At 48.8% G+C, this 57,671-nt stretch carries 58 protein-coding genes, 7 tRNA genes and 1 pseudogene (2 of these 66 only partly in view); 25 read left to right on the top strand and 41 right to left on the bottom strand.

Annotation, left to right across the window (positions count from 1 at the left end; translation table 11 throughout):
* Positions 1-4,032 carry the 3' portion of a DUF11 domain-containing protein gene (locus tag AB9H23_RS05880; RefSeq protein WP_370004488.1) on the top strand. It extends 1,854 nt beyond the left edge of the window, so the window shows 4,032 of its 5,886 coding nt (coding positions 1,855-5,886); its start codon lies off the left edge, out of view; its stop codon occupies positions 4,030-4,032.
* A gap of 96 nt (positions 4,033-4,128) precedes the next feature.
* Here the strand turns inward: AB9H23_RS05880 and AB9H23_RS05875 are convergent, their stop codons facing one another.
* Both AB9H23_RS05875 and AB9H23_RS05870 read right to left on the bottom strand, forming a co-directional pair.
* Entirely contained in the window at positions 4,129-4,458 is a 330-nt protein-coding gene (locus tag AB9H23_RS05875) for a hypothetical protein (protein ID WP_370005960.1), read from the bottom strand.
* Between the two features lie 78 nt (positions 4,459-4,536).
* Positions 4,537-4,994: pseudogene (locus AB9H23_RS05870) on the bottom strand (hypothetical protein).
* Between the two features lie 89 nt (positions 4,995-5,083).
* On the opposite strand from AB9H23_RS05870, the gene hypD reads away from it, so the two are divergent.
* The 6 genes from hypD (at position 5,084) to pscS (ending at position 10,829) form a co-directional block, all read left to right on the top strand.
* The gene (hypD, locus tag AB9H23_RS05865; protein ID WP_370004487.1) at positions 5,084-6,139 is read left to right on the top strand and encodes a hydrogenase formation protein HypD; all 1,056 of its coding nucleotides are present in this window, start codon (positions 5,084-5,086) and stop codon (positions 6,137-6,139) included.
* Positions 6,139-6,810, top strand: a complete 672-nt coding sequence (locus tag AB9H23_RS05860) for a phosphoglycolate phosphatase (protein ID WP_370004486.1) — start codon at positions 6,139-6,141, stop codon at positions 6,808-6,810. Before hypD ends, AB9H23_RS05860 begins: the two co-directional genes overlap by 1 nt.
* On the top strand, positions 6,810-8,102 hold the full coding sequence (locus tag AB9H23_RS05855) for a TldD/PmbA family protein (RefSeq protein WP_370004485.1): 1,293 nt from the start codon (positions 6,810-6,812) through the stop codon (positions 8,100-8,102). Before AB9H23_RS05860 ends, AB9H23_RS05855 begins: the two co-directional genes overlap by 1 nt.
* Position 8,103: 1 nt before the next feature.
* Positions 8,104-9,096: a radical SAM protein gene (locus AB9H23_RS05850; RefSeq protein WP_370004484.1), complete on the top strand. Its 993-nt coding sequence runs from the start codon at positions 8,104-8,106 to the stop codon at positions 9,094-9,096.
* A gap of 84 nt (positions 9,097-9,180) precedes the next feature.
* Entirely contained in the window at positions 9,181-9,690 is a 510-nt protein-coding gene (locus AB9H23_RS05845; protein ID WP_370004483.1) for an NTPase, read from the top strand.
* A 2-nt stretch (positions 9,691-9,692) separates the two neighbouring features.
* Positions 9,693-10,829: an O-phospho-L-seryl-tRNA:Cys-tRNA synthase gene (pscS, locus tag AB9H23_RS05840; protein WP_370004482.1), complete on the top strand. Its 1,137-nt coding sequence runs from the start codon at positions 9,693-9,695 to the stop codon at positions 10,827-10,829.
* A gap of 86 nt (positions 10,830-10,915) precedes the next feature.
* Here pscS and AB9H23_RS05835 read toward each other — a convergent pair whose 3' ends face one another.
* The 4 genes from AB9H23_RS05835 to AB9H23_RS05820 form a co-directional block, all read right to left on the bottom strand.
* A complete protein-coding gene (locus tag AB9H23_RS05835) occupies positions 10,916-11,323 on the bottom strand; it encodes a GyrI-like domain-containing protein (protein WP_370004481.1) in 408 nt (135 codons plus the stop codon).
* Positions 11,324-11,341: 18 nt separating this feature from the next.
* On the bottom strand, positions 11,342-11,788 hold the full coding sequence (locus AB9H23_RS05830; protein ID WP_370004480.1) for a universal stress protein: 447 nt from the start codon (positions 11,786-11,788) through the stop codon (positions 11,342-11,344).
* Positions 11,788-12,261, bottom strand: a complete 474-nt coding sequence (locus AB9H23_RS05825) for a TIGR00288 family NYN domain-containing protein (protein ID WP_013296242.1) — start codon at positions 12,259-12,261, stop codon at positions 11,788-11,790. Before AB9H23_RS05825 ends, AB9H23_RS05830 begins: the two co-directional genes overlap by 1 nt.
* A gap of 80 nt (positions 12,262-12,341) precedes the next feature.
* The gene (locus AB9H23_RS05820; protein ID WP_013296241.1) at positions 12,342-12,995 is read right to left on the bottom strand and encodes a TetR/AcrR family transcriptional regulator; all 654 of its coding nucleotides are present in this window, start codon (positions 12,993-12,995) and stop codon (positions 12,342-12,344) included.
* Positions 12,996-13,138: 143 nt separating this feature from the next.
* Here AB9H23_RS05820 and mtrA point away from each other — a divergent pair, with 143 nt between their 5' ends.
* On the top strand, positions 13,139-13,684 hold the full coding sequence (mtrA, locus tag AB9H23_RS05815; protein WP_370004479.1) for a tetrahydromethanopterin S-methyltransferase subunit A: 546 nt from the start codon (positions 13,139-13,141) through the stop codon (positions 13,682-13,684).
* 79 nt (positions 13,685-13,763) lie between these two features.
* Here the strand turns inward: mtrA and AB9H23_RS05810 are convergent.
* The 22 genes from AB9H23_RS05810 to AB9H23_RS05705 all read right to left on the bottom strand — a co-directional run bounded on the left by AB9H23_RS05810 (position 13,764) and on the right by AB9H23_RS05705 (position 30,869).
* A tRNA-Ser gene (locus AB9H23_RS05810) sits at positions 13,764-13,848 on the bottom strand.
* A gap of 36 nt (positions 13,849-13,884) precedes the next feature.
* Positions 13,885-13,969 (bottom strand) — tRNA-Ser (locus tag AB9H23_RS05805).
* Between the two features lie 82 nt (positions 13,970-14,051).
* Positions 14,052-14,360, bottom strand: a complete 309-nt coding sequence (gene rpsJ / locus AB9H23_RS05800; protein ID WP_010876685.1) for a 30S ribosomal protein S10 — start codon at positions 14,358-14,360, stop codon at positions 14,052-14,054.
* A gap of 35 nt (positions 14,361-14,395) precedes the next feature.
* Positions 14,396-15,637, bottom strand: a complete 1,242-nt coding sequence (gene tuf, locus AB9H23_RS05795; protein ID WP_370004478.1) for a translation elongation factor EF-1 subunit alpha — start codon at positions 15,635-15,637, stop codon at positions 14,396-14,398.
* 110 nt (positions 15,638-15,747) lie between these two features.
* Complete coding sequence (locus AB9H23_RS05790) at positions 15,748-17,940, bottom strand: elongation factor EF-2 (RefSeq protein WP_147671539.1); 2,193 nt, start codon at positions 17,938-17,940, stop codon at positions 15,748-15,750.
* A gap of 17 nt (positions 17,941-17,957) precedes the next feature.
* Positions 17,958-18,518 carry a 30S ribosomal protein S7 gene (gene rpsG, locus AB9H23_RS05785; protein WP_013296237.1) on the bottom strand — a complete coding sequence of 187 codons (561 nt, stop codon included), beginning with the start codon at positions 18,516-18,518 and terminating at the stop codon, positions 17,958-17,960.
* Between the two features lie 5 nt (positions 18,519-18,523).
* Entirely contained in the window at positions 18,524-18,949 is a 426-nt protein-coding gene (locus AB9H23_RS05780) for a 30S ribosomal protein S12 (RefSeq protein ID WP_013296236.1), read from the bottom strand.
* Positions 18,950-18,970: 21 nt separating this feature from the next.
* Positions 18,971-19,402 carry a NusA-like transcription termination signal-binding factor gene (locus AB9H23_RS05775; protein WP_013296235.1) on the bottom strand — a complete coding sequence of 144 codons (432 nt, stop codon included), beginning with the start codon at positions 19,400-19,402 and terminating at the stop codon, positions 18,971-18,973.
* Positions 19,403-19,408: 6 nt separating this feature from the next.
* Positions 19,409-19,705, bottom strand: coding sequence for a 50S ribosomal protein L30e (locus AB9H23_RS05770; protein WP_321211033.1), 297 nt, complete (start codon positions 19,703-19,705; stop codon positions 19,409-19,411).
* A 10-nt stretch (positions 19,706-19,715) separates the two neighbouring features.
* A complete protein-coding gene (rpoA2, locus tag AB9H23_RS05765; protein ID WP_370005958.1) occupies positions 19,716-20,942 on the bottom strand; it encodes a DNA-directed RNA polymerase subunit A'' in 1,227 nt (408 codons plus the stop codon).
* 138 nt (positions 20,943-21,080) lie between these two features.
* The gene (gene rpoA1 / locus AB9H23_RS05760) at positions 21,081-23,693 is read right to left on the bottom strand and encodes a DNA-directed RNA polymerase subunit A' (RefSeq protein ID WP_370004476.1); all 2,613 of its coding nucleotides are present in this window, start codon (positions 23,691-23,693) and stop codon (positions 21,081-21,083) included.
* 38 nt (positions 23,694-23,731) lie between these two features.
* The gene (gene rpoB / locus AB9H23_RS05755; RefSeq protein ID WP_370004475.1) at positions 23,732-25,543 is read right to left on the bottom strand and encodes a DNA-directed RNA polymerase subunit B; all 1,812 of its coding nucleotides are present in this window, start codon (positions 25,541-25,543) and stop codon (positions 23,732-23,734) included.
* Between the two features lie 23 nt (positions 25,544-25,566).
* Positions 25,567-27,111: a DNA-directed RNA polymerase subunit B'' gene (locus AB9H23_RS05750; protein WP_370004474.1), complete on the bottom strand. Its 1,545-nt coding sequence runs from the start codon at positions 27,109-27,111 to the stop codon at positions 25,567-25,569.
* Positions 27,112-27,171: 60 nt separating this feature from the next.
* The gene (locus AB9H23_RS05745; RefSeq protein ID WP_013296229.1) at positions 27,172-27,405 is read right to left on the bottom strand and encodes a DNA-directed RNA polymerase subunit H; all 234 of its coding nucleotides are present in this window, start codon (positions 27,403-27,405) and stop codon (positions 27,172-27,174) included.
* Between the two features lie 42 nt (positions 27,406-27,447).
* Positions 27,448-27,521, bottom strand: a tRNA-Lys gene (locus AB9H23_RS05740).
* Positions 27,522-27,529: 8 nt separating this feature from the next.
* Positions 27,530-27,601: transfer RNA gene (locus tag AB9H23_RS05735), tRNA-Asp, on the bottom strand.
* Between the two features lie 128 nt (positions 27,602-27,729).
* Positions 27,730-27,802: transfer RNA gene (locus tag AB9H23_RS05730), tRNA-Tyr, on the bottom strand.
* Between the two features lie 44 nt (positions 27,803-27,846).
* Positions 27,847-27,921: transfer RNA gene (locus tag AB9H23_RS05725), tRNA-Pro, on the bottom strand.
* 7 nt (positions 27,922-27,928) lie between these two features.
* A tRNA-Thr gene (locus AB9H23_RS05720) sits at positions 27,929-28,002 on the bottom strand.
* 89 nt (positions 28,003-28,091) lie between these two features.
* Positions 28,092-29,312 carry a phosphoglycerate kinase gene (locus AB9H23_RS05715; protein ID WP_321211028.1) on the bottom strand — a complete coding sequence of 407 codons (1,221 nt, stop codon included), beginning with the start codon at positions 29,310-29,312 and terminating at the stop codon, positions 28,092-28,094.
* A 10-nt stretch (positions 29,313-29,322) separates the two neighbouring features.
* Complete coding sequence (gene tpiA, locus AB9H23_RS05710) at positions 29,323-29,991, bottom strand: triose-phosphate isomerase (RefSeq protein WP_321212167.1); 669 nt, start codon at positions 29,989-29,991, stop codon at positions 29,323-29,325.
* A gap of 239 nt (positions 29,992-30,230) precedes the next feature.
* Positions 30,231-30,869, bottom strand: coding sequence for a transglutaminase domain-containing protein (locus AB9H23_RS05705; RefSeq protein ID WP_147671553.1), 639 nt, complete (start codon positions 30,867-30,869; stop codon positions 30,231-30,233).
* Between the two features lie 587 nt (positions 30,870-31,456).
* On the opposite strand from AB9H23_RS05705, the gene twy1 reads away from it, so the two are divergent.
* From twy1 to AB9H23_RS05690, 3 genes are all read left to right on the top strand, one after another.
* Positions 31,457-32,368 (top strand): 4-demethylwyosine synthase TYW1, encoded by a 912-nt coding sequence (gene twy1 / locus AB9H23_RS05700; RefSeq protein WP_370004473.1) that lies wholly within the window; start codon positions 31,457-31,459, stop codon positions 32,366-32,368.
* A gap of 162 nt (positions 32,369-32,530) precedes the next feature.
* A complete protein-coding gene (locus tag AB9H23_RS05695; RefSeq protein WP_370004472.1) occupies positions 32,531-33,391 on the top strand; it encodes a DUF1002 domain-containing protein in 861 nt (286 codons plus the stop codon).
* A 138-nt stretch (positions 33,392-33,529) separates the two neighbouring features.
* Positions 33,530-34,615 carry a hypothetical protein gene (locus tag AB9H23_RS05690; RefSeq protein ID WP_370004471.1) on the top strand — a complete coding sequence of 362 codons (1,086 nt, stop codon included), beginning with the start codon at positions 33,530-33,532 and terminating at the stop codon, positions 34,613-34,615.
* A 62-nt stretch (positions 34,616-34,677) separates the two neighbouring features.
* Here AB9H23_RS05690 and AB9H23_RS05685 read toward each other — a convergent pair whose 3' ends face one another.
* Entirely contained in the window at positions 34,678-35,058 is a 381-nt protein-coding gene (locus AB9H23_RS05685) for a 4Fe-4S dicluster domain-containing protein (RefSeq protein ID WP_370004470.1), read from the bottom strand.
* A gap of 5 nt (positions 35,059-35,063) precedes the next feature.
* Positions 35,064-37,415 carry a CO dehydrogenase/acetyl-CoA synthase complex subunit alpha gene (cdhA, locus tag AB9H23_RS05680; protein ID WP_370004469.1) on the bottom strand — a complete coding sequence of 784 codons (2,352 nt, stop codon included), beginning with the start codon at positions 37,413-37,415 and terminating at the stop codon, positions 35,064-35,066.
* An 81-nt stretch (positions 37,416-37,496) separates the two neighbouring features.
* Between cdhA and cdhB the strand changes: the two genes are divergently transcribed.
* Positions 37,497-38,006, top strand: coding sequence for a CO dehydrogenase/acetyl-CoA synthase complex subunit epsilon (gene cdhB / locus AB9H23_RS05675; protein WP_370004468.1), 510 nt, complete (start codon positions 37,497-37,499; stop codon positions 38,004-38,006).
* A 67-nt stretch (positions 38,007-38,073) separates the two neighbouring features.
* Here cdhB and sucC read toward each other — a convergent pair whose 3' ends face one another.
* The 11 genes from sucC to AB9H23_RS05620 form a co-directional block, all read right to left on the bottom strand.
* Positions 38,074-39,174, bottom strand: a complete 1,101-nt coding sequence (sucC, locus tag AB9H23_RS05670; RefSeq protein WP_321211024.1) for an ADP-forming succinate--CoA ligase subunit beta — start codon at positions 39,172-39,174, stop codon at positions 38,074-38,076.
* Entirely contained in the window at positions 39,171-39,731 is a 561-nt protein-coding gene (locus AB9H23_RS05665) for a 2-oxoacid:ferredoxin oxidoreductase subunit gamma (protein ID WP_321212166.1), read from the bottom strand. The genes sucC and AB9H23_RS05665 overlap by 4 nt, the downstream gene beginning before the upstream one ends.
* A 1-nt stretch (position 39,732) precedes the next feature.
* Positions 39,733-40,590: a 2-oxoglutarate synthase subunit KorB gene (gene korB / locus AB9H23_RS05660; protein ID WP_321211023.1), complete on the bottom strand. Its 858-nt coding sequence runs from the start codon at positions 40,588-40,590 to the stop codon at positions 39,733-39,735.
* A gap of 65 nt (positions 40,591-40,655) precedes the next feature.
* Positions 40,656-41,783, bottom strand: coding sequence for a 2-oxoacid:acceptor oxidoreductase subunit alpha (locus AB9H23_RS05655; protein WP_370004467.1), 1,128 nt, complete (start codon positions 41,781-41,783; stop codon positions 40,656-40,658).
* Entirely contained in the window at positions 41,776-41,979 is a 204-nt protein-coding gene (locus AB9H23_RS05650; RefSeq protein ID WP_013296213.1) for a ferredoxin family protein, read from the bottom strand. Before AB9H23_RS05650 ends, AB9H23_RS05655 begins: the two co-directional genes overlap by 8 nt.
* A 170-nt stretch (positions 41,980-42,149) precedes the next feature.
* Positions 42,150-42,515: a dihydroneopterin aldolase family protein gene (locus AB9H23_RS05645; RefSeq protein WP_147671570.1), complete on the bottom strand. Its 366-nt coding sequence runs from the start codon at positions 42,513-42,515 to the stop codon at positions 42,150-42,152.
* 20 nt (positions 42,516-42,535) lie between these two features.
* Complete coding sequence (locus tag AB9H23_RS05640) at positions 42,536-43,258, bottom strand: class E sortase (protein WP_013296211.1); 723 nt, start codon at positions 43,256-43,258, stop codon at positions 42,536-42,538.
* Between the two features lie 33 nt (positions 43,259-43,291).
* Positions 43,292-44,218 carry a hypothetical protein gene (locus AB9H23_RS05635; protein WP_013296210.1) on the bottom strand — a complete coding sequence of 309 codons (927 nt, stop codon included), beginning with the start codon at positions 44,216-44,218 and terminating at the stop codon, positions 43,292-43,294.
* A gap of 53 nt (positions 44,219-44,271) precedes the next feature.
* Positions 44,272-45,582, bottom strand: a complete 1,311-nt coding sequence (locus tag AB9H23_RS05630) for a DUF515 domain-containing protein (protein WP_370004466.1) — start codon at positions 45,580-45,582, stop codon at positions 44,272-44,274.
* Positions 45,575-46,258 (bottom strand): archaetidylserine synthase, encoded by a 684-nt coding sequence (locus tag AB9H23_RS05625; RefSeq protein WP_370004465.1) that lies wholly within the window; start codon positions 46,256-46,258, stop codon positions 45,575-45,577. The genes AB9H23_RS05630 and AB9H23_RS05625 overlap by 8 nt, the downstream gene beginning before the upstream one ends.
* A gap of 45 nt (positions 46,259-46,303) precedes the next feature.
* Complete coding sequence (locus tag AB9H23_RS05620) at positions 46,304-46,987, bottom strand: archaetidylserine decarboxylase (RefSeq protein ID WP_370004464.1); 684 nt, start codon at positions 46,985-46,987, stop codon at positions 46,304-46,306.
* A gap of 233 nt (positions 46,988-47,220) precedes the next feature.
* On the opposite strand from AB9H23_RS05620, the gene AB9H23_RS05615 reads away from it, so the two are divergent.
* The 13 genes from AB9H23_RS05615 to AB9H23_RS05555 all read left to right on the top strand — a co-directional run.
* Entirely contained in the window at positions 47,221-47,853 is a 633-nt protein-coding gene (locus tag AB9H23_RS05615; protein ID WP_013296206.1) for a hypothetical protein, read from the top strand.
* 1 nt (position 47,854) lies between these two features.
* Complete coding sequence (locus AB9H23_RS05610; protein ID WP_147671576.1) at positions 47,855-48,928, top strand: rod shape-determining protein; 1,074 nt, start codon at positions 47,855-47,857, stop codon at positions 48,926-48,928.
* A 17-nt stretch (positions 48,929-48,945) separates the two neighbouring features.
* A complete protein-coding gene (gene rnhB, locus AB9H23_RS05605) occupies positions 48,946-49,569 on the top strand; it encodes a ribonuclease HII (protein ID WP_147671577.1) in 624 nt (207 codons plus the stop codon).
* 127 nt (positions 49,570-49,696) lie between these two features.
* Positions 49,697-50,536, top strand: coding sequence for a MotA/TolQ/ExbB proton channel family protein (locus tag AB9H23_RS05600; protein ID WP_147671579.1), 840 nt, complete (start codon positions 49,697-49,699; stop codon positions 50,534-50,536).
* 4 nt (positions 50,537-50,540) lie between these two features.
* On the top strand, positions 50,541-50,927 hold the full coding sequence (locus AB9H23_RS05595; RefSeq protein WP_147671581.1) for a biopolymer transporter ExbD: 387 nt from the start codon (positions 50,541-50,543) through the stop codon (positions 50,925-50,927).
* A gap of 16 nt (positions 50,928-50,943) precedes the next feature.
* The gene (gene purO, locus AB9H23_RS05590; RefSeq protein ID WP_147671583.1) at positions 50,944-51,552 is read left to right on the top strand and encodes an IMP cyclohydrolase; all 609 of its coding nucleotides are present in this window, start codon (positions 50,944-50,946) and stop codon (positions 51,550-51,552) included.
* A 14-nt stretch (positions 51,553-51,566) separates the two neighbouring features.
* Entirely contained in the window at positions 51,567-52,325 is a 759-nt protein-coding gene (locus AB9H23_RS05585; protein WP_147671585.1) for a coenzyme F420-0:L-glutamate ligase, read from the top strand.
* 8 nt (positions 52,326-52,333) lie between these two features.
* On the top strand, positions 52,334-53,239 hold the full coding sequence (gene cofD, locus AB9H23_RS05580; protein ID WP_370004463.1) for a 2-phospho-L-lactate transferase: 906 nt from the start codon (positions 52,334-52,336) through the stop codon (positions 53,237-53,239).
* On the top strand, positions 53,236-53,985 hold the full coding sequence (locus tag AB9H23_RS05575) for a GTP cyclohydrolase III (protein ID WP_013296198.1): 750 nt from the start codon (positions 53,236-53,238) through the stop codon (positions 53,983-53,985). Before cofD ends, AB9H23_RS05575 begins: the two co-directional genes overlap by 4 nt.
* 44 nt (positions 53,986-54,029) lie before the next feature.
* Positions 54,030-54,791 (top strand): MJ0144 family RNA dihydrouridine synthase-like protein, encoded by a 762-nt coding sequence (locus tag AB9H23_RS05570; RefSeq protein WP_370004462.1) that lies wholly within the window; start codon positions 54,030-54,032, stop codon positions 54,789-54,791.
* A gap of 94 nt (positions 54,792-54,885) precedes the next feature.
* A complete protein-coding gene (gene atwA / locus AB9H23_RS05565) occupies positions 54,886-56,478 on the top strand; it encodes a methyl coenzyme M reductase system, component A2 (RefSeq protein WP_370004461.1) in 1,593 nt (530 codons plus the stop codon).
* A gap of 133 nt (positions 56,479-56,611) precedes the next feature.
* Positions 56,612-57,079, top strand: coding sequence for a methanogenesis marker 9 domain-containing protein (locus AB9H23_RS05560; protein ID WP_370004460.1), 468 nt, complete (start codon positions 56,612-56,614; stop codon positions 57,077-57,079).
* 11 nt (positions 57,080-57,090) lie between these two features.
* Positions 57,091-57,671, top strand: partial view of a bifunctional precorrin-2 dehydrogenase/sirohydrochlorin ferrochelatase gene (locus tag AB9H23_RS05555; protein ID WP_370004459.1) — the 5' portion only. Its footprint extends 31 nt past the window's final position; 581 of the gene's 612 nt are visible here — the first part of the coding sequence; its start codon is at positions 57,091-57,093; its stop codon lies beyond the right edge, outside the window.

Raw genomic sequence — 57,671 nt, 5'->3', positions numbered from 1 at the left:
TCCAATGTGACCTTCACAGTTGCAGTCACAAATCTGGGTCCAAGCACGGCTACAGGAGTCAAGGTGACTGATATACTGTCACCGGGACTCGTCTACCTCACCCACACGGTTACACAGGGTTCATATAACCCATTAACAGGGGTATGGACCATAGGAACACTGAACTATGCCGCATCAGCCCTGATGAACCTCACGGTCCTTGTTAACACTACGGGAGATTCAAATAACACGGTCTCAGTGACCGGTAATGAATACGACCCTGACAGGACCAACAATAATGCCATATCAGTCCTTAATGCAGTATCAGCTGACCTCAGTATCCAGAAGACCGTGGATAGATACGTTATAAACAACGGGGAAACAGCAACCTTCACAGTAACCGTGAGGAACGCCGGACCTGATACGCCATCAAATGTGGTTGTAACGGATCTTCTCCCAGCAGGTTTATCAATCATATCATACACGGTTACCCAGGGAACCTTCAGTGAGGCAACCCGCACATGGAATGTGGGATCACTTCCAGCCCTATTCCAGGCAACACTCACACTCTTTGTGAGGGCAACCCAGGCAGGATTCCAGACAAACATAGCCAATGTATCATCAGAACTGCCCGACCCAATGCCACAGGACAATGTTGATGCAGTTACAGTCGATGTGAGGCCATCAGCGGATGTTAAGATCACCAAGACCGTGAGCAACACCGCACCGGACTTCGGTGAAACCGTCGTGTTCTACATCACGGTAACGAACCTTGGACCGGACACCGCCACAGTTGTGAGGACGGTTGACGGACTGCCAGCAGGCCTTATCTACCAGTCCCATGTGGCATCTGCAGGGGTTTACTTCCCAGAGTTCTATGTCTGGGCTGTTGATTCACTTGCACCTGGCGCCTCAGAGACACTCAACCTGACGGCTCTCGTTGACGCAACAGGCGAACTCATAAACACAGTCTCAGTAACAGCAACAGAATATGATCCTGACATGACCAACAACTACGCAGCAGCTGTAATTAACGGACGTCCACTTGCAGATATCGCGGTTCAGAAGACGGTCCTTTTAACACCCATCAACAATGGACAGCGCACCAACTTCACTGTTACCGTTACAAATAACGGACCAAACGATGCAACAGGGGTTACTGTAACTGATATACTACCGGCAGCACTCACAATCCTGAGTTCAGAAGCATCACAGGGAACCTTCGCTGGCGGCGTATGGACAGTGGGCAACCTCGCAAATGGGTCATCAGCAACCCTAGTACTTGAGGTACTTGCAAATGCTGCCGGTATCTTCACCAACTATGTGAATGCATCAGCCGACGACCAGTACGATCCAGATATTTCAAACAACAATGCCACAGCTGTACTCACCGTGAACCCATCTGCGGATGTTGCAGTCACTAAGACGGTTAGTAACAGCACACCGAACTTCGGTGATCTGATAACATTCTATGTGACTGTCATGAACAATGGACCGGATAATGCAACAGGAATCACTTTAACAGAGAGCCTGCCTGCAGGACTTGTCTATAGGTCTCATGCGATATCACAGGGAGTATGCTACCCACTTGCATGCATATGGATAGTTGGGGATCTTCTGCCTGGTTCATCAGCGACTCTGAACTTCACTGTTCTTGTGAATAGGACTGGTGATGTTGTAAACAGGGTTCTTGCTGTGGGTGAAGAGTTTGATCCTTACCCTGAGAACAATACTGCTGAGGTTACGGTTAGGGTACCTGCGGCTGCTTATCTGGTGATTGATAAGGTGGTCAATGCGAGTGTTGCTAACTTCACTGATACTGTGAGGTTTACGGTTTCAGTGAGGAATGATGGTCCTGACACTGCGGCTGGTGTTGTTGTCACGGATCTGCTTCCGGCTGGTCTTGTGTATCTGAGCCATGTTGCTAGTCAGGGTACTTATGACGGTGTGACTGGGGCCTGGATTGTGGGTTCAGTGGTTAAGGATGCTGTTGCAACGCTTGAGATTGTTGCGAGGGTTGCTGTTAGTAACACTACTCTGGTTAACATTGCGGATGTGACGGCGGATACCTACAACCCGAATCCGGATACAAGTGCCAATGCCACTGTAACTGTGTATCCTGCTGCGGATGTTGCGGTCACTAAGACGGTTAGTAACAGCACACCGAATTTCGGTGATCTGATAACCTTCTATGTGACTGTCATGAACAATGGACCTGATAATGCAACAGGGGTTACTGTAACCGATAGCCTGCCTGCAGGACTTGTCTATAGGTCTCATGATGTTTCAAGGGGATCATTTAATCCACTGACCGGTGTCTGGCTGGTTGGGGATCTTCTGCCTGGTTCATCAGCGACTCTGAACTTCACTGTTCTTGTGAATAGGACTGGTGATGTTGTAAACAGGGTTCTTGCTGTGGGTGAAGAGTTTGATCCTTACCCTGAGAACAATACTGCTGAGGTTACGGTTAGGGTACCTGCGGCTGCTTATCTGGTGATTGATAAGGTGGTCAATGCGAGTGTTGCTAACTTCACTGATACTGTGAGGTTTACGGTTTCAGTGAGGAATGATGGTCCTGACACTGCGGCTGGTGTTGTTGTCACGGATCTGCTTCCGGCTGGTCTTGTGTATCTGAGCCATGTTGCTAGTCAGGGTACTTATGACGGTGTGACTGGGGCCTGGATTGTGGGTTCAGTGGTTAAGGATGCTGTTGCAACGCTTGAGATTGTTGCGAGGGTTGCTGTTAGTAACACTACTCTGGTTAACATTGCGGATGTGACGGCGGATACCTACAACCCGAATCCGGATACAAGTGCCAATGCCACTGTAACTGTGTATCCTGCTGCGGATGTTGCGGTCACTAAGACGGTTAGTAACAGCACACCGAATTTCGGTGATCTGATAACCTTCTATGTGACTGTCATGAACAATGGACCTGATAATGCAACAGGGGTTACTGTAACCGATAGCCTGCCTGCAGGACTTGTCTATAGGTCTCATGATGTTTCAAGGGGATCATTTAATCCACTGACCGGTGTCTGGCTGGTTGGGGATCTTCTGCCTGGTTCATCAGCGACTCTGAACTTCACTGTTCTTGTGAATAGGACTGGTGATGTTGTAAACAGGGTTCTTGCTGTGGGCAAAGAGTTTGATCCTTACCCTGAGAACAATACTGCTGAGGTTACGGTTAGGGTACCTGCGGCTGCTTATCTGGTGATTGATAAGGTGGTCAATGCGAGTGTTGCTAACTTCACTGATACTGTGAGGTTTACGGTTTCAGTGAGGAATGATGGTCCTGACACTGCGGCTGGTGTTGTTGTCACGGATCTGCTTCCGGCTGGTCTTGTGTATCTGAGCCATGTTGCTAGTCAGGGTACTTATGACGGTGTGACTGGGGCCTGGATTGTGGGTTCAGTGGTTAAGGATGCTGTTGCAACGCTTGAGATTGTTGCGAGGGTTGCTGTTAGTAACACTACTCTTGTTAACATTGCGGATGTGACGGCGGATACCTACAACCCGAACCCTGATACAAGCGCAAACGCCACTGTAACGGTTAACCCAAGGGCAGAGCTCACCATTAACAAGACAGTGGATAGAAGGGCTGTGCGCATTGGTCAGAATGTAAGGTTCACCATAACGGTAACCAACAATGGACCCGACACAGCACTTAACACAATGGTTACCGACAGGCTGCCAGATGCCATGAGGTACATATCATCAAACGCCACCAGGGGTTCATACAACCCTGCAACTGGTGTCTGGATGGTGGGAGACCTCCCAGCAGGTTCAAGTGCAGTCCTCGACATCGTGGTTCAGCTCATAAGGCGCGGCACATTCGTCAACGTTGCAACCGTGAGCTCAGGTTCAAGTGGGGGTAACAACACCACGGACGTTGAGATCGATGTTGAGCCATCACCAGGTCCAGGACCATCACCGGGACCATCACCGGGACCTAGACCTGTACCAATGAAGCCAACAGGAGCACCTTTAACTGCACTTGTTGCAGGAATGCTTCTTGTGGCAGCAGGTTCAGCGATATCCAGGAGAAAATAAACCCTTTCCTTTTATTTTTTTAGAATTCACCTTGTGATTGCTATTCTTAACAGATAGATTATGTATATAATGAGAAGCACGACTCCTTCCACTCTTCTAAGCTCCATATCTGGTCCACATGAAGTACATTACAATAACTGTCAAAACTATCAAAACTGGGGCATCAAGCACAATTGAGAGGGCCTCGACAGGGATTTTTACGAATAATGATGGAACCCCTATGCCTATGAGGATATTGAATATGTTACTCCCCAGTACCGTGCCCAGTGAGAGGCTACACATGTGCTTCCTTGCGGAGTTAGCGGCGACAACAAGTTCAGCAAGGCTTGTTCCGATGGCAAGGGCAAAAAGGCCGACTATCATCTCAGGAATATGGAGAGCCACGGCAATTTCAACTGCGCTGTAAACCAGTACCCTCCGGAACACCAAAAGGCGGCGAAACTTAAAACTGCAGTTACAATGGTCTTCCAGCCAGCATCACCACCCTCTATGAGGTGGCTTGTGTTATTTCCTCTGCTTCTTTATAAGAATTAAAAGGTAAACACCATAGAGGCTGAGGAGAACGGCACCTGTAAGTGAACCTATGGGTCCCATGAGCATGAAAGATGAAAGTATCAGGATGCTGAGAAGCCCGAACACTCCATCCCTCCGGATATCGTCCCTGTTTGTTGTGACAGCACAGGAGAGAGTGGCAGATATTCCTATGATACCTGCAATGTTCCATATGTTTGAACCTATCACCACACCCACACCGAGTTCAGGCTACCTGTAAGGACAGAGATCATGGTGGACCCGAATTCCGGAAGAGATGTCCCTGCAGCTGCAACCGTAACTCCCAGTATTATCGGGGATATTCCAACTTCCCTCCCGATATCAACGATCTTGTCCACAAAGATGTCCGCGGATATTATAACACCGATCAGTGAGGCGCAGAAGATTAATATTAGGATGATGGGTGACATGATTAATAATCCCCGTGCTTAATAAATCCACTGCCAGTTATATATATGGATCATGATAAATAGACCTTAACTGTAATTGGTGGTAGCCTATGAAGAATCTTTCAAGGGAACTGGTTTCAAGGATACATGAGATATCACGTCCTGTTAAGATAATGCACGTCTGCGGTTCACATGAACACACTATAATGCAGCATGGAGTAAGATCACTTCTCCCGGATGAGGTTGAGGTGGTGGCCGGGCCGGGGTGCCCTGTCTGCTGCGTACCTGCCCGGGAGATAGACGAGTGCATAGAACTTGCAAGGCAGGGCGTTACAATCACAACATTCGGTGACATGCTACGTGTTCCTGGTTCGAAGGGGTCACTTGCAGATGCCAGGGCCGAGGGCGCCGATGTCAGGATAGTCTACGGAGTGGGAAATGCTGTGGATATAGCAAGAAAACTTGACAGGGAGGTGGTCTTCATGGCGGCCGGATTTGAGACCACCGCACCAACAACAGCATCGGAGATACTATCAGGCCCACCAGAGAACTTTTCAGTCCTATCCTGCCACAGGCTGATACCTCCGGCACTCAAATTCCTCATAGAATCAGGGGAAGTTAACCTAAATGCCCTCATAGAGCCGGGCCATGTATCAACCATAATCGGCATGAAACCCTATGAGCCATTCTCAAGGGACTACGGAATACCGCAGGTCATAGCGGGCTTCAACCCCCTTGACATACTAATGGCAGTGTACATGATACTCAGGCAGATCGAAAGGGGCGAGGCAAAGGTTGAGAATGAATATAAGAGGGCAGTGAAACCTGAGGGTAACATAAAGGCCCAGGAGGCGATGGATGAGGTTTTCCGCATAACCGAGAGGGAGTGGAGGGGATTCCCGGTCATACCTGAATCTGTATATGAGATCAGGGATGAATTTTCGGAGTTCAATGCAAGGGAAAAATTTGATATTGATGTTGCTGACGCCGTTGAGGTGCCAACTGGCTGCATATGCGGCGCAATACTGAGGGGTGTTGCAAGGCCAGAGGAATGCTCACTCTTTAAGACCCAGTGCACACCCACGAACCCTGTGGGGGCCTGTATGGTTTCAAGGGAGGGAACCTGCAACATAGCCTACCGCTACAGTTCATTCAGGGTGCAGTGATGAGGGCCATTGCAGTTGACATAGATGGCACAATAACCGACAGCTCCAGAAAACTGTGCATCAGTGCTCTCAGGGCCCTCAGGGGCGCTGAAAGAAAAGGAATCCCTGTCATAATCGTGACAGGGAATGTCCTGTGCTTTGCAATGGCAACATCCGTCCTTATAGGGACAAGTGGTGGTGTTGTGGCTGAAAATGGTGGCGTGATATACTCTAATGGGGATATAAGGGTCCTGGGTGATATCGAAAAGGCAGAAACCGCCTACAATCACCTTAGAGAGATTTACCCTGTTAGTAAGGTCCAGTTCTCTGATCTCAGGTTATCTGAGGTTGCAATCACCAGGGACATCCCTGTTCAGGCCATCAGAGAGGCCCTTGGGGGATTTGATGTGGAGGTCTATGACACGGGCTTTGCAGTGCACCTTACAGACCCCAAGGTAAATAAGGGCTCTTCCCTGAAACTTGTGGCAGAGTCTATGGGGATTGAAATGTCTGATGTCATGGCAATAGGGGACAGTGAGAACGATATTGAATTCCTTGAAAGAGCGGGCCTCAGTGTGGCCGTTGCCAATGCAGCCCCTGAGCTCAGGGAAATGGCAGATTATGTGACTGCAGGGAAATATGGTGATGGAGTTAGGGAGGCTATCCATAAATTTGCCGGGGTGGATATCTGATGTTTGATTTCGCTGAAAAGGCCCTAAAGCTGGCCTTAAGGAACTCTGAAATGGCTGAGGTCTACATTGAAAGGGAACAGACAGTTGAGGTGCAGGTTCAGAGGGACATCATAGACTTTGGTAAGATAGAATCCATGACAGGTGTCGGTATAAGGGTACTTAAGGGGGGTAGGATGGGCTTTGCATACACTTCAGATCCATCGAATCTCCAGCGAGCCGTTAAAATGGCCACAGAGAATCTCAGGCTTGCCGATCCAGATGAAAATTTTGGGTTCTCAGAGCCGGCCAGCTACCCCACCGTGAAGGATATCTTTGACGCATCATTCCTGGAACTGGACGTTGGGGAAGCTGCCAGCATCGCAGAGGTCATGGTTGATAAAACACTTGATGAGGGCTGCAGACCAACAAGCGGCGGGTTTTCAGCATCCATGGTTGAAACATTCATCCTGAACTCGGAGGGTGTTGAGGCTTCATCAAGGTCAACGGGATTCTCAGCATACATATCGGTGAATGCCGAGAAAAATAGGTCCAGGACAACGGCATATGAGTCTGATTCATCATGCAGCATGGACATAGACCCTGAATGGATAGCTGGAAGGGCATGCAGGATAGCCAGGGATTCACTTGGCGGTGAAAATGTTGAGAGCGGAAGGGTGTCAGCTGTACTGGATTACCATGCGGCTGCAGGGTTGCTCGGCACATTTGCCGCGGCATTCAGTGCGGATAACGTTCAGAGGGGGAGGTCCATCCTGGCTGATAGGATCGGCACTGAAATAACATCCCCTGACCTCAGCATATACGATGATGGTACACTGGGGGGTGGTCTTGGCTCATCACCCTTTGATGGGGAGGGCACACCATCCCAGAGAACACTCCTTGTTGCCGATGGAGTCCTTGAGGGCTACATACACAGCATCTACACCGCATCTAAGGGGTCATGTGAGAGCACAGGTAACGGGCTTCGAAGCTACTCGGACATACCCCTGGTTTCAACCACAAACTTCGTCCTTGAATTTGGGGATGAGGTTTCAGTTGATGATTTCAGCGGGATATATGTGACTGATGTGCTGGGTGCCCACACAGCAAACCCCATCTCAGGTGACTTCTCGGTTGAGGCCAACAACGCTTTCCTTGTGGAGGGTGGCGAATTCACGCCAGTGAAGAAGGCAATGCTCTCTGGTAACATATTCGACCTTATGAAGACCGTCTCATCCACAGACCTTGAGAGAAGGCAGATTGGAGACTTTGTAACAGCACCCCTCATTGTTGAGGGAATCCATGTAACAGGTTAAAATGTCACTGAAAGATGCTCTTGGCCACTACCTTGATGTGAGAGATGGAGGGAAGAATGCAAGATTTCTTGAGGCAAAGGCCACTCCAGCATCCTTCAGCAGGGAGTCAGAGACCAGTGAACTCTGGCGGGAACATGAAAGAATAGAGCAGGGCTTTGAGTGTTCGGAGGAGTGCAGGAAATCATTCCTTGATCTTAAAATTGAAATTGCAGAGAGGATTTTCAGGAAATGTTCACTGTGCCACTGGAGATGCGGTGTTGATCGTAACCTGAAACCTGGAAGATGCGGTGTCACATCACCCAGGGTTGCATCGGAGTTCCTGCACTACGGTGAGGAGGCGCCGCTGGTGCCCAGTCACACCATCTTCTTCTCGGGCTGCACAATGAACTGTGTCTTCTGCCAGAACTGGGACATATCACAGAACCCATCTGTGGGTGTCAGCATCCCTGAGGATAGACTCGCGGCCCTCATAGAGGATCGAAGGCGGATGGGTTCAGCCAACGTCAACTTCGTTGGGGGAGACCCAACCCCTGCACTACCATACATTCTACGTGTCCTCCGGCGGATATCCATCAGCGTACCGGTGGTATGGAACAGCAACATGTACCTCTCACAGGAATCCATGAGGCTCCTGAGCGGTATCGTGGACCTCTACCTCACCGACTTCAAATTTGGCAACAGTGACTGTGCATTGAAACTTGCCGGTGTAAGGAACTACTTTGAGGTCGTATCAGAGAATCACCTCAGAATAAGGGGTGAGGATATGATAATAAGGCACCTGGTGATTCCAGGCCACCTTGATTGCTGCACAAAACCCATCATATCATGGGTCGCGGATAACCTGGGAAAAGACATCGTAATGAACATCATGGGCCAGTACAGGCCCCTCTACAGGGCATCATGGTACCCTGAACTGAACCGTTATCCATCCCGTGAGGAACTTGAAGAGGCGAGGCGATGGGCTCTGAGGGAGGGTATTGAAAATCTTATTTAAGTACTTCCTTGGGGATGATTTCATTGAAATCATGGGTTTTGAGGTATTGAAAATCTTATCTGAGGATCAGTTTAGGTGATTTCGGTGAAGATTTTAATAACAGGAAGGCCTGGAAGCGGGAAGAGCACCCTTATTGAGAGAATAAAGGATCACCTGGAACTCGCGGGTCTTTCTACTGGGGGTATATTCACCCCGGAGGTGAGGGAGGGCTCATCAAGGGTTGGCTTTGAGGTTGTGGATATAAAATCAGGTAGAAGGGGTCTTCTTGCCTCGGTGGATAGCAGGGGGCCGCGTGTTGGAAGGTACGGTGTGAACATTGAGGTTATTGATGAAATCGCTGTTCCAGCGATAATGAGGGCGCTGAAAGAGGACGACTGTGTCCTGATAGATGAGATAGCCCCAATGGAACTTAAGAGTGAGGGGTTCAGGAGGGCTGTGGAGGAGGCGCTGGATTCAGAAGTTCCTGTGGTTGCAGCGGTCCACAGAAAACTTGTTCAAAGTATAAGAAAGAGGGGTGACATAAGAGTATTTGTTGTGGATCCTGAGAGTCGCGATGATGTTTATCGGAGGATCATTGATTTACTGGGTGATTGATTATGGAATGTGCTGATTATGGTATTACAAGGGCACTTGAGAGGGACAACCTCAACCTCAACCCCCTCCAGAGGGGCGGTGTTTTACCTGCAGCCGCCAGAAAGGCCCTATATGAATTTGGGGATGGCTACAGTGTCTGTGATTACTGCGCTGGCAGACTGGACCAGGTTACAAGGCCTGCTGTGAACAGCTTCCTGGATGACCTCGCAGATTTCATAGACGCAGATGCTGTCAGGACGGTTCATGGGGCAAGGGAGGGCAAATTTGCGGTGATGCATGCCCTCTGCGAGGCTGGTGACACCATCGTTGCAGATGGAAACGCACACTACACCACACACCTCGCTGCAGAGAGAAACAACCTTGAGATTGTTGAGGTCCCATCAACGGGATACCCTGACTATGAGATAAAGCCCGAAACCTACAGGGAGGTCCTTGAGGATGTCGCTGACAGGGTTGATGTTAAACTTGCGGTTCTAACACATGTGGATGGTAATTACGGTAACCTCACCGATGCAGAGGAGGTAGCCAGGATATGCAGAAAGATGGGTGTCCCCCTCCTCTTGAACTGCGCCTATTCCATGGGGCGCCTCCCTGTTAAACTCAGAGAAATCGGAGCGGACTTTGTTGTTGGAAGCGGGCACAAGAGCATGGCGGCCTCTGGACCGATAGGTGTTCTTGGGATGAGGTCTGAATGGGAGGACACCCTCCTCAGAAGGTCAGGGAGGCATGAGAAGAAGGAGATTGAGATGCTGGGCTGCACATCACGTGGAGCGCCACTTGCCACCCTCATGGCTTCCCTTCCACACGTTGTGAAGAGGGTTTCCAGGTGGGACGATGAGATTAAAAAAACCCGGAGACTTGTCTCTGAACTTGAGGAGATGGGTGGTATAAGGCAGATTGGTAAGAGACCCAAGGAACACGACCTTGTGAGGTTTGAAACCCCAGTATTCCATGATATAGCATCTTCCCATCCCAGAAAGGGTTTTTTCCTCTACGAGGAACTTAAGAAGAGGAGGATTGTGGGTATAAGAAGGGGTCAGACCAAGTGGTTCAAGTGCAGTGTCTATGGGATGACAGATGGGCAGGTTCAGTATGTCATTGACTCCTTCAGGGAGATCATCGAGAAAAACAGGAATTGAATTTTTTTCATGGGAAATGCAGTTAAATCATACTGCATTTTACTTTTAAGAAGAACAGGAATTGAATCAATAAACAGGGAATTCCCTTATAGTATAACAGGGAACTGTATTTCCCTTACCTTTTCACGGTATATCTCCCGTGGAGCCCCTATTATGTCAATTCCGTTCTCCTCTGCGTAAGCTATGAGCTCCTCATAGGTTTCATTCCGATTTTCAGTGTATTCTTTAAATATGACGGTGTGTTCGGGGATCGTAACAATTTTAATGTCACCGGCACCCTCTGATTCACCCTTTACTGGTATTCCAGCATCATATCTGCCATCATCCTTGAGGGGGCTTGTGTAGAATATCACTAGAGGGGCACCTGCTATTTCAAGGTCCTCTGATGAGATGAAGTCCCTCACCTTCTCAATGAGTTCGCCGGCTTTGCTTAGAGGTCCGCTGAAGGTTATAAGCGCCAGTTTCTCATCACTTAATGTCTTTTTTCCTGTCATTGAATCACCTTCACTTATTTACCCAACTACCAGTATGGGGGTTTCTGCAGATTTAAGAACCTTACGCGTTATGCTTCCTGATATTATGCGGTCGAGGCCGTGTTTACCTGAACTGCCCATGACGACCAGGTCCACATCCTCATCCTCCATTGTCTCGAGGATAACCTCTGCAGGGTTGCCCTCAAGTATCTGGGTATCTAGTTTGCACTCCTTCATCCTACCGTTTTTCTGCATTGATGAAAATTCGTCCTTGAGGATGGATATTGCCTTCTCTGACTGTTTTCTGAGTATCCTTTCAATGCGTCTGCTGATATCTTCATCCCAGACCTTCCTGTAGGATGTGTCAACTACACTTATCCCGAGGATATCTGCACCGCTCATCTCTGCAATTCTGAATGCGTGTTCTGTTGCCTTCCTGGCGTCATCTGAGCCATCTGTGGGTATTAGTATTCTCCGGTACACCATCAGACACCTTCACCTATGAGTTTTATGGAGTCATCTGCCGAGTTCTGGAGTGCTATGCTGAACCCGGGCTCTGCACCTATAACAAGGGTTTCCTTCCCGTTCTCCTTTGCTATGTTTATTAGGGGGAGGAAATCTGCATTACGGGTCATCAGTGCAACCACATCAATGTGGGGGTTATGTATGAGTTCAAAGGCCTCCACTGCAAGCTGGACATCCACGTCCCCTGCGACTATCATGGGAGAAAAGCCCTGGTTTACAACTGCCTCGATGAGTTTATCTGAGGCGTACTGATTGAGGAGGACCTTACCCACCCTGAGGTTTCCCCTGTCAACCAGAAGGTTCTTAACAAAGTCAAGGTCTGAGCAGAATTCCTTTCTGAGCATGTTTGGACCATCCACAAGGAGTCCAAGATTCTTTTTATCTTCCTGGCTGTTGTCTATTATCACGAAGTTAGCTTCATCATCCATATTCATTCTTTTCCTCACGCATATCGTTACTTTAAATACAGATTGTATCTAAAACCTTATATAGTTATTTATGTTGTGGCTGCTATTCATGAGTCTCCGCTTTCTGGCTTCTGATTTTTCAGGGCCGATTCAAGGAATATCTCAAGGTCCCTCCAGAATCTGTCCCTACCGATTTTTCGAGCCTCAAGAACCATCCTTGATGTGAGGTCGAGGTTGAGGGAATTTATGGCCAGTGTATGTATGTATATGGATAGCTCAACTGGGTCGAGGTCACTGCGAATGCTGCCGTCCTTCATACCCTCTATGATTGCCTCAACCATGAGTCTCCACATCCCTGTACGGAGATCCACTATCTCCCTTGCATCCTCAGTTTCGCTCATCTCAAATCTTTCTGTGCCACTGTAGCAGTATATCCTGAAGTAGTCAGGGTGTTCCTTTGAGAATCTGTAAAGGGCGTCCACCATGGCCTTAACCTTGCCGTAACCGTCTGTTTCAAGTTCTGAACATTCTGAGTACATCTTGTGGAGTATTCTTACACCGTAGAGGTTAACGGCGAAGAAAAGGGCCTCCTTATTTTTGAAGTAGTAGTAGAGGAGTGCCTTGTTGACCTCTGCCCTTTCTGCTATTTCATCCATGGTCACATTGTCGTAGCCCCTCTCAAAGAATGCCTTCTCAGCAGCCCTTATTATCTGCATCTGTCTTTTCTGCCTTTCACGTTCTCTCCTGGAAGTCGGGGCCATCTTGATTCACCTTTTCTGTATCTGTAGGATATCTGTTCTGCGGCTTTAAAAGACTTTTACCGGAAGATTTATATATTTTTAACTACAAGTTAAACTTTAACCAGAAGTTAAAAATTAACTGATGGTTAAAGGAGGTGTTTGTAATGGTTGACAAGAAACCGGTACCCGAGGACTGGCCCCACATAGTTGGGGACTATGTGGTTGGTGATGCCGAAAGTCCGGTTGCGGTTGTCACCCTCGGGTCCCACATGGAAGATGAGCCTGTAAGGGCAGGCGCAGCGATTTCAGGTCCACTGCACACAGAGAACCTTGGAATAGAGAAGGTCGTTGGTAATGTAATTGCAAACCCCAACCTAAGATTCCTCCTTGTATGTGGTGCAGAGGTCATGGGTCACATCACGGGCCAGACCATGAAGGCCCTCCACAGCAACGGGGTTGATGGAGAAAGCGGAAGGATAATCGGGGCCACCGGCGCCATCCCCTACATAGAGAACATGCCTGATGAGGCCATAGAGAGGTTCAGAAGGCAGGTGGAACTTGTTGACATGGTAGATGTTGAGGATCCCGCTGCAATAGGAGAAAGAATAGGGGAGTGTGTGGTGCATGACTCAGGGGCAATTGATGAGGAGCCCCTCATTTTAAGGCCTTCTGAGGATCTGAATAAAAATAAACCCGATGAAAACACCTGATTACTTTTTTTAAGGGTCCAGACCGCCACTCTAATGGCGGTCTCTTCCTCCTATATTTTAAATTCTTATTCTTATTCTACGCCGGGACTGGGATTTGAACCCAGGCGGAGCATGGCTCCACAAGATTTCCAGTCTTGCGCCTTACCTGGCTAGGCTATCCCGGCAGAATAAGTTATTAGTTTTAGAAAAAGGTTTTTAAGCGCCGGGACTGGGATTTGAACCCAGGCGGAGAGAATCTCCACGGGATCTCAAGTCCCGCGCCTTACCTGGCTAGGCTATCCCGGCAGCATCAGATAAAAGAGATTGATAAACTCTTATTTATATAGTTTTTGGTCCCTGAATTTGGTTATAGGGGTTTGCACCCCAGTTAACTCTTGAGTTCTATTTCTATGCTGACGTTGTCAGGTACATTGACCTTCATGACCTGACGCATTGCCCTTTCATCGGCCTCTATACCCACAAGTCTCTTGTGGATCCTCATCTCCCATTTCTCCCAGGTTGCGGTTCCCTCACCATCAGGTGATTTTCTTGTTGGGACCACAAGCCTCTTGGTTGGGAGGGGTATTGGGCCTGACATGTCCACGCCTGTCCTCTCAGCGATCTTCTTCAGCTGGTCACAGACGTATGCCAGTTTTTCAGGGTCTGTCCCTGTGAGTTTAATCCTTGCTTTGTGCATCTGAATCCTCCTTTAAAAAAGGGAAGGGATGGGATTTATTTTGCTGGTACAAGGTCTATACACATTCCAGCAGCCACTGTCTGTCCCATGTCCCTTATGGCGAACCTTCCCATGTGTGGGATGTCCTTTATCTTTTCAATGACCAGTGGCTTGGTTGGTTTGACCTTCACGACAGCAGCGTTACCTGTTTTGAGGAAGTCTGGGTTTTCCTCTTCGACCTGACCTGTTGCAGGGTTCATTTTCTGCACAAGTTCAAGGAATGTGCAGGCAACCTGTGCTGTGTGGCAGTGGAATACAGGTGTGTAACCGACTGTTATGACACCTGGGTGCTGGAGAACGACGATCTGTGCTGTGAACTCCTTGGCAACCTTTGGTGGGTTGTCCAGGTGTCCTGCAACGTCTCCCCTTCTGATGTCGTTTTTACCGACACCCCTTACGTTGAAACCTATGTTGTCACCGGGTTCTGCCTGGTCGATCATCTCGTGGTGCATTTCGATGGACTTGACCTCTCCACTGACACCTGCTGGTTCAAATATTACGTTTTCACCCTTCTTGAGTATACCGGTCTCCACACGTCCAACTGGGACTGTACCCACACCTGTGATGGAGTAGACGTCCTGTATGGGTATCCTCAGTGGAAGGTCCACAGGTTTTTCAGGTGCTTCAAGGTCGTCGAGTGCTTCAACGAGTGTTTTACCCTTGTACCATGGTGTGTTGTCGCTTTTGGTTGTTATGTTGTCACCCTCGAAGGCTGAGAGTGGTATGAATTCAACGTCGCTTGGCTTGTAACCAACTGTCTTGATGAGGGCTGCAACCTCATCCTTGAGGGCGTTGAATTTTTCTTCGTCGTAGTTGACAAGGTCCATCTTGTTGATGGCCACTATGAGCTGGTTTATACCCAGTGTCCTTGATAGGAAGACGTGCTCCTTGGTCTGGGGCATTACACCGTCGTCAACTGCAACCACAAGGACTGCGGCGTCTGCCTGGGATGCACCTGTGATCATGTTCTTAACGAAGTCACGGTGTCCAGGACAGTCCACGATGGTGAACTCGTACTTGTCTGTTTCGAATTTTGCGTGTGCAAGGTCGATTGTAACTCCCCTTTCCCTTTCTTCAGAGAGCCTGTCCATGACGAACCTGAACTTGTCCTCACCGTCAGCCAGCTGCTGCTCGGCGATTGCCCCTGCCTGGAGGAGCAGGTGTCCCACTAGCGTGGATTTTCCGTGGTCTACGTGTCCAATAAACGCCAGGTTCATGTGTTCTTTTTCTTTAGCCATATTATACCTCCATATGTGATGATTTAGCCTGATCTAGATTCAACACCTACACGTGTTGTTTGTCTAAGGTAATTTCCTATATTCTTTTTAATTATATAAGTTTAATGGGGTTAACCCAGGTAGTGGTCTGCCCTGTATGGCTCAGGACTTAGACCCTTCCTGGTCCTCACTTCCCTTATTATTGTGTGCTGCAGTTCATTTGGCAGTTTCTCGAATCCAGCGTTCTCTGTTGACCAGAGACATCTCCCCTCGGTGGCTGACCTGATATCACCTGCGAATCCGAACATCTCTGCCACAGGCACCACGGATTCAACGGTTACCATGTCACCCTCCTGGGTCATGTTGACGATCTGCCCGCGCCTGTTCTGTATTTCACGGGTTGCGCTTCCCATGTAGTCCTGGGGCACGTTGATGAACACCTTCTGTATGGGTTCAAGCACCGTGGGCTCGGCAGACATCATGGCACCGAATATACCCTTCCTTATGGCGGGTAAAACCTGGGCTGGACCCCTGTGGACTGCGTCCTCGTGGATCTTGGCGTCCATGAGCTTTATCTTAACACCCATAACCTTTTCCTTGGCGATGGGGCCGTTGTCCATTGCGCTCTCGAAACCATCAAGGAGGAGCTCCTTTATCTCGTCGAGGTACTGGATACCACGGGTCATGTTGATGAAGAGGTTCTTCTCATAGACGTCCCAGACCCTTCTGGCCTCTTCCTTGTCCATACCTGCCTCTATGAAGTCTTTCGCGGCTTCTTTACCCTTGACGCGGCCCTCTTTTATCTTACCTTCCTGTATCGCCTGCATCACTGATTCTTCGACGGGTTCAATTTCTATGTAGAATCTGTTGTGCTTGTTGGGTGATTTACCCTCAACCGGGCCTGCGGTTCCTGAAACCGTTTCCCTGTACACCACTATGGGCTCTGAGGTCTCTATCTCAACACCCTTCTCGTTTATCCTGTAGGCTATGATCTCAAGGTGGAGTTCACCCATACCTGATATGAGGTGCTCACCGGTCTCCTCGTTGATCTCAACCCTTACCGTTGGGTCCTCCTTACCAACCTGTCTGAGGACCTCTATGAGTTTTGGAAGGTCCTTGGTATTCTTGGCCTCAACCGCAACTGTAACCACAGGTTCTGATATGTGCTCGAGGCCCTCGAAGGCCTTTATCTTCCTTCCGGTGTCACAGATGGTTTCACCTGCAACAGCATTTTTGGCACCGGTTATTGCGACTATGTTACCTGCAGGAACCTTGTCGGTGTTGACCCTCTCGGGTCCCATGTAGACACCGACCTGCTGGACACGTGCCTTGCTGTGTGAACCAACAAGGAAGACCTCGCTTCCCTTCTCTATTGTACCACCGTAGACACGTCCGGTTGCAACTTCCCCTGCATGTTTGTCTATACTGACATCTGTAACCATAACCGCAAGGGGGCCGTCCGGGTCTGTTTTGAGCATGGCCTGTCCTTCCTCGCTTTCAAGGTCCCCTGACCATATGATGGGCACCCTGTATGCCTGGGACTTGGCAGGGCTTGGCAGATGCTCAACCACCATTCCCAGGAGCACCTGGTGGAGGGGCACCTTCTGGGCGAGTTCCTTCTGGTTGTCATCCGTACAGTACTGGTAGATGTCGTTGAAGTTTATACCTGTCTCCTGCATTATAGGGACGTTTATGGCCCAGTTGTGGTATGCTGAACCGAAGGCAACGCTTCCATCCTCCACACGGACCTGCCATTTTTCCCTGAATTCCTCAGGGGCCATGTTCTTGATGAGTTTGTTTGCGTTGGCAATGATCTTTATGAACCTCTCCTGGAGCTCACTGGCGTCCAGTTTGAGTTCATTTATGAGCCTGTCAACCTTGTTGATGAAGAGGACGGGTCTAACGTTTTCCTTGAGGGCCTGTCTGAGCACGGTTTCTGTCTGGGGCATTATACCCTCAACTGCGCATACGACAACAACGGCACCGTCCACAGCCCTCATAGCCCTTGTAACGTCACCACCGAAGTCCACGTGACCCGGGGTGTCTATGAGGTTGATGAGGTATTCTTCTCCGTCATAGGAGTGGACCATTGAAACGTTTGCAGCGTCAATGGTTATCCCCCTTGCCTGTTCCTGTTCGTCGAAGTCAAGGAAACGCTGATCCCCTGCCAGTTCGGCGGAGATCATCCCTGCACCAGCCAGGAGGTTGTCTGAGAGGGTTGTTTTACCATGGTCGATGTGCGCCACTATACCGATGTTACGGATGTATTCCGGCTGGTACATGAGCTCCTTAATCTTGCTAATCATTTTTGCACGTCTGCTCACTAAAACCACCTGTAAGTTTAATGTGCGGATCTGGCTATCCTTTCTTTCTCTTCCTTCTTCTGGATTGCAAAGCTTCTTGTGTCATACTCTGCGGCCAGCATTATTTCGTTTGCCAGGCACTCCTCTATGGATTTCTTGTTCTTGAATGCCGCCTGCATTGCGCCCTTGGTTATGAATCCGAGGGACAGGTCCACCCTTCTCTGTGGGGATATGTCAACTGCAACCTGGTAACCTATACCACCGTACTTGATCCTTGTGGTTTCCTCCCGTGGGGAGGTGTTTTCAACGGCCTTGACAAGGATCTGGACCGGGTTCTCCTTGGTCCTCCGGTTTATGATTTCAAAGGCCTCCTTCACTATCTTGTAGGCCTTGTTCTTTTTACCTGAGTTCCTCTCGGTCCTCATAACCTTGTTTATCAGTCTCTCAACTATTGAAACCTTTGACTTTGCAAACTGCCTCTTAACGTGTCTTCCCATTGTGTGGGGAACCAGGATACTGTCAAGGCATATGTACTTTGCAAGGCCCATATCCTCAACCTTGACTTCCTCCAGTTCCCATTTATCAAAAACTAAACTCATAAGGATTACCTCACAGGTTTTTCTATTTTCCCTTTAACCATTTCCTGCAGGGAAACATTGTTGACCTTTGTAACCTTCCACCTGACACCGGGAATATCACCCATGGACCTTCCTGATGGTCCACCAATACCCTCAACAACGACCTCATCGTGTTCATCGATAAAACCAATAGCGCCGTCTCCAGGTGCGAAGGCTGTGATCTGTTTACCGTTTTTGATTAACTGGACCCTCACACATTTCCTTATTGCTGAGTTTGGCTGTTTTGCCTCTATACCCACCTTCTCAATCACTATACCCCTTGCCTGGGGTGCGCCTTCAAGGGGGTCAGCCTTAACATCAAGGCGGAGTGATCTCCTCTTGTAGTGGGTGTCCTTCCATCTGAATTTCTGCCTCTTGCTTTTGAGTTTTTTTGCTGCGAATAATCCTGGCAAATAAGATTCCTCCTATAAGATTTATTTTATTATAATATTGCTTATGTTGTGCTGTCTTCTGGCCAGTAACCTGGCCCTCTCAATGTTCTGTCCGCCGCGTCCAATGGCGATTCTCTTATTCTTTGGATCGGTTTCCACTGTGGCTATCTTTTCACCGTTTTCCTTCTGAAGTATCCTGATGCTCCTTATCTTGGCGGGTGCCATGAGGTTCTTTATGAACTCCACGGGGTCACTGGAGTGTTCGATTACCTCAACACCCTTGTCGAGTGCCTTCTGAACCTTGGCCACTGTACTTCCCTTTTTACCAATGGCAAGGCCCATATCACCCTTTTTCACAAGGAAAGTTACCTTGCCGTTTTCGTCATCCACAATGCAGTCCTTCACCATTGCACCGGTCATGCTTTCAAAGAGTGCAATGTATCTTATCTCGTTTGTGGTAAATTTGATGGTCACAGCAACCTACCCCACCATTTCCAGTATTGTTGAATCACCTGGATCCTGGATTAAGAGCGCCCCCACTGTGAAGGGTTTACCGCAGACAGATCCCAGTTCAACGCTGGTGCCCTCATGGGTGTAAACCGGAATATCTGACAGCTCTGCGTAGTATTCTATGTCCTCTCTGAGGTCCTCTGGAATGTTACTGGCCATTACCACCAGCTTACCCTTACCCAGTTTGAGGCTCTGAATTGTCCTCTTTGATCCAAGGATAACATTACCAGTATCTACAGCGACTCGTATTCCTCTATCTATGTCCATCTACTGCCTCCTATTTTCTTTCTTTCATCACAACACTAACGGAACCTGTACCCAGAGGTATAGGCTGTCCTATAATAATGTTCTCTATGATACCAGTGAGGTGATCCACCTCTCCCCTGATACTTGCTCTCAGAAGGTGCTTACCTGTTTCCTCAAAAGAAGCTCTTGCAAGAACGCTTGCCTTTTCACCGCTTATACCATGCCTTCCAATGGATTTAACAGAACCATCAGCAGTCATCATATCTGCAACAAGCATTATGTGACGTATGTCCACTGTGAGACCCTGCTCCTCCATGGTTCTTTTTGCTTCGTGTATTATTGCGTTTCTCGCTGCTTCTATGCCCAGAACGGTTTCTATTTCGTGTATGTCGTTTGTTGTCGTCCGGACCTTATCTACACCCTCTTCTTTAAGAACAGCTCCAAGGTTTGAACCCTCTGTATGGATTACCCATTCATCATCCTCTTTACGGATAACCACCTTTCCTATGTTTTTAACCCCACTTATCTGGAGTTTCCTCACCTTATCAGCCAGTAACCTGAGCTCCCTTATGGTGGGTTTCTGGGGTTCAAATCTCAGTATGCTGTTATCTATTTCTACTTTCTTAAAAGTTTTTTCCACCTTTGCTATTATATCATCATATTCAAGGTGTTTTTCAAGGATCTTTTCCTCGTCCAGTTCTGCAACCACTGCCATATCTGCGTACTGGATGCTGAAGTTTTTGAGGACATCGTTGAGGGTGCTTTTACCTATCTTGTTGGCCTTTTTGCGCACAAATTCCTCATCATACCTGAGGTCACCCTCAAAGTAGATACTCATGGTTGGTGTGGATATCTTCTTTCTGGCATCCACGATTTCGATGAGCCTTGGGAGACCCAGGGTAACGTTGAGTTCCGCCACCCCTGCGTAGTGGAAGGTACGCATTGTCATCTGGGTACCCGGTTCACCGACTGACTGGGCTGCGACTGTCCCAACCGCCTCACCGGCCTCAACCTTTGCCCTCTCATAGGCCCTTCTGACCCTTCTTATAAGTTCATCCAGTTCATCGTCGCTGAGGTTGTGTTTCTTCATTGCATCGGCTATTTCCTCAATGAGTCCCGGCGGAAACTTTGCCCTCTTCCTTTTAACAAGTTCCTGGACCTTCAGGATGCGCTGGTATTCGTCCTCAACTGCGTCGAGAAGCTCGTCTCCTTCAATACCCTGGTTTCTCTCTGAGATCCTGCTGAAGAGTCTCACCATTTCATAAAGATCTGCTTCCTTCAGTTTTTCCTCCTCAGCGATCCTGGCAACATATTCCACCACAGGATCTGGAAGCAGGATCCCGTTCTTTGAGGAGTAATCCTCTATCTTAGTTATAATTTCCTGCACAGAATCACCTTACCCCTTTGATTTGAGCCTTATTTCCTCTACGAGTTTGTCGAGGTCCACGATCTTTCCGTAGTCGCTCTTGGCAGGGTCAACGCCGTCCTCACCGAATCTCGTCTGTATTATAACTCCCCTGTTGTCAACGACCTTTCCGTCCTCGTTGACTGTGAGGTCCTGGAGGGCGTTTACAAGACGCCTCTGCATGTAACCGCTCTGGGCTGTACGTATGGCTGTATCCACAAGTCCCTCTCTTCCCCCCATGGCGTGGAAGAAGAATTCTATGGGGTCGAGACCATCCTTGTAACTTGAGTGTACGAATCCGCGGGACTTGGCACCGAGTTCACCCCTCTTGAAGTGGGGAAGTGTCCTGTTGTCGTATCCCCTGCTTATTCGTCCACCCCTCACTGACTGCTGCCCCACACAGGCTGTTATCTGTGTTAGGTTGAGCATTGACCCCCTTGCACCGGTGAGTGCCATTATGACCGCGTGGTTTTCATCCATGTCAAAGTAACTCTCTGCTATCTCCCCTGATTTGTCCCTGGCCTCACCCAGAACCTGCATTATCTTCATCTCCAGGGTCTCCTCAAGGCTCCTGCCAGGGAGTGGTTCCAGTTCCCCGTTCTCGTAGGCCTCAATCAGCTGGTCAACCCTGGCCTCGGCGTTCCTCAGATGGGCCTCTATCCTTTCACGGGCCTCCTCAGGGATCTCCTCATCGTTGGTACTTGTGGTGAAGCCCGCATGCATTATACCTGCAATCGCAAGCTTTGTTGCGGAGTCAAGGAATTTTCTTGCCTCATCTGTGCCGTATTCCTTGACGATGTGGTCAAGTATCTTACCTGCGAATGCACCGTAGGCCTTCTCATCAATAACGCCTGATATGAGATTCCCGTTCTCTATGACAACATAGGCATCGTTTTCACAGTCCATCTCCAGGCATTCCTCACATTTTCTGCATATTTCGGCCCGGTAGACCATGTTGAGGTCATCAGGGAGGACCATGCTGAATATCTCCTTACCTGTCCAGTCACGACCCCTCCTGTCAGGTAGGGGCAGACCTGCCTTCTTGAGGATCTGGAAAACCTTATCCTCACTGAAAACAGCCCTCTTCCTTGTAAGGAGATAGGCACCTGATATGTGGTCGTGTATTCCTCCAATTATGGGACCACCGAACCTTGGGGAGAGTATATGTTCCTGCACGCGCATGAGTGTCTTGGCCTCTGCCCTTGACTCCTCGGTCTGGAATACGTGCATGTTCATCTCGTCCCCGTCGAAGTCCGCGTTATATGGGGGGCAGACGCAGAGGTTCAGACGGAAGGTCTTGTAGGGTAGGACGCGGACCTCATGGGCCATCATTGACATCCTGTGGAGTGATGGCTGACGGTTGAACAGGACTATGTCACCGTCCTTGAGGTGCCTTTCAACGATGTAACCTGGTTTGAGGTTCTCAAGGACAACGTCCTTGGTCTCGTTGTAGATCCTTATCTTGCGGCCGTCTGGTCTTATAACGTAGTTGGCTCCCGGGTGTACGTCGGGCCCGTTCTCTATGTACTCCCTCATGCGGTCTATGTTCCATTCTGTAACGTAGACCGGTACTGTGACCTCCCGGGCTATGATTTCAGGGACTCCCACCTCGTTGATGCTTATGTTGGGGTCCGGTGAGATGACGGTACGGGCAGAGAAGTTAACCCTCTTACCTGAGAGGTTGCTCCTGAACCGCCCCTCCTTACCCTTGAGCCTCTGGGCAAGGGTCTTGAGGGGTCTGCCAGAGCGGTGCCTTGCAGGAGGGACACCGGAGGCCTCGTTGTCGAAGTAGGTTGTCACGTGGTACTGTAGGAGTTCCCAGAGGTCCTCGACGATCAGCTGGGGGGCCCCTGCCTCCATGTTCTCCTTAAGGCGCTGGTTTATCCTGAGGATATCCACGAGTTTGTGGGTCAGATCGTCCTCTGACCTCTCACCGGTTTCAAGTGTTATTGATGGCCTCACAGTTACAGGTGGAACCGGGAGGACTGTGAGGACCATCCATTCTGGCCTTGCAACCTCAGGGTTGACTCCTAGGATTAATGCGTCGTCGTCGGTTATCCTCTCAAGCCTCTCCCTCACTTCGCTGGGTGTTAGCTTGTAGTCACCCTCAACGATGGAGACAGGTTTATCCAGTTTTATTTCCTCCTGTTCCTCCTCACAGTGGGGGCACTTCTCGCGTCTGGCCTCGGTGTATATCTCCTTTATTATGGGTGTGAGGCTCTCCTCCTTCTCCATCGCCTCAAGTATCCGCTGCCTGTACTCTTCAATCTCCACCTCTGTGAGCAGGACCCTGCTGCATTTCCTGCAGATTGACCTGAGGATCTTATGTATTGTATCCGCGAACCCCACGTGTATAACGGGTCTTGCCAGGTTTATGCTTCCAAAGTGCCCGGGGCACTCACCACCCTTGGCCCCGCATGTCCTGCACCTGAGGCTGGGGTCTATGACACCAAGCCTCGGGTCCATGAGCCCGTTCTCGATGGGGTACCCGTCCTCGTCATAGGTGTCAGGTGTCACGACCTGGGTAACGGACATCTTCCTTATATCCTCAGGGGACATGAGACCAAAATTTATCTGGGAAATTTTCTTTAAAATTCCGCTCAAGGTATTCTCTCCTTTGATTTATTCCCTCAAATCTGTAATCATGCCTTGTCTTCCAGTATGAGTTTTGGGAAGATGCATAGACTCTTAAGCTCATCAAGGAGTAATTTGAAGGCGTATGATATCTCCACAGGGAATGACTCTGAGTCCTCACATATTGGACAGTACTTCTTATCCCTTATCTTGTCGTAGATTGCTATCATACCGCACTCGGTACATACCAGTGCCTCGTATTTATCTGATTCATCAAGAAGCCTTTCCTTCAGGGCGAGCGCTGCTCCATGGGCAATCAGACAGTCTCTTTCCATTTCACCGAATCTGAGACCTCCTTCCCTGGCCCTTCCCTCGGTCGGCTGTCTTGTGAGGACCTGCACAGGACCCCTTGATCTTGCGTATACCTTGTCTGTTGTCATGTGGTGGAGTTTCTGGTAGTAGGCCACGCCTATGAATATTTCCGCCTCTATTCTTTCACCGGTTATTCCGTTGTAGAGTGATTCCACACCTGCACTTTCAAATCCATTGGCCCGGAGGGCCTTCTTTATGTCCCTCTCGTCCTCTCCGGTGAATGGTGTTCCGTCCACCCTGCGGCCCTCCATGCATGCGGCCTTACCTGCAAGCATCTCAAGGACCTGCCCAACTGACATCCTTGATGGTATGGCGTGGGGGTTTACTATGAGGTCGGGCACAACACCGTCCTCTGTGAAGGGCATGTCTTCCTGTGATACTATGAGGCCCACAACACCCTTCTGACCGTGCCTTGATGCGAATTTGTCACCGAGCTCTGGCTGTCTCTGTTCCCGCACCCTTATCTTGGCGAGTCTGCTGCCCTCAACGGTTTCTGTTAGGAGGACAGCATCAACTATTCCCTTCTCACCGTGTCGAACGGTTACTGAGGTTTCTCTTCTACGCTCCGCCACTGTTCCAAATTCATCAATTTCTTCAAGGAACCTTGGTGGTGATGTTTTACCTATGAGGACGTCACCTGATGATACAACTGCCTCGGGGTTTATTATGCCGTCCTCGTCAAGGTGTCTGTAGTCGCTTTCTGACCTGTAGCCCCTGACCCCCTTCTCAGGTATCTCGAAGCGGTCCTCCTGACCACCGGGGTATCTTCGCTCTGCGGCCTCGTAGGATCTGAAGAATGATGACCTTGCAAGTCCCCTCTCAAGGGATGCCTTGTTGAGTATCAGCGCGTCTTCCATGTTGTAGCCCTCATAGGACATTACGGCCACAACGAAGTTCTGACCTGATGGCCTCTCATCGTAGCCGGTCACATCTATTATCCTTGTCTTGACTATGGGGACCTGGGGGTGGTGGAGGAGGTGTGCACGCGTATCTGTCCTGAGGTCATAGTTGGATGCATAGAGACCAAGGGCCTGCTTGGTCATCCCTGCCTCCATGGTGTTCCTCGGTGATGAGTTGTGGTTTGCGAATGGAATGATACCTGCACATATCCCCAGCATGGTGGAGGGGTCTATCTCAAGGTGGGTGTGTTCATCTGTGAGGTCCTCTGGACTCATTGCTATGTAGGCGTTTTCCTCTTCCTCGGCATCCAGATACTCTATTATGCCCTCATTTATGAGGTCATCCCATTCCATTTCCCCTGATTCAAGTTTTTCAAGGTGCTCCTCCTTTAAAAGAGGTTCTCCGTCTTTCACAATAATCAGGGGTCTTCTGGCCCTTCCAGGGTCTGTGAATATGTATATCTCGCGGTTTTCAGGGTAATGGGTTATGTTCATCTCAGGGGAGACCTCTCCTGATCTCCTCTTATCCCTCATCTCCTGTACAAATTCTTCAGGGTTTTCACAGGTCCCTATAAGTTTCCCGTTAATGTAAATCTTGGTTTTACTCACTTAACAGCCTCCCGGTGGAAAAATTAGTTCAGAACCCCCATTTTTTTGATTACCTCCTCAACCTCCCTGGCATCTGAACCCTCGGATATCTTTGCAAGGAGGGCGAGGTTCTTGACAAGACCACAGTTTGGACCCTCGGGGGTCTCGTTGGGGCAGATCTTACCGAACTGTGTCGGGTGAAGGTCCCTTGCCTCGAAGTGTGGCTGGCTCCTGCTGAGGGGGGAGACAACCCTTCTCATGTGGGATAGTGTACCCATGTAACTTGTTCTGTCCAGGAGCTGGCTCACACCTGCCCTTCCACCAACCCAGTTACCTGTCGCTATGGCGTGTTTGAGGTTCTCTGTGAGGACGTCTGACCTCACAGCCTGCTTGACTGAGGGCTCCTTACCCCTTGCAAGGCTCCTCTCCAGCTGGTAGCTCATGTCCCTGCTGAGACTTGTGAAGGCCACCCTCAGGAGGTCCTCCATGAGGTCACCTGAAACCCTGAGCCTCTTGTTGGTGTAGTGGTCCTTATCGTGGGGCTTTCGCTCACCGGATATAACCTGGAGGAGCATTTCGGTCATCTCAGCCAGGTATATTGCCTTCTCCAGCCTCTTATCTGGTTCTGTTCCTATGTGGGGGAGAAGGTAGCGGTCTATGACATCCTCAGCCCTTTTTATCCGGTAGTCCTCGGTCATGCCCTTGGCGACCCGGTTACCGATGTATCTTATGGCGCTCCTTACAAGGTACTCCCTTCTCTCCTCCTCGTCAAGTTTCTCCATTTCATCCTTTTTGAGGTTCAGCTTGTCCAGTGAGACCTGTATGTCGTCGGCTGCGATCATCTGGTAGTTGAAGTCATCTGATATGCTTGTTATGATGTCCTGGTCGGTTGCAAGTCCAAGGGCCCTTAGCAGTATCACCAGCGGGAGTTCTCCTGGTACGTAGGGGAATGATATCCTGAGGAACACCCCGCTCTTCCTTGGCTTCCTGTATTCAAGGGATATCCTGGCCCTGAAACCACTTCTTATAGAGGTGACTATTGCCCTGGCCCTGTTTTCATCCTCTTCCCCTATCCTTTCAAGTATTATCTTGTTTGGGGCTATTTCCTCCATGGTGACGATTGATCTCTCTGAACCGTTGACGATGAAGTATCCGCCGGGGTCTGCAGGGTCCTCGCCCTTTTCAATGAGTTCATTTCTGCTGAGGCCATGCAGGTGGCATATCTCTGATTTCAGCATAACAGGCAGTTCACCGATGTAGACCTTTTCGAATTCTGTTTCTGGACCCCCCTCCTTTATGAGTCTCATCTCCAGGTTCATGTGGGCCGAGTAGGTTAAATTCCTGAGCCTGGCCTCTGTCGGGTATATCTTGCTCTTTGAGCCGTCCGCCTCCTTGATGAAGGGTTTTTCTATGCTTACCTTCCCTGTCTCCACACGGTACTTTCCCTGTTCCAGTTCTATGGGTTCGCTTGTGTCTATTATCTCCTGTATACGGTTACTCACGAAGTCATTGTAGGAATGTATGTGGTGGTCCACAAGGTCGTATTTATCAAAAAACGCGTCTACCAATCCCCATGCACTTTTTTTCATGGACTTCCTCCAAAACAAATTAGATGATTGAATTATGAGCTTACGGTTTTACCCGAAAAATTAGTCCTGCACGAGCCTATATGTAATGAATTCTTCGGCAGTTGGACTCTTACGGATTATTTTCACGATATCCCCCCTTTTAGCACCTATGGCCTTCACCACAGGGTCTGTTGTTTTTATTTTTGGAAGCTGTTCTGGATGGGCATCCAGTTCTTTCAGCACCCTTTTTGCTTCAGAATCATTTAAAACCACGTGTTCCGGAACCAGATGGTGTTTCAAGATTTCCCTCTTCACAATTTAGTCCTCCAGATAAAAAGTCACCGTAAAATTAGATAGCGGGCCCGACGGGAATTGAACCCGCGACCACTTGGTTAAAAGCCAAGCGCTCTGCCAGACTGAGCTACGGGCCCTGAAGGAACGCCCTGGCCGGGAATTGAACCCGAGTCGCGGGCTCGACAGGCCCGCATGATAGCCCCTACACCACCAGGGCAGGTCTTCAGAATGAGAGCATTACTGTGTTCTCTCGTTACCTGCTTATATACTTTACTATTGCTGTATGACATACATGTTATGAGTTCTATTTTTCTAGTATTTAAAGCTTTCACACTGTTGGTGAAGTCCCGCCTGCCGGACTTGAACCAGCAACCCTCGGATCTACAGTCCGATGCTCTGCCAATTGAGCTAAGGCGGGTTGATATACATCATTGGGGGTGATGTATATTTAAGCTTTTTGGATGGGACCACCCGGATTTGAACCGGGGTCTCAGGCTCCCAAAGCCCAAAGGATCGACCAAGCTACCCTATGGTCCCCTTAGGAAGCCCCGGACGGGAATTGAACCCGCGACCACGAGATTACAAGTCTCGCGCTCCACCAGACTGAGCTACCGAGGCATTTCCAATGTTAGTAACTACTCATTTATATAGTTTGTGGTTGATCTAGGGGGCACCATGGAGGGGAGGTTCAGCACCTCCCATTGGGGTTAGTGGGGTGCGGACTCCTCAAGCACCCTTACAGCAGGCAGATCCTCACCTGCGAGTAGACTTATGCTGGCACCTCCCCCACTGCTTATGTGACCTATCTTATCCTCAAAGCCCATTTTGGCGGCTGCAGCGGCAAGGTGACCCCCACCTATTATTGAGAAACCCTCAGATGAGGAGATGGCATTGAGTATATCCTCGGTGCCTATGCTGAAGTCAGGGTTTTCAAATACACCTGCAGGACCATTTGCAAACAGGGTCCTGGCCTCACGTATCCTCTCAGCATAAAGTTTTATCGTCTCCATACCTATATCCTGTATGGGGTGGTTGGGTATCTTTTTCACGGGTACATCCACCCTTTTTCCATCCCGGCTGATTGCAACATCAATGGGAACCAGTATTTTCTCAGGGAACCTCTTTTTCAGCTTCTTCGCAACCTTTATGAAGTCACAGTAGCCCCTGTTTTTGATGAAATCCATGTTCACCTTCCCGATTTTAACACCACAGCCTGCAAGGAATATGTTGGCAACAAGGCCCGTTGTGAGTACAAGGTCTGCGCTGCCATTCTCAAGGACGTTCTTCATGACCATTATGGAGTCATCCACCTTCACACCACCCAGTACATAGACACAGGGCCTTTCAACGTTTTCAAGGGCACTCCTGAGTGTTCTGAGTTCACGCTCCATGACCCTGCCAGCCGCTGAGGGTACCCGCAGGGCAAAGCCCACCAGTGATGGCTGGGATCTGTGGGCAGCTGCAAAGGCGTCGTTGATGAAGTAATCAATGAGGGGTGTGAGTTTCCTCACAAGGTGTGTCTCTGCCTGTTCCTCAGGTTCCCTCTTAAGCACCTCCTCTGAGTAGAACCTCACATTCTCGAGGAGGAGTATCTCGCCGTTCCTGAGCTCTCTGATATTCTCCCTTGCGGCGGATCCGAATATGTCCTCCACGTACCTGACAGGCCTTCCAAGTATCTCTGAGAGTTTATGGGAGTGCTGTTCAAGGGTTGTGAAGTCTTTCTTTCCTGGTCTGCTCTGGTGGGCCATTATGACTGTCCTGGCACCTCTATCTGAAAGCTCCCTTATGGTTTCTGCATGGAGCCTCATCCTTGTATCATCGAGTATTGCGCCGCTCTGGGGATCCACCGGCGAGTTTATGTCAACACGCACAAGCACAGTTTTCCCCTCAACCTCAAGGTCATCCATGGTTCTGAATTTGAAGGACACGGGATCACCGTCACACTTTGCTTACAAGGTCCCGGAGTGCGTCCCTTGGGCTTTCTGCGAGTATGATGCCCGAGGCAAGAAGAACACCCTCGGCCCCAAGGTCGAGGGCAGCCCTCATATCCTCACCGGTGGATATTCCAGCACCACAGAGGACGCTGACATCAGGGTTTATATCCTGCACCGCACTGACGCTTCCTGTTATAACCTCTGGTTCTGCCTTTGAAACAGGTATGCCTGACCCTATGAGTTCAGGGGGTTCAACAGCCACGAAATCTGGTTTAAGTGCTGCTGCGGCCGCTGTGGTGCTCACATTGTTGGTGCATACGACTGAGGTCATGTTAAGTTTCCTTGTCCTTGATATGACATTTTCAATGTCTGCAAGCTTCATCCTCTTCTCTGAGTGGTTTATGAGGGTACCCGCCGCCCCTGCCTCCAGGGCACATTCTGCAAGGACGCCTCCTGTGTGCCCTCCGGCCTCTATGGGGTCGATGTGCTGGGCCAGTACAGGTATATCCACGGCCTCAGCCACCGGCTGGAGGTCCATGTGCTGGGGCGCCACTGCGATGTTAACGCCTGTTTCATCTGCAACCTCCTGACAGGCACCTGCAAGTTCAAGGGCTCTTTTACCTGTGGACTCAGTGTAGGTCTTAAAATTCAGTATGACGATAGGTGTTTCCATCAACTCCAAATCCTCCGGCATGATTCTGATGTTTCATAGGTATGGTTGATGTGTTATAAAAATATGCCATTCTTGATTGTTTGCTGGGAACTTCTGTTATGGAATGAAAGAGCAGGGTAAAGCATATAATGAATTTTTTCAGGTTTTCAGAGAAATTGTTGCTGAGAATAAAAGAGGCATGGTGTATAATTTGGTTAGAAGATTGTTGGTGGGAATAAAAAAAGGTAGTAAACATTATACTACATGTTGTAGGTTTTCACAACAGTCGTTGCGCGCCCACAGGTTGCAGTATAATGTTTACTTCCATAACGTTTGGTTACCAGTGACGGTTCAAAGCTTGTCCACCTTCCCTCAGAGTATACGTGCAACCATCTGTGTCTTGATGATGCAGATGTGGCTCCCTGGACTACCTTCACCTTGTAGCCGTTTGCAGCAAGTTTCTTTGCTGACCAGTCAGATAGTCCCCAGCAGTCTCCGTATCCTGTCCTTTCAACACCCTCAGCGGTGTGAGGACCTCCAGATCGATGGTTGAAGTTTCTGTTGATGTATGATGCAAGTTTTTCAAGTCCCTCATCGCCCTGGAGATCATCCAGATCTTCGGAACTCGCCGCCCTTGTGTATGCCCTCTTTGTTGTTGTGGTGTAGGTTGCCTTTGTACGGTACCTCTTGTGACTTGTGGTTTTATAGGTAGCCCTTGTCCTGTACTTTTTCCTTGTTGTTGTGGTGTAGGTTGCCTTTGTCCTGTACTTCTTCTTTATCTTTTTCTTTGATTTGGCGTAGACCTTACTGTATTTACTGTACTTTGAGGCCGCATCAACCTTTGGGGTGGATGCTGATTTTGTCTTTATCTTTTCGCCACCGGATTCCAGAAATTCCATCTGTCCAAATGGTATGGTACTCACTGCTACTGCAAGTGCAAGTAGAGCGAGATAACGCGAGTGTCTCTTAATTTTACCGCCTCCGATAATGGCAGGCTATACCCGCCGGACCTTACCATGGACCTTAATCACATCAAGCATATATATAAACTTTTGTTTCCCGAATAAGACAAAAAGGCTTATATATGGCTTATTTCTGGATTTGGGAGCATCTGGTAAAGAATTGATTGCGGGTCTCCAATTCTTTTCTTAAATGTTTTATTTCATCCAAAAAGGAATTCTGATGGCTTAAAAATGATTGAATGGCTTTTAAATCTGTTCAATAATTTTAGAGGGAATATGCTTCTTTTAAACCATTCAGTACTCTTAAAACGGCTTAAAAAGGCGTATATGTATGAATGGAATTTTAAGATACTGTTAAAGATCACAGATATTTAATATTGATGTGGGCACAAGTATTAAGTTATGAAGCATTTTTCTATCAGTTCATGTGACCCACATCCAGGATCAATCTTATAATATATATTACATAAATCACAACGAAAATTAACATTGTACCAGCAAGGATCGTTTGAGATGGGTTGGCAATGTATGCGGAAAAATCTCAGAGAAGAATGGAAAAAATGGGATACCGTTTTGTAGGTGAGAACAGGCATTCAGCAGTTAAAACCTGCCTCTGGACAAAGAAAAGCATAATCAATGAGGGGGTCTGCTACAAGGAGAAGTTCTATGGTATCAGAAGTCACAGATGCCTTCAGATGTCTCCCAGTGTACCTTTCTGCCAGCAAAAATGTCTTTTCTGCTGGAGGGACCTCTCTTCAACAGAAACGGCATGGAATGGCCCCCATGATGAGCCGGCAGATATAATTGAGGGGGCGATTGAGGCCCAGAGGAAACTTCTCTGCGGTTACTTTGGCAATGAAAGGGCAGATAAGATAAAGGTCCTTGAGGCGCAGGATCCCACGAACGCTGCAATATCCCTTGCAGGCGAACCCCTCCTCTACCCTGACATGGATGGGCTCCTTGCAGAGTTCCATAAGAGGAACTTCACAACGTTCCTTGTGACAAACGGCCTTGCATCCAGCAATCTTGAGGCACTCTCTGTTGAGCCAACACAGCTCTACATATCACTTGACGCCCCTGACAGGGAAACCTATGAGAAACTCTGCAGACCCCAGATCCCTGACGCATGGGATCTTCTCAACAGATCCATTGAGATCATGCCATCCTTTAACTGCAGGAAGGTTCTGCGTATAACAGCTGTCAGGGACATCAACATGAAGAAACCTGAAATGTTCGCCAGGATGATAGAAAGGGCCCAGCCAGATTTTGTTGAGGTCAAGGCCTACATGTATATCGGGTACTCAAGGAAAAGACTTGAAATTGACAACATGCCCCTCTTCTATGAGGTTCATGAATTTGCAGATAGCATTGCAGAGAGCTGTGGAATGGAGATCGTTGATGAGTCAAGGGAGAGCAGGGTTGTTCTCCTGGCATAGTTGTTTTTTTGTTATGTGGCTTATATGGCGCTTATAATGTAAGAGCTTTTTTTGTTTTTTGCTTTGTTTGGCACTCATCATGTAGAAATTTTGTTTCCGTGGCCACAGATTAATACATATAAATATCTCCTCATGTATTAATTAATAAATGGAGGTATTGTTATGAGGCGACTTATCATTGCGCTTTTGGTTGCATTCATGGTAACCGCACCGGTGTTCGCGGTCTCAGGGTTCTCTGTGACACTCGGGGAGGCAACAGACAGCAACCCCTCATACCGGAACGCGGTGATGGACTACTTCAAGTCAAAGACAGATAAGGATATCAATAGCGCAAATATAAAGATTGTAACAGCATCTGAGGTAAATGAGGTCTCCAGGGGAGTTACGGGTCGTGTATATTCGCCATCACAGATACTCTCCTGTGCCATGGTTGACCTCTCATACTCAGATGGAATCAAGGTCTCTGTGGATACCGGTAAGATAAGGGTTGTGACCCCTGAGATGTATGCCAGTGCCCTCCGGTCATCTGGTATTGACCGCGGCTACGTTGTTGTAACATCTCCGGTACCTGCCTCAGGGGAGGCAGCCCTTGCGGGTGTCCTGAAGTCATATGAGGTGGCTGTGGGTGAGGAGATACCTGAGGAGGCCAAGAAGGCATCTGTTGAGGAGATCTACCTACAAAGCAGGCTTGTGAACGAGACCAATGCAACCGGCGATGAGGTGGCACAGCTCTTTGATGAGGTCAAGAACAGGACACAGGATCAGAACCTTCAGAACCCTGATGATATAAAGAATATTGTCGTTGATGTTTCACAGCAGATGAATATCAACCTAACAGAAAATCAGGTTCAGCAGGTTGCAGATTCGGTTTCAGCATCCCAGAGGGCCCAGGGAAACCTCACAGAATTTAAACAGAGGCTTGAAAGTGTAAGTCAGCAGTTTGGAGGCTCAGGGATCCTTGATCAGATCTACGCATTTCTCCAGAGCATCTATGACTACATTGTGGGGATGACGTCCCCATAGCTCTTTTTTTGTTCATGGCTCAGTGATCAAGGGGACGGCATTCTTTCAGTTACTTTTTCTGGCCATGGCCCGGTGATCCATTAATTCATGACAAATTAGAGAATGATATATATTATAGGTTAATACAATATCCATATCATGTTTATAGCTCAGAATAACCTTCAGTTCATACTTGAAGTTGCAGTGATAATCCACGTTGGCATAATACTCCTCTTCAATGTGGTTGCAGTACCTTTGAGTCTTGTGATGTTCCTTGGAACGGTAATAACGGTTATACTGGCTCTAATATTCTCATTTGATGCCGCCTTTCTTCTCCTGCCATTCCTCTCACACCATGAGTTCACACACCCCTTTGGCCCATTTGCGGTTCTATTCTGGGTTACAATGGTGGCATCATCAAATCTCCTCACAGAGGCGGGTATAAGGTCTACATCGGTTAAGAAACTCTCCCTACTCCTATTCTTCATAATAGCAATTGCAGGGGGACTCATGCACCGCTCCTTCCTGGTTTTATGGCTCCTTGGCTGGGCGTTCGGGTACTTGCTCATGTCAAAGAGTTTCAGGAGAAGCACAAGGATAACCAAAAAATCGGTTCTATCATTTGTTCTTGCAGGTGCAGGAGCATTTGCACTGATGGAGTTCCTATCAAGGGTTCTCCATAAAAGCGTTCTAAGCCCCATGCTCAGGATCACAAGGCTCGAGGAGAACACCATCCCAAGCCTTTCGCTGGTGCTTAAGAATACCACATTCTGGGGCCATGTTCAGGGGTCATGCTACTGGAAATCAGCCTGCCTTGGTGGCGCCGATGGTTACATCACACTTCCAGTTACCATGATACAGAACTTAGGGCTCCCATACCACATATTCTATGGGGTTCTGGTTGTAAAGAAGGACTACATAGACTACATGCTGCCAGGGATATTTGCGGTGGCCTTTGATGCAGGGTTCTTTGGCCTGCTTTTCCTGCTTGCTTGGGTCATGATAGTCACTTTCTCTGGTCTCAGGGTTCTTAAAAAATACCAGGAGCAGAGGCTCAATGGGAGCAGAATGTACCTGGGAAGGGAGGCCCTTCTCATAGGTTCACTCGCAGCGTTTCTCTCACAGAGCCTGGTGGGCCTTTTCATATTCAACAGGTCCTTTAACTCATCGGCCCTGCTCACCTATATAATAATATCAGCCCTTGTAATGGCACATACAGTCACTGTGAAGAGGACAATTCAGTGATGTTTGCGATGACATGGTTTTTTCTGATCATTCAAGTCCAATGGGGCTGTGAAGAGGACCATTCAGTGGTGTTTACTGATTTCCACTCTGAGAAGACTGCCGGGGCATGCCTCAATACATGCCGGAATCAGAACGTCAGCATCAAGGCACAGGACGCACTTGTCTGCCACCAGATCTTCAAATATTATGCATCCTTCAGGACAGGCCTCAAGGCAGAGCCTGCAGCCAACACACCTTTCAGGGTCAATGACAGGAATCTTATTTATTATCTTAAAGGCGCCAACCCTGCAGGCCCTTAAACAGGGGGCGTCGCTGCACTGTCTGCAGAACACAGGTTTTTCTGCGTACTTCATTTTTTTCTTGCCATGAACCTGCTGGCAGGCCCTGACACAGAGGCCACAGCCTGAGCACATCAGCTCATTTTTAATTACTATTCCGCCCATGGGATTCACCTGATGATTGTGGGCTCCTTTACCGGCTCACGTGGTTTCCAGTTCTTTTTCCTCAGTATCTCCAGTATATCATCTTTATGCTTGTAGGGGATCTCCCTCTCATTCCTTACGAAGAGGTCAATATCTGCGGGTAGATCGCCGTAATATTTCAGGTGGAGGTCAACGTAGTTGCTGAGCTTCACCATTCGCCCTCGGGGTGTGTCGTTGGGTCTTATGCACATCTTTGAAGCCATAACCAGGCATTCGTTGATACTCTCTGCCGCGTAGGTCAGGTGGGGTGGGGCCGGTTCAGAGGTGACCATGCTGTCATCAGATTTATCCCTTATCACCCTTGGGCTGGATTCACCCAGGTAAAGCCTGCGATACTTTGATGCGTGGGGCCCAAGAACTGCAGGTATACCCCACCTGTTTGCACCTGTGACTATTGCAAATGCCTTCTGTGACATGGCACCCCATCCTATCACACAGACACCTATCCTGTTGAGTATGTAATCTGCTATTTCAACGGTGTTTCCCTTCATGGGCACCCTTGCGAATATATTGGCTATCTTTATGGCGCTTCCAATTGCATGGGAGTTCCCGACACATGGGCCGAGGTTGAGAAGTCCTCCCCTATCGAAGTCTCCAGGGTATTTTTCATAGAGTGTTTTGCCCTCATCATCATGTGTGAGGGCTATATCCATGGCTGCACATCCTGCTGCAAGGACTATATAGCCCCTCTTAAGAAACTCCTCAGCGATTATCTGCACATCCCTTTCACCTGAGGGGTAGTTGGAGCATCCTGCAAGTGATATGACGCCGGGTATATCACCGAACACTATCGGGGCACCCACCCTCCTTATCTCTATATCCTGGACCGGCCCCCTGCCTGCCCTTATGAGGAATCTTTCAGGGGTTTCTCCACGTGATTCTCTTATGATATCCAGGATTGGCACTCCCACCGGGCATACCTCCATGCACCGGCCGCAGCCACTGCAGCTTTCATAGAGGGTCCCTATGGCGCGGAGGTCACCGTTCTTTGCATCATCTATTGCCTCCATGATGGGCAGCATTGCCGGACAGACACGGTTGCATTCTCCACAGAGTTCACAGTATCCCAGCACAGAATTCAGGTCAAGATCTTCCTGTTTTTCGGGTTTCCTGGATGGCGTGCAGTTTGAATCACAGGGTGAGCACCTCACACAGTTCACCCTGAAACGGTCTGATGTTTCGGGGTCCCTGCCACGGGTAAGCTGAAGTGCAAGGTTCACAGCGACCATGGCAACCTTTTTTTCATCCTTTATAAGAACCCCTGGTATTTTTTCCTGCAGTATCCGGTTTATTATCCTGTAGGGGTTCTCCTCACTCATATCCTCAAGGCCCATACTGCACTTGTCACTTGTTGCGATCACAACCATCCCCATTTCACCGCACACCTCATATACATCTGACCGTATGCACTGTTCATCCAGTACAACCACATCTGGGATACCTGATCTGAGGAAGGTGAGCTGCCTTGATATGGGCCCAACTATCTTTGATGATTTTGAGTACCTTCCCATCTCCATGGCTGTGCAGCAGAGGCCACAGATCTCGATTTCCTCCTCAGCACCGATATCCTCTGCGTAGTCTATTATCTCAGCTGAGGGCGCTATGTTGTGTCCTATGCAGAGTATGACAGGTTTTGTGCTGTCTATAACGTCCATTCCAATTTCCAGCATGTGTGTATCTGCTTTGCCTGTGGGGAGTCCATACTGGTTTATCTGTGCTATCTCGGCCAGTTCAAGCGCCATGGTATCTAACATGCCGGCATGGAGGGCCTTTGACTCGAAATCGGTTACTTCAGTCTCCTGCCCGGTATGAACTGAGGCCATGAGATTTGTGAGCTCCCGTTCTATGTATGTCATTATCCTGTCGAGGTCCTCTGGTGTTTCAGGTTCCACACCGGTTACTGTGGTGGATATTGGTGTCTTTATGTCTATTGAACTATCATAATGGAGTTCTGATGTGGGCTTTTTCTCGATAAGGGTGTCCACAAGGTGCCTTGCATGGGCTGCATGGGCCGATGCACCTATAACTGCAGTTGATAGGGCCTCCCTTGCCTGCTGTTTCTCGAGGTTTATACCGCAGGCACCCTTCTTACCCAGAAGGTCACATTTGCCGTAGGTGCACATGCAGCATAGGTCACAGAGGGGCGCATAGAATGGCTTGAAATGGGATAGGAGATTGAGGTCCCATTTTCTAAGCTCATCGTAGTCCACAGATACCCTCTTGCCATAGTATGACTTTCTTTTGAGGTACTCGTCAATTTCACCGAATTCAAGGTGAAATCCCTTAACATTTATTATATCCTTTGATGCTCTGGGCATGCTGTCACCATATGCCATCAACTATAAATATCATTATTAATCATTATAATTGTAAAGGAAGTATTTAAATGTTGTGAAAGCATGACCGCTTGGAATCCAGCTCTAACATCAATAAGGAATGCGACCGTCATGCCCCCTGAAATGGTTGCATCGGCCATAAAAAAGTCTGAAAGACCACTCATGGTGGTGGGGTCACTGGTAAATGACCTTCCCCATGATATACTGGACAGGATAGTTAAAATAATAAAAAAAGGGAAAATGGATATTGCCCTAACCGGAGGATCAGGTCTCAGGCTAAATGAACTGAGAAGGAAAAACATAATAGGGGTAATCGAACTTGTAAACAACCTCAAAAATCCTGACTGGGAGGGCTTCGATGGAAATGGCAACTATGACCTTGTATGCTTCATAGGTGTCCCATATTACATAGGTTCACAGGGCCTTTCAACCCTCAAGGCCTTTGCACCCCACCTTAAAACAGTGACCCTCTGCAGGTACATGCATCCAAATGCAGACATGTCATACCCCAGCATGAAGTACACTGAATGGCTCAGATGGCTCGATGAACTCATAGATGCCCTGGAGCAGTAGCTCATGGAAATTAAATAGATGGGGTGTTCTGATATTGAAGCCTTGTCATGAAAAATTAAACATTCTTTCAGAGGGCCTTTGATATTTCAACAGCCTTCTCAGCGGCCCTCTCAAGGGAAGTCTCAAAGGGGATCCCTGCATCTGTGAGGATCCTCTGTCCCTCCTCCTCATTGGTTCCTGTGAGCCTTATTACAAGGGGCACATCCCTCTCGGCATCCTTCAGGGCATTCACAACACCCCTTGCAACATCGTCAGCCCTTGTTATACCGCCAAGCACATTCAGGAACACCACTTTCACATCAGGGTGGGATATTACCAGGTTTATGGCCCTCCTTATGATGTCCTCTGAGGCACCACCACCTATATCAAGGAAGGTGGCGGGTTCACCCCCCTTCAGTTTTATGAGGTCCATGGCGGTGAGGGTAAGGCCAGCACCATTCCCTATTACTGCAATATCACCCTCAAGTTTAACAAAGGCAAACTCCTCTGGTTCATACTCATCCAGTTCCATGAATTCACGGTGACGGTAGATGGAGTCATCATCCACCTCAAGCTTTGCATCTGCTGCAATAACATCATCACCTGAAAGTACAAGAGGGTTTATCTCGGCAAGCCTCGCATCGTACTTCCTGAAGAGATGGTAGAGCTTCCATATCACAGCCCCCACCTTTGGTATGAGTTCACTTTCAAGACCCATCTTCCTTGCGATCTCCCTTGCCTCGTAGGGGAGGAACTCGTCAAGGGGGTTTACATGGTATCGCACTATCTTCTCGGGGGATTCTGCTGCAAGCTCCTCAATATCAACCCCGCCCTCACTGCTTGCCATTATAAGGGGCATCCTGGCTGCCCTATCAATAACGACGCTCACATAGAACTCCCTGTCGATGGGTATCTTCCTTTCAACCAGGACAGATTTAACCTCCTCGCCCTTAACCCGGGATGCGAGGAGATCAGAAGCAACATCAGCCGCAGTTTCTGGTGTTGCAAATTTTATACCACCCGCCTTTCCCCGGCCACCGGTTAGGACCTGTGCCTTGATGGCAACCTCTGAGTCAATATTCTCAGCGACCTCAGATACCTCCTGGGGGGTCCTGGCAACGGATCCCTCTGGGACGGGTATGCCCTCACTCCTGAAGAGTTCCTTGGCGCTGTACTCGTAAAACTTCATTTCTGTCCCTCCATGATGAGTTCACGACCTGCCTGGAATGCCATGATGTTCTTCTCCTCAGTGCCGGGAGGCACACTGTTCTTTATGGCCTCCTCAGCGGCCCTTACACTTACAACTCCAGTGGCCTCTGTGAGGGCCCCTATCATCACCATATTGGCCACGATGGTTATACCGACCTTTTCCTCGGCTGTCCTAGTGGCAGGTGCACGGAAGTAACTGATGTTCCTCTCATCCACGAAGTCCTGGATTTCATTCTCGATGACCATGTCAGGGTCTGCGATGAGGGTCCCGCCGGCTTTGAGATCATCCATGTAGGTCAGAAGTGCCTGGTGTGACATTGCAACGAGTATGTCAGGGCTCTGGACCTTGGGGTAGTCTATCTCCTCGTCACTTATAACAACCTCTGCCCTTGAGGCACCACCCCTTGCCTCTGGTCCATAGGACTGGGTCTGTACAGCGTAAAGGCCATCATATAAACTTGCAGCTTTACCCAGAACTATTCCTGCAAGTATAACACCCTGACCACCGAATCCAGCAATTCTGATTTCCTTCCTCACTTCAATCATCTCTGTAGGCTGATTTGATTATATCAATTTTTCCGGATTTTTCTTCAACCATCTCATAGATCCTGTCACATAGTTCAGGGCGTGGGGCATTGGTAAATTCACCGATGATGAGTTTTCCATTGACCTCTTCGGGATCCATTTTGAGGGCTTTCCGCCGGTTGATGCTGTTTTCCTTCATGAATTTCATCATCTCAACCGGGGAACGCATCCTGTTCTTTCTTCCGAAGTAGGTTGGGCACTGTGAAACAGCCTCTATGAATGAGAAACCCCTGTTCTTGAGTCCCTTCTTTATGGAGTTTGCAAGTTGCAGCGGGTGGGCAGCTGTCCACCTTGCAACGTAACTTGCACCTGCGGCCCTGACGAGTTCAGAGAGATCAAATGGGTCCTCAAGTGCACCGTATGGGGCTGTGGTACCGAAACTCCCCTCCGGGGATGTGGGGCTTATCTGCCCCCCGGTCATTCCGTATATGCTGTTGTTTATGCAGATCACTGTGAGGTCAATATTCTTTCTTGCCCCATGTATGAGATGGTTTCCGCCGATGGCTGCGGCGTCACCATCCCCTGTGAACACCACAACATTCAGGGAGGGGTTGGCAAGTTTGAGTCCGGTTGCGAAGGCTATGGGCCGACCATGGGTTGTGTGGAGCGAGTCGCATTTAACATAACCAGGGATCCTTGATGAGCAGCCTATACCTGAAACCATTGCAATGCTGTCAAAGTCAACTCCAGCCATTTCCATGCCCTTAAAGAAAGTGTTGAGCACTATCCCGTTACCGCAGCCTGCACAGAATATGTGGGGGAGCCTGTCCCTTCTGAGGTACTTGAGGTATGGGTTTTCCTTTACATTCATCTGGACACTCCTTCATTTCATCATTATAATGGTGGGCTTGTTTCTTACATTCATCTGCGCACCCTTCATTTCATCCCCATAATTTTGTTTAGGATCTCATCGGGGCGGTGGATCTCACCACCAATTTTTGGAAGCAGTTCCACCCCGGCCATGCCTGAGGCAACTCTCTGAACCTCATAGAACATCTGCCCGAGGTTCATTTCAACAACCAGAAGCTTCCTTGATGACTCAGCGGCTTTCTGGATTTCAGTCTCAGGGAACGGCCATGGCGTGTTTATCTTGATGTAACCTGCCCTCACACCCTCGGACCTGGCCATCTTAACTGCGGTTGCAACTGAACGTGAGGGGGCACCGTATGAGATGACTGTTATATCCGCATCGTCTGTCCAAACCTCCTCAACATCCACTATTTTATCTCTGTGATTCAGTATCTTGTCACAGAGTCTCTTCACGAGTTTTTCGTGGCCCTCAGGGTTTGAAGCATCAGGGTACCCCCTCTCATCATGTGTGAGTCCCGTCACAGGTACTCTGTACCCATCCCCAAAGGCCGGCATCTCAGGGATGAAGTCTCCATTGGGTTTGAATGGGATGAACTCACTTGGGGGACTTGTGGGTGACTTTCTCTTTCTGATCTCCACCTTGTCGGGTATGGTTATCTTCTCCCTCATATGGCCCACTATTTCGTCGCTGAGGACCACCACAGGCACCCTGTATTCCTCTGCAAGGTTGAATGCCCTAACAGTGAAATCGAAGCACTCCTGCACAGAGGATGGTGAGAGGGCTATTATTTCATAGTCCCCATGCGAACCCCACCTTGCCTGCATCATATCGCTCTGGGATGCCATTGTTGGCTGTCCGGTTGAAGGTGAACCCCTCTGGACATCCACAATCACAAGGGGGGTTTCTGTCATGGCAGCGTATCCCACATGTTCCTGCATGAGGGAAAAGCCCGGCCCTGAGGTGGCGGTCATTCCCTTAACACCCCCCCACACAGCACCTATAACTGCCCCGAGGGCACCTATCTCATCCTCCATCTGAACAAAGACTCCACCTTCCCCTGGAAGGAGAACAGCCATTTCTTCAGCTATCTCTGTTGATGGTGTGATGGGATAACCTGCAAAGAACCTGCAGCCGGCACTTATGGCACCACGGGCGCAGGCATCGTTTCCCTGAATAAAGTACTCCTCAGTCATCGTCATACACCACTATCGCCTGATCAGGACACATCAGCATGCATATCTTGCATCCCGTACATTTATCCAGATTTTTAGGGATGGGTTCATGCACTCCCTTCCTGTTGAGTTCCTCTGACCTGACATAGACACCTTCAGGGCAGAACTCCCTGCATATGTCACATCCCTTACAGAGATCTGAATCTATCTTTATCATGGTAATCTTCCATCAATGTTCTTATCATAGCTTTGCTTTCAGAATTTAAATAATTAATCAAGATAGATTTTTTGGTCCATCAGTGCGGACCCTGAAGTTTCACTATCAATCCTTTATATACATGAGGGACACCTCATGCAGCTGGATGCAGATTCGCAGCCATTACAACATCAATCCTTCACATACATGAGGGGATACCTCAGTTCATCGAGGTACTCGAGGCAGATCGTTATCCTTGATGAACCATATTCAACGTCTAACCTCACCCTTAGCATCTCACCGGTGAGGGAGACATAACCAAATTCTCCAGTAGCCTCCCTTACCATGCCTCTGTCTATATGGACCTCTGCATCCCTGATTGCCGGCTGGAGCTTTATTGATTCGGCAATTGCACCCTCAAGGACTTCAACGGTTTCAAGGTTAACAGGGGTTCCAACGAACTGGTGGAAGAGGGCACCCATACTTATGCCGCCCTCAAATATGGCCCTTTCCCTGTCTGACAGATTTGAAAAGTACTCTTCTCCAGGTTCTCTCATTTTAAACACCTTAAGCTTCACTAAAGTCCAAATATGCTGTTGAATTCAATGAGTTTCTCTGATATGAACTCTGGGGGGATCGGGAAGATGTAACCCAGCAGCAGGAAGAGTGTGAGGCTGATTACCGCTGCAAGGAGAAGTCTCCTATCTTCATAAACAGGATAGAGTCTGGTGATCAGAAGACCAGCCCCAAGGAATCCGAGTATTATGAGTAGCGCATAGTACCTCTTGGGGTTCTCAACCTTGAGGTTTCTCTGGTAGGGCTTTATGCCTTCAAGTTTACACTCAACTATCAGTCTCTCCCTTGTTGATCCAAGGGGGTGGCATGTGATGAGAAATAGCCTCGCCCCCTGATTCACGGATATCTGGTAGGATGCTGGCACGATGAATGATCGATTAACCCTGTAAGTCGCAAGGCCAACCCCTGGCCAGTTAAGGTTGACCTCATCCCCCGGCTTCAACTTATCAAGGTTCAGGAAGGGTGAGCCGTAGAGTGTCCTGTGTCCGAAGAGTATGACGGTTCTGTTACCAGGGAGGTAGGACATGGGTTCATGGTAGACTCCATAGAAAACGGATCGGTTGTTGATGGTCTCCTCAAGGTTAATGGATGGTATCTCAATGACCGGAGCCCTGATGTCAGGGTTCTGAACAATTACCTGTGAGGAATAGAAACTCACCTCAAGAAGGGCGTAGAGCGACACTATGAACATGCCTGCAATTATCAGAAAAGTTGCCAGCCTCATGAATGTCCCCATAAAAAAGTTAAGGTGGGATGATTAACGTATGATCTTTGTGTAGGCAACTGCGGCTGCAGTCACAAGCACACCTATCACCAGTGGACCGTAGGGGGCACCTGTCTTAGCACCTGGAACAGATGATGAACCGGTTGTCCCCTGAAGAGTGCCTGGCGGGTAATAGCCTCCACCACTGGTTGAACCGTTACCTCCGCTTACCTTAGCGGGCCATTCGTAGGTGTATACGAACCTCTGTGAGGTCTCCGGGTCCATTGTGACATCCCATGCAGCAACCTGTGTGCTCACAAAGAGGTCATCATCCACAAATGCCTTGGGTGAACTGTACACTAGTTTTGAGTTTGCAGGGGCAATGGGGGCCCTCACGATACCTGAAACCTTCTCTTCATCGATGTTGATCAGAGTGAACCCAAAGGTCCCCTTCCAGTATCTGAGATCCAGTGATGGGTTTAGGACCTCTATCTCATTGGGCATGAACCATGAGGACATGAGGCCAGGCTCATTTATAAGTGGCCAGTAATTGCTGTTATCTGACTCAACATTAACGATGTAACTGGGTATCTCACCCATATCCCCCGTGGCCCTGAGGCCAAATGACACTGTTTTTGTCTCCCCAGGTTTCACCTTCCAGCCGTAGTCACCCCCCAGTTCAGGCGTCCTTGACTTGACCATTTTAACCGCCGCTGGATTCGTCCACTGGATGAGCCATTTAATTGTACTGTTCTCTGAAAGGCTTCCCTGGTATACCTGCCCTATCTTGAAGTACTGGACGTTGTTGTCATTGTTCTTTATCTTTACGGTTATAACAGCGGTCAGGTCCTTCAACCTGAAACTGGTTGCAGATGGTTTTTCAGAAACCCATGTCTCCTTGGCAGCTGACCCTGTATCAGAGACTCCCAGAATGGAAAGCATGAACACAGCAGCTATAACAACATACACCCATTTTTTCATAAACATCCCCACCTAGAATATTAAATAAAAATTTAATAAATTTTTTGGCTTAGTCAGCCGTATATGCTCTGAAGCTCCCTGATCATCCAGTCAGGGGCGTTCTGTGTTGGCACAGTCAGAACGATGCTGTTCATGTTCTGTATCAGGAAGAGGACATCCTCCCTTGGGACCTCGAGTATTATGAGGTAGTTGGCATCAAGCTCTCCCAGATTTGATGACCTCTCATAGTTGGACAGCCTTATACCGTAGTTTTGGAGTATGGCATTGATCTCGGCTTCATTCAGACCACCTGAGGCAGCCGCCCGCAGGAGCTGCTCCACATCTGTTGATGATGTTCTTTCATTTTCGCTCTGTGAGGTTATTGTGTTTAGTGTTAACCGCTGAGTGTTTAGTATGCGCGCGTCCACTGTACCGCTGTCCTTGGATCTAAGAATTGCAAGTACAGTAGCCCCGCTTATTCTTGGTGTTGATGCTGCAGCTGATGTATTGTTCTCGGTGGCGTTCTGGTTGAGGTAGACGTCGACCATGTTACCCACACTTATAAGGCCGCCTGCAGCCTGCAGTCTCGTGATCATTATTGGCACAGCAACGGTATCAGGGGTCTGGATCTGCGTATTTGCAAGCACGGTCGCATCGGCCTGGCTCACAAATTTCTTTGCATCAGCAACCTTCATTATCACGCGCTTTTCCTGACCGTTGTCTGTATAGTTGACCATGACCCTGCCGACACGGTCCTTCTTTATATTTATCTGCTGGTTCTGATAGGTACGCCACGACTGTGTTGCGGGACCCACAACATCAACCGCTAGGGCCTCCTCGGGTGTAACAGCGGCATCTATCTGTGCAAGTATGGCTTGCTTCTGGGGATCAGTTGCGAGGGGGCCCTTGAAGAGTGCGTCCACCTCAGCGATCTTTGTGGCCTTGGCGTTCTGCAGCACCTCCTGGTATGGCTGGTAGACCAGGAAGTAGTAGCCTGCACCAGCAAGGACCATGAGAATAACACCAAATACGAGAGCGCCAACAAGGGTTTTCTGATCTTCGTCAGGGATTTTTCGACCTATACCTCCCGATGGACCACCAGGTCGTTTGGGTGGTGGTGTGAGTCTGGGTTTAGGCTTTTCACCACCCCTGAGAGGTTTTTCAGGGGTTTTCCCTGCCTTTGACTCTTCAGGGGATTTCAGCCGGGGCCTGGGTTTTGGCATGGGTCTGGGTTTTTTCTTATCTGAGCCCTCACCGCCACCGAATTTACCCACAAGTCCCTTAAGTTTGTCCCCAATCTTTGAGTCATCTTTCCTGTTGTTTTTCCGGAGATCAGGAGGATTATTCTTTTTCTCCCTGTCATTACCTTTAATCTTATCAAGCATTCAGATCACGTCTCATTGGTGTTATAGGCACTGCAATGTATGCCACAGTGGCCATAAAAAGCATGATAGCTGCTGGAATAGTGGTCATTTCAATCAAGCCTGTTACAATTGCTGCTATTATGAGTATGAAAGCAGCAGAGGCCATTTTACCCCCCACACGAGGATATTCGATACTGCTGACCATGAGGATACTGACAGCGAGCATCATGACCCCCACAACTGTCTCACTGTAGAATCCTGTGAGATAAAATGATGATACAACAACCGCCGCCACGGGTATTGGAAGTCCCGTGAAGTTCTTCCCACCCCCTGTGAGAACATTGAACCTTGAGAGTCTCAGTATGCCACATATTACTATTAAGAGACCTACTAATATATTAATATATCGAAAATCGGCACTTGTTAAGTAGATAAGGATGGCTGGGGCAACACCAAATGAGATTACATCTGAAAGGGAGTCTATGTTTTTGCCAAATCCATGAATATCAACTCTACCAGTTCGGCGTGCAACCCACCCATCAAGCGAATCGAAAATGACAGCCAAGAGCATCAGAATAGATGCAGCACTAAAAGCCCCATGAATGGACATTAAAATGGAAAAATAGCCTGATGAGGCATTTAAGATCGATAAAATATCAGGTAATGATATGAAGGATGTTATCTTCTTGTCATTCATCAGCGCCACCTGCAGATTTATAGTATATAATTGTGTCTGAGTTAATTAAGTATTATTGCGGTCATCTTCATTTTCTATGAACCTTGCGAGCACGGTCTCCCCGCCAATGGGTCTTGACCCTGTCTTCACAAGCACCTCACAGTTTTCTGGCAGTATAAGGTCTACCCTTGAGCCGAACCTTATCATACCTATACGGCTCCCCCGCTCAACATAGTCTCCCTCATTGACGTACTGAACGATCCTCCGTGCAATGAACCCTGCTATCTGCACCACCCCAACATTGCCATGCTCTGTTTCTATCACGATCAGGTTCCTTTCATTTTCGGTGAGGACACGTGAACGTGCAATCCTGAATTTGCCGTCAAGGTGCTCTGTGTATATCACCCTCCCTGAGACAGGGGCCCGGTTTACGTGGACATCAAATGGTGACATGAAGGTACTTATGAGAATACCCCCATCACCCCCAGGGAATATCCTGTCAATGAGGGGATAATCTGACCCAACCCTTTTTATACGGTCTATCTTGCCGGATAAACGCCTACCATCTGCGGGGGCAACGATGATATTATCTTCAGAGGGAATATTTCTTTCAGGGTCCCTGAAGAACTGCATCATGAAGGCTATGAGGCTGAACATGAGTATACTGACAGCGTGGTAGCCCAGGAGAAATGGTATGGTGGCCACACTTATGAGAAAACTGGCTCTTTTTGCAACGCCCTTAACAAACACACAATTCACCTATTCTAATAATTGTAGAGGTAGAGGCACATGAAGACCCTCTTGAAGAGTAACACCCTGGCTTTCACTCATCAGCACCTCACTGGATGTTGAATAATAATTAGTGAAACATATATATAGTCATGTGCTGAAGATTAAATGTAATCTGTGATTGATATGCATGTGTTTTCCTCTGGAGCAGGGGAACTTTCTTTTAAGTTCCTTTTAGAGTAGATGTGATGGTGATGATAGAGAGTAAGATAAAGGTTCTCAGAAAGGCAGCACAGGTTTCAACAGCCCAGAGTTCAGACAGGCTGTGGTGTGTGATTGCAGGTAATGAGGAGATGGTCAACTCTGTGGCATATGAAGCAATCACATCCAGGGATCTTGTAAAGATACTCTTCAGGGAACACGTTACCATCAAGGATTCCTTTTTAAGAAAACGCTTTGATTTGATAATGCTTTATGGCGAAAGCAACAAAATAAGAGATCTTTCACTTATATGCAAGGAAAAGGGAGGGGCCTATATAAAGATAGCCCCATATTACGTTGAGAACGAGCCCAACCTTGTGCTTCTTGTCGCCCCTGAGAACTATATGAAAAGGTTTGCAGGGGAGGCTGAAAAGAATAAAATAGGTTTTTCCTTCATCCTTGAGGACAGAACGAGCGGTTTTATAGAGACAGATGTCTACCTTACAGAGAGGCTCCCGGGATTTATAAGGAACATAATCGACCCCCTCTTCAAGGTTACAGACGTTGTCCTAGTGACACTGCTTATCTCTGTTCATGAATCAGGGGATGTTGAGAGGATAAATGAGATAGCATCCCGCAACAACATATTTGCAGTTGACTTTAGAGACATATTTGAGGAGGAGTAGCATGTTTTCATTTGGGAAGAAGAAATCTGAAGAAAAACAGGAAAGGAAGAGTGCAATCACCAATACACTCGGAATAGACCTGGGTACCCTCAACACCGTGGTTGCCAAACCCGCAGGGGATAAATTTGATATCTACAAGATTCCCTCTGTGGTGGCCGTCAAGAAGGAGGACCCATCATATGTCCTTGCAGTGGGTGAAGAGGCAAAGATGATGCTCGGAAGAACTCCCGAGGACATAATTGCTGTGAGACCACTGAGGAAGGGTGTTATTGAGAGCGTTGCACAGGCAGAGGCACTCCTTGTATATGCAATGGAGATGGGGGCAGGAGATTCTGATTCCATTGACAGGATAGTTATAGGTATACCCGGGGATGCCTCAGAGGTTGAAAGAAACGCCGTTGAGGAGATAGGAAGGAAGGCAGGGGCAAATTATGTCCTGGTTATAAGTGAGGGCCTTGCAGCTGCCATAGGGGCCGGGCTGCCCATAGCAGAGGCGTCAGGGACCATGGTTGTTGACATAGGGGCCGGTTCCAGTGACATTGTCGTGATATCCCTTGGAGGCATAACCGACATTGAGACAATCCGGGTCGGCGGGGATGATATTGACACCAACCTTGTTGAACTGGTGAAGGAGAAGTACAATGTTGAGATAGGCATCCATGAGGCAGAGAAGGCAAAGATAGAGGTTGGGATGGTCAAGTGTAATGAGGACCTTGAAAACCTCAAAACAGTGGTTATAGGCAAATGCATGGAGACAAACAAACCTAAAAAGGTTGAAATTGACTCTGAAATGGTTGCAGAGGCTGCCGAGCCTGTTGTAAAGGGTATAGTGGATTCCATAGCAGCGGTACTTGAAAGGCTCTCACCTGAACTCATCTCAGGGGTCTACAACAAGACTGTTGTTGTGGGTGGAACCTCACAGCTCAGGGGCCTCAGGGAGAGGATACTGGACGAGGTTGGCATTCCTGCCGAGATATCAGATGACCCCATGACAGTGGTTGCCAAGGGAGCCGCAATAGTTGCTGCAGAACCAAGGGCACTTGAACCTGAGGTAAGGCTCAAGGCAATGAAATAATTATTTTTTCTGATCTGATGAAGGTTCTTGGAATTGATGAGGCGGGGAGGGGTCCTGTAATAGGTCCCCTTGTCGTGGCGGGTGTTATGGTCCCTGAGAGGAAGTTCTCGATACTCCGGAAAATGGGTATAAGGGACTCAAAGAAGCTCACACCCGAGAGGAGAAAATTTCTTGCCCGGAAGATAAGAAGGATCTCAAGGGTGTTCACGGTTAAGATATCGGCATCGGATATTGACACGATGCGTGAGAAGGGCTTCAACCTAAATGAGATAGAGAAGATAGCAATAAAGAGGATAATAGCCGAGGCACAGCCGGACTCTGTCATAATAGATTCAGTGGATGTTAAACCAGAGAGGCTGGCTGAGGAGATAAGGTCCCACTTCGGGGACATCGAGGTGAAGGCCGAGCACGGTGCAGATGCAAAGTATTACCCCGTTGCAGCGGCCTCAATAATCGCCAAGGTTGAAAGGGACCTTGAAATAGAGAGGATACAGAAGCTGAACAGAAAACTGGGGGACATGGGTTCCGGTTATCCCAGCGACCCCCGCACCAGGGCTTTTCTGGAATCACTCAGCTACGATGAACTCCCGGACTTCGTGAGAAAGTCATGGGCCACGGTCCAGAAGAGGAGAAAAAACTGATTTAATCAGAGAAAGTCATGGGCCACGGTCCAGAAGAGGAGAAAAAACTGATTTAATCATAATACAGCCAGACCACTATTTTTAAATATATCCTCTCCGGTAAATACCCATCAGGTGAGGCAGAAAAATGTTTCTCGAACCAGTCTTCAACTTCTTTGGGACAGTACTTGAAATGTTCCGCAGTGGCGGTGTAATAACATACATAATAGCAATCACAGGCATCTATGGTTTTATCACTTCCATTGAGAAAATACACTACCTAAGGAAGATTTCGCGTGTTAGCACACCCCAGATAATAGGCAAGGTCAATGAATCCATGGAGAAGGGCGGAGCACTTGAGGCACTCAGGGAGATAGGGCAGTACCAGAATCCAGTATCAAAGATAATATCAGAGGCCCTTAAGATAGGCTACAGGAACCGTTCAGAGGTTGAGGATGCGATGGAACGTGTTTTCATTGTTGAGATGAGCAACATGACAAAGGGTCTCGGGACTCTCAGGACAATAATAGAGGTCGCCCCAATGCTGGGTCTTATAGGGACCGTCATAGGGATATGGTACACATTCAGGGCCCTGGGTGTTAACGCTGATCCTGCTGCAATGGCTGAGGGGATCTATGTTGCACTTATAACCACGATACTTGGACTGGCAGTTGCCATAATCCTCATGCCCCTCTACTCCTACATAACAGGCAGGATAGACGATGAGATAGACAAGATTGAACTCATAAAGAAGATGACAAACTGGGGGTACGCCATCATGAGGATAAGGGTTGATGGAGACGTCGATGATGTGGTCGAGGCCCTCATGGAATCGGATGGTGTTGTCAGCGTGAGGACGGTTGATGACCCTGAGGCAAACCTTGTGGTGGCATTCAAGCCCAGCATGCTTGAGAAGAGCATAAACAACATAATACTCGAAAGGTGCGGTAAGAGCGCCGAGATCATTGAAAGTAAGCTGCGGCAGTGATAAAATGGTCCTGGATACAGAGAGGTACAGGAACAAGGTCCATGGAAGGCCAAAGTTTAACATGGTCCCCTTCATCGATATACTCTTCACAATACTGATTTTCCTTGTGGTAACAACCACCTTTTCAGGAGGGGCAGGTGAGGCATCAGGAAAGCCCCAGATAAGTGAAAACACCGGGCCATCAGAGTACTACCTCATACCTGTCGCAGGCCTGAGGCGGGTAACGGTTAATGGCATTGACATGTCCAGCCACATAAAGAACAGTGCGGTGGCGGTCCACACCAGGGTCATAGATGAGGGTGAAATAATAATAAGGCCCAGGGAGGGGGCAATAATCATAACAGCACCACCTGACCTTCCGGTCGACAGGGCGGTTAAAACACCATCATAATTTTGCAGGTGATATGATGTATCTTGGAAGAATACTGGCAGTTGGAAGAAACAGCAGCGGATCCTTCGTGGCTTACAGGGTCTCAAGCAGATCCTTCCCAAACAGGACTGCAAGGCTCCTTGACGAGAGGGTTGCGATTGTACCAGTTGAGGGCTGTGAGGGTGACGTATTCAAAAACCCCTACATAGCATACAACTGCATAAGGATAGTTGATGGGACTGCGGTTGTATCCAACGGTTCCCATACAGATACCATTGCAGATAAGATATCCCTCGGGATGAATCTGAAGGATGCCCTGGGCTTCTCGCTCCTTACAATGGACTATGAGAAGGATGAACTCAACACCCCAAGAATCGCGGCGGCAATCAATGACTCGGATGCGTTCATAGGAATAGTTACAGAGGATGGGATAAATGTCAGAAGGGTCCCTGAAGGCGTTTCAATGTACATATCAACCTATGAGCAGACAGAACCAGCAGAAACCACCTTTGAAGCTGGAAATGCAGAGGAGGCTGCAGAGTTCATACTGGGCGGCGGAGATTTTGCGGCATTCACACACCCTGTTACCTCGGCAGCGGCATTCAACAGAGGAGACGGTTGGAAGCTGGCGACAGGAGAAAAATGAATTCCGGTGCTTAAATGCAGATAACCCTAACTGGAGTGGAAGGTCTACCACTTGTCTCAGAGGGTGATGACATAGCAGCCCTTATAGTGGACGCCCTGAAATCCTCGAACATGGAACTCCTTGATGGTGACATAGTAGTAATCGCTGAAACACTGGTGGCAAAGGCAGAGGGCAACACCGTTGACCTCAGGAGGATTGAACCATCCAGAAAGGCACTTGAAATAGCATCAAGGACAGGTAAGGACCCCAGACTCGTTGAGGCAATCCTTGAGGAGTCCACTGAGATACTGAAGGTTGGCCATGACTTCATAGTATCCGAAACCCGGCACGGATTTGTATGCGCCAATGCAGGTATTGACGAGTCAAATGTTGAGGATGGACTGGCAACCCCACTCCCAGAGGACCCTGACAGAAGCGCCAGAAGGATACTTGAGGGTCTTCAGGAACTCACAGGGAGGGAAGTGGCTGTCATAATCTCTGATACACAGGGAAGGCCCTTCAGGGAGGGGGCTGTCGGTGTTGCAGTTGGAGTCGCTGGCATTTCACCGGTGTGGGACAGGAAGGGTGAACTGGACCTTTATGGCAGGAGCCTCCAGACAACCAGGGTGGCGGTTGCAGATGAGCTGGCAGCCGCAGCCTCCCTTGTGATGGGACAGGCAGATGAGGGCGTACCCGCCGTCATAGTAAGGGGTTACCCATGGGGGCACCTCCGCGCCACTGGCAGCGCAATGGAACTTTTAAGGCCCCGGAAACTTGACGTCTTCAGGGATTAGGTGGTTCAATGATAACAGTCCTCTCTGGGGGTACAGGCACACCAAAACTCCTGCAGGGCATTGTGAGGGTTGTGGACCCCTCTGAGGTTACGGTGATAGTTAATACGGTTGAGAACGACTATTTTTCTGGAGTCTATGTCGCACCTGACATCGACACAGTTATCTACACCCTTGCAGGGATAATAAACGAGGAGACCTGGTATGGGGTCCGGGATGACACATTCATAACCCATGAGAGGCTTGCTGAACTTGGATGCCCGGAGCTCCTGAGGATAGGTGACCTTGACCGGGCATTCAAGATACAGAAAACCCTCCTTTTAAGGGAAATGCCACTCCACAGGGCGGTGGAACGCCAGTGCAGGGCCCTAGGTGTGGAATCAAGGGTTATCCCCATGAGCAACCAGGAATCCCATATCAGGATAATTACAGATGAGGCTGAGATGGGGTTCCACGAGTTCCTTGTGGAGAGGAGGTCAGAGCCTGAGGTCCTGGATGTTCAGTTCAGCAGGGTTAAACCGGCACCTGGTGTTTTAGAGGCGGTTGAGTCTGCCGAAAGGGTCATAGTGGGACCATCCAATCCTGTGACATCCATAGGACCCATCCTCAAAACAGAGGGTGTTAGGGATGCCCTCAGAGATGCAGAGGTATCTGCAGTATCACCATTTATAGGCAGGAGGCCATTCAGTGGCCCTGCAGGGAAATTCATGGAAGCTAAGGGCTATGAGGTCTCGAGCCTTGGCCTTGCAGAGATGTACAGTGATTTTCTTGACATGCTGGTGATTGATGAGGCCGACTCAAATCTCAAGACGGAAATAGAAAAACTAATAAAAGAGGTAACGATAACAAAGACCATCATGGAAAACATAGGGGATAAAATAATGTTGGCCAGAATACTTTTGGGTGAAATATTATGATACAGATGACCTTAATTCAGATAGACAATTATGGGCCATGGACAGTCACACCAGCCCCACGTAATGAGGCTGATCTTCAGATACTCCAGGCAGAACTTTACGCTGACCTTCAGCGCCAGTTTGCTGCCCGTCAGGGACTTGTTTTCTTCACAAGATTCGATAATATGCTCGCCATTACCAATGGTATAGGAGTGGAGGACCACAGAAGGATACAGAGGTCCATAGGTAACCGTTACCCCATAACCGTGAGTATGGGTGTAGGGGCCGCTGAGACACCCTATGATGCCCAGAGAAACGCTTCAAGGGCTCTTCAGAGCCATGGAGGGGCCCAGTCAGAGGACAGGAAGGAGGTCCTTGCCATAGATGGTCTTGTGGATGAGGGTTATGTGCAGATTGCACATATTGATATAAATGGCATCACAGAGACCATGACCGACATTGTGCCAGCCTATGACACATCATTCATTGTTAACCGGGTCCAGCACTTTCTGATGAAGAAACTCATAAAGGAGGGCGCCCTTCTATTCTTCATAGGTGGGGATAACTTCATGTCCCCCTGTAACGGCCTTGAACCGCAGGGTCTGCTTCGCATACTCAATGAGATAGATGACGAGATAAACGTTGCACTCAAGGCAGGTATCGGTAAGGCACCAACAGCTGAGAAGGCAGCCAACCTGGCAGACCTGGCCCTCGAGGAGATAAGGGGCGGCTTCACATATGACCTGGTCCATGTGATGAAGGAATAGGTGGATGAGGTCCCGCATTATCAAGATTTTCTAACCAAAAACCTGTGGTTGCTGATATCATAATTGTCCTGGCCCCAATGGCAGGTATAACCGATGCAGAATTCTGCATGAAACTTATCCCCTATGGTTTTGATGCTGTTACACTGGGCGGCTACAATGCAGATGAGGAAACATCCAGGGCTGGAAGGCTAATAGCCCAGAGGGGCAGACCTGAATTTGATTTTGACTCTTCTGAACTTAAATCCATAGTAGAATCTGAGGCATCAAGGATAAAGGACAGTTTTGAGGTGCTGGTCTCTGTGAACCTCAGGGCCCTTGACCCCGAACCCATCATGGAGATATCATCCATCAGGGAAGTGGATATTGTTGAGATAAATGCACACTGCAGACAGCCAGAGATAACCTCCCTGGGTGCCGGACAGGCGATGCTCCATGACCCTGAATTCATGGAGGACTTCACATCTGAGGTCGTGAAGGGTGCCAATGCAGAGGTCTCTGTCAAGATACGGGGAAATGTGCCTGGAGTTGATACGGCTGACATTGCAGGAATGCTTGATGACCTTGGGGTTAGCTACATTCACCTGGACGCCATGAAACCAGGGGAGGATAGGGCCGACCTTGAACTCGTGGGTGAAGTTTCACAGAACTTAAGGAATTCGGCCCTCATAGGTAACAATTCAGTGAGAGACCCTGAATCCGCCGCTGCAATGCTTGCTGCAGGTGCAGATGCAGTATCAATTGCAAGGGCCGCCATATCTGGCAGGATAGACTTTAATCTCAGGGAACTCAGATTTAATCTGGACTAAAAATTTAGAAAATTTTAATAGTCCCTTTATCAAAAGAATAATACAGATTCATCTTTCACTGGTAACGTTAATTTTAGCAACTGAGGGTGAGCACATGTCTTTCATAAAGCTGGAAAACGTCACAAAGAAGTTTAAGGGTGTTGAGGTTTTAAAAAACATCAGCGTTGAAATCGATGAGGGCAAGGTCCTTGGGATACTGGGAAGAAGTGGGGCAGGAAAATCTGTTCTCATAAACATGCTGAGGGGTATGAAGGAATACAGGCCCGACTCTGGCCGTGTGATCTACAACGTGGCAATCTGCCCTGAATGCCTCAGAGTTGAACCCCCATCCTTTGAGGGTAATGTATGTGGATGTGGCTCAAAATTTTCACTAAGGGAAGTGGACTTCTGGAACTGTGACAAGAAGACCTTCGCCGCCGTCAGGAGAAGAATAGCCATAATGCTCCAGAGGACATTTGCCCTCTATGAGGATGACACGGTAATCGATAACGTCATAAAGTCAATGCCGGATGTTGAATATGAAACAGCCCTCTACCATGCCCTTGACCTCCTTGAAATGGTTCAGATGAGCCACAGGATAACACACATTGCAAGGGATCTCAGTGGTGGTGAAAAGCAGAGGGTTGTCCTTGCAAGGCAGCTGGCCAAGGAGCCAATGGTTTTCCTGGCTGATGAGCCAACAGGTACCCTTGACCCCCAGACAGCTGAGCTCATACACGACGCACTCCTTGAGGGTGTCAAGGATAAGGGAATAACCATGATCATAACCTCCCACTGGCCCGAGGTCATGAGGGACCTCTCTGATTATGCCATATGGATCGAGAAGGGTGAGATAATCGAGGAGGGAGACCCCGATGACGTGGTTGCCAGCTTCATGGAACAGGTGCCCGCACCTGAGAAGGTGAAGGAGTTTGAAAGGGAAACCCCCATCATAAAGATGGTTGATGTTAAGAAGCACTACTACTCCATTGACAGGGGTGTTGTAAAGGCTGTTGACGGTGTTGACCTCACAGTCTATGAGGGGGAAATCTTTGGTGTAGTGGGGCTCAGCGGAGCCGGTAAGACGACGCTCTCAAGGATAATAATCGGCATAACCGAGCCAAGTAGCGGGAAGGTCTGCGTGAGGCTGGGTGATGAATGGATAGACATGACCGAGAAGGGGCCCCTTGGCCGTGGCCGTGTAACGCCCTACCTTGGGATACTCCACCAGGAGTACAGCCTCTACCCCCACAGGGATGTGCTGGGTAACCTCACAGAGGCCATCAGCCTTGAACTTCCGGCAGAATTTGCCCGGATGAAGGCTGTCTATGTCCTCAAGGCCGTGGGCTTTGATGAGGAGTACGCAGAGAACCTCCTTGACAAGTACCCCGATGAGCTCTCAGGTGGTGAGAGACACAGGGTCGCCCTTGCCCAGGTCCTCATCAGGGAGCCCAGGATAATAATACTTGATGAACCCACAGGTACCATGGACCCCATAACCAGGGTGCAGGTTACAGATTCAATCCTGAAGGCCAGGGAGGAACTGAATCAGACCTTCCTGATAATTTCACATGACATGGACTTCGTGCTTGATGTCTGTGACAGGGCATCCCTCATGAGGGGAGGCAGAATCCTCAAGACAGGTGAACCCGAGTCAATCGTCGGGGACCTCACCCCCGATGAGAAGAGGGGGATGCTCAGGGAATAACCCCCTTTATTATCTGCAAACCACAATTTATTTATCAAAAAAGCTGTTAAAGGCATTAAGTGGTGTTATTTTAGATACCATGTAATGGATTATTATTAACAGAATAAACATAATTAATAAAGGAGGACTGTGTTTGGTATGGAGCGACGCACCATCCCATGTCTGCAGGGGTGGTGATAAAAGGGCGCTTACATTCTGCTGCCCACCGGTGAAGCCCTGCCCCATAATGATAGCACTTGAGGAGGCGGGACTGACACCACAGGATTACATTGAAATCAAGGAGTCATTCGCAAGAAATACAAGGCTTGGTGAGGGCCAGGGGACATGCTTCGGTTCACTTGTCTGGTGCTGCAAGCCCTCAAAGCCCTGTCCACTCAGGGACATGGCCATGAAGAGGATTAACATGACAACTGAGGAGTACATGGAACTCAAAAAGAGGCTCTCAGAGGAACTTGTGGGCACCTCTGAACCTGACACCGAGAGCGTGAAGGCCCTGGCAGAAGCCTTTGAGGTATCCATTGAAGAGGCCAGGGAGGCCCTTGCCGAGGCAGATAATGACCTCAGAACAGCAATGAAGATACTCAGAATGAAATCCCTCTGACGGATGGTAAAATGTCCCTCACACCCCTCTACATTGACATGGAAGGTAAGAGGGTACTCGTGGTGGGTTCAGGTGAAGTTGGAAGAAGAAGGGCGATGAGGTTCATCGAGGCCGGTGCAGAGGTTGCGGTTCTTGGACAGGAAGTTGAAGGCGCTGTTTCAATAGCCGAGGAAAAACTTGAGGAGTGGATTAAGAAGGCAGACCTCATAGTTGCCGCAAGTCCCGATAGAAGCCTCAATGAAAGGGTAACTGAACTTGCAGAGGGTAAACTCCTTAACCGGGCAGATGACCCATCAAGGGGTAACGTGGTTGTCCCATCGACATTCAAAATAGCGGATGTTTCAATCTCAGTATTCACAGGGAAAAAGAGTCCACTGATGGCAAAACACCTCCGCAGGAGGATCCAGGAGGTCATAAAACCAGAGGATATACTAATGATTGAGGTTCAGGATGTATCCCGTCGCGTGCTCATGAAAGAGGTCCCGGATCACAGAAAGAGGCGCAGAATTCTCTATGAGATCTCAGAGGATAAAATGGTACAGGAAAAACTTGAAGCTGGTGATCTGGAGGGTGCCATAAGAAGGGCGCGGGA

Source organism: Methanothermobacter sp. KEPCO 2, from assembly GCF_041228365.1.
Taxonomy (GTDB): Archaea; Methanobacteriota; Methanobacteria; order Methanobacteriales; family Methanothermobacteraceae; genus Methanothermobacter; species Methanothermobacter marburgensis.
Note: the sequence above shows the minus strand (reverse complement) of the source record. Positions and strands in the feature narration are given on the sequence as shown.

Coding starts and splice junctions, on each gene's coding strand:
- AB9H23_RS05595 (WP_147671581.1), top strand. CDS start 50,541: ATGGTCCTGGATACAGAGAGGTACAGGAACAAGGTCCATGGAAGGCCA.
- AB9H23_RS05635 (WP_013296210.1), bottom strand. CDS start 44,218: ATGAAAAAATGGGTGTATGTTGTTATAGCTGCTGTGTTCATGCTTTCC.
- AB9H23_RS05690 (WP_370004471.1), top strand. CDS start 33,530: ATGTTTATAGCTCAGAATAACCTTCAGTTCATACTTGAAGTTGCAGTG.
- mtrA (WP_370004479.1), top strand. CDS start 13,139: ATGGTTGACAAGAAACCGGTACCCGAGGACTGGCCCCACATAGTTGGG.
- AB9H23_RS05645 (WP_147671570.1), bottom strand. CDS start 42,515: ATGAGAGAACCTGGAGAAGAGTACTTTTCAAATCTGTCAGACAGGGAA.
- cdhA (WP_370004469.1), bottom strand. CDS start 37,415: ATGCCCAGAGCATCAAAGGATATAATAAATGTTAAGGGATTTCACCTT.
- AB9H23_RS05695 (WP_370004472.1), top strand. CDS start 32,531: ATGAGGCGACTTATCATTGCGCTTTTGGTTGCATTCATGGTAACCGCA.
- AB9H23_RS05830 (WP_370004480.1), bottom strand. CDS start 11,788: ATGGTGTACCGGAGAATACTAATACCCACAGATGGCTCAGATGACGCC.
- AB9H23_RS05705 (WP_147671553.1), bottom strand. CDS start 30,869: ATGGAATTTCTGGAATCCGGTGGCGAAAAGATAAAGACAAAATCAGCA.
- twy1 (WP_370004473.1), top strand. CDS start 31,457: ATGTATGCGGAAAAATCTCAGAGAAGAATGGAAAAAATGGGATACCGT.
- AB9H23_RS05835 (WP_370004481.1), bottom strand. CDS start 11,323: ATGACAGGAAAAAAGACATTAAGTGATGAGAAACTGGCGCTTATAACC.
- hypD (WP_370004487.1), top strand. CDS start 5,084: ATGAAGAATCTTTCAAGGGAACTGGTTTCAAGGATACATGAGATATCA.
- atwA (WP_370004461.1), top strand. CDS start 54,886: ATGTCTTTCATAAAGCTGGAAAACGTCACAAAGAAGTTTAAGGGTGTT.
- sucC (WP_321211024.1), bottom strand. CDS start 39,174: ATGAAGTTTTACGAGTACAGCGCCAAGGAACTCTTCAGGAGTGAGGGC.
- AB9H23_RS05685 (WP_370004470.1), bottom strand. CDS start 35,058: ATGGGCGGAATAGTAATTAAAAATGAGCTGATGTGCTCAGGCTGTGGC.
- AB9H23_RS05640 (WP_013296211.1), bottom strand. CDS start 43,258: ATGAGGCTGGCAACTTTTCTGATAATTGCAGGCATGTTCATAGTGTCG.
- AB9H23_RS05575 (WP_013296198.1), top strand. CDS start 53,236: ATGATACAGATGACCTTAATTCAGATAGACAATTATGGGCCATGGACA.
- tuf (WP_370004478.1), bottom strand. CDS start 15,637: ATGGCTAAAGAAAAAGAACACATGAACCTGGCGTTTATTGGACACGTA.
- AB9H23_RS05855 (WP_370004485.1), top strand. CDS start 6,810: ATGTTTGATTTCGCTGAAAAGGCCCTAAAGCTGGCCTTAAGGAACTCT.
- AB9H23_RS05750 (WP_370004474.1), bottom strand. CDS start 27,111: ATGAAAAAAAGTGCATGGGGATTGGTAGACGCGTTTTTTGATAAATAC.
- rpsG (WP_013296237.1), bottom strand. CDS start 18,518: ATGAGTTTAGTTTTTGATAAATGGGAACTGGAGGAAGTCAAGGTTGAG.
- AB9H23_RS05850 (WP_370004484.1), top strand. CDS start 8,104: ATGTCACTGAAAGATGCTCTTGGCCACTACCTTGATGTGAGAGATGGA.
- korB (WP_321211023.1), bottom strand. CDS start 40,590: ATGAATGTAAAGGAAAACCCATACCTCAAGTACCTCAGAAGGGACAGG.
- AB9H23_RS05600 (WP_147671579.1), top strand. CDS start 49,697: ATGTTTCTCGAACCAGTCTTCAACTTCTTTGGGACAGTACTTGAAATG.
- rpoA2 (WP_370005958.1), bottom strand. CDS start 20,942: ATGGTGAGACTCTTCAGCAGGATCTCAGAGAGAAACCAGGGTATTGAA.
- cofD (WP_370004463.1), top strand. CDS start 52,334: ATGATAACAGTCCTCTCTGGGGGTACAGGCACACCAAAACTCCTGCAG.
- AB9H23_RS05650 (WP_013296213.1), bottom strand. CDS start 41,979: ATGATAAAGATAGATTCAGATCTCTGTAAGGGATGTGACATATGCAGG.
- AB9H23_RS05585 (WP_147671585.1), top strand. CDS start 51,567: ATGCAGATAACCCTAACTGGAGTGGAAGGTCTACCACTTGTCTCAGAG.
- AB9H23_RS05630 (WP_370004466.1), bottom strand. CDS start 45,582: ATGCTTGATAAGATTAAAGGTAATGACAGGGAGAAAAAGAATAATCCT.
- AB9H23_RS05825 (WP_013296242.1), bottom strand. CDS start 12,261: ATGAATATGGATGATGAAGCTAACTTCGTGATAATAGACAACAGCCAG.
- pscS (WP_370004482.1), top strand. CDS start 9,693: ATGGAATGTGCTGATTATGGTATTACAAGGGCACTTGAGAGGGACAAC.
- rnhB (WP_147671577.1), top strand. CDS start 48,946: ATGAAGGTTCTTGGAATTGATGAGGCGGGGAGGGGTCCTGTAATAGGT.
- AB9H23_RS05820 (WP_013296241.1), bottom strand. CDS start 12,995: ATGGCCCCGACTTCCAGGAGAGAACGTGAAAGGCAGAAAAGACAGATG.
- purO (WP_147671583.1), top strand. CDS start 50,944: ATGTATCTTGGAAGAATACTGGCAGTTGGAAGAAACAGCAGCGGATCC.
- rpsJ (WP_010876685.1), bottom strand. CDS start 14,360: ATGCACAAAGCAAGGATTAAACTCACAGGGACAGACCCTGAAAAACTG.
- cdhB (WP_370004468.1), top strand. CDS start 37,497: ATGACCGCTTGGAATCCAGCTCTAACATCAATAAGGAATGCGACCGTC.
- AB9H23_RS05655 (WP_370004467.1), bottom strand. CDS start 41,783: ATGACTGAGGAGTACTTTATTCAGGGAAACGATGCCTGCGCCCGTGGT.
- AB9H23_RS05860 (WP_370004486.1), top strand. CDS start 6,139: ATGAGGGCCATTGCAGTTGACATAGATGGCACAATAACCGACAGCTCC.
- AB9H23_RS05770 (WP_321211033.1), bottom strand. CDS start 19,705: ATGGACATAGATAGAGGAATACGAGTCGCTGTAGATACTGGTAATGTT.
- AB9H23_RS05615 (WP_013296206.1), top strand. CDS start 47,221: ATGATAGAGAGTAAGATAAAGGTTCTCAGAAAGGCAGCACAGGTTTCA.
- AB9H23_RS05625 (WP_370004465.1), bottom strand. CDS start 46,258: ATGAATGACAAGAAGATAACATCCTTCATATCATTACCTGATATTTTA.
- AB9H23_RS05610 (WP_147671576.1), top strand. CDS start 47,855: ATGTTTTCATTTGGGAAGAAGAAATCTGAAGAAAAACAGGAAAGGAAG.
- tpiA (WP_321212167.1), bottom strand. CDS start 29,991: ATGGAAACACCTATCGTCATACTGAATTTTAAGACCTACACTGAGTCC.